This is a genomic window from Pseudoprevotella muciniphila (assembly GCF_003265305.2).
Classification (GTDB): domain Bacteria; phylum Bacteroidota; class Bacteroidia; order Bacteroidales; family Bacteroidaceae; genus Alloprevotella; species Alloprevotella muciniphila.
On the sequence record NZ_CP033459.1, the window covers coordinates 230,687 to 288,357 of the forward strand.

Below are 57,671 nucleotides of genomic sequence, written 5' to 3' on the forward strand. Positions count from 1 at the left end.
GTGTCAGGCAACTCATAAAGAGTATCTTTGTTACAGGCAAGGCATTGTAGATGATTTCTGCTTCTATGCGAGCGGAGGAAACTCTTGATTTGCCCGTGGCAGGCCGAACAAGCGTACCTTGAGTAAGCATAAGAATCAAACCCACTTTTTCATCTAACTCTTGAACTGATTTCTTCAAAGACACATTTCCCTGATACTCTTTGGCAGCAAAGTCTTTTAGTTTATAATCATTAGCATTAAATAGTTCCGTGAACTTGGCATATTTACCATTGATGCCGAGTAATTGACGTAATTCTGCATGCTTAACGAGTATCATAGGCTGTTCTTTCCATACATCAGGACGAAGCCCCCAACCGAAAAGAACTTGTTCTGCACTAAGACCCCGATAAGTCTCTTTGCCATATATTTTTTTTAAGAAATCACAAGCCAAGGTGTTGAGAGGAGCAGTACGATTGTTGTATATTACCTGTTGCCGCGATAACTCATTTGCCTTGTCGCGGTTAATGCTTGGAATAGCCTCTGCCGCAGTCGTGCTTAAACTGAATGAGCAGAAATAAAGCAAAGCAAAAAGAAAAAGATTTCTACGGAGCAAAGGATGGCGAAGCAGTCTGCGGAAAGTGTTGCTAAGCAGCAGAACCATAATCATTGACAAGGCCAAAAGAGCATAACCAAAATAGGTGATATTCGTACCCCACAAATCATAGTTTACTGTAAGAATCGTCCCGCGACAGTCGCTGTCGAAAGATGTTTGGTAAAACCTGTAACCATCTATGGAGAGGATGTTGTTCATGGAGATTATGGAGGATTGTGAAATCGAATCACCCGAAATGTGATACGTCACGAAACTCTTGTAATCAGAAGGTGCTGTCGTACCAGGGTAGCATTCCACAGCAAAACTGTCAAGCCTCAGCGAGAAAGAGAGTGGGGAGGATTCATTCGTTTTTTTTAGGAAGAAATAATCAGCAGTTGAACCTTGTCTCAGATGAAGTGTACCATCTTTGCTCGTCATATATGAAGTCAGTGCACCGGCAAGAATAACCAAAAATGACAGATGAAGACAAAACACGCTGAATTGTCTCCACATTTTTCGTTTGAAGATGACTACAAGGCTCAATACAGATATGAAGCCCCACAATAAGCAGAACCAGAGGCTGTGGTATATTTTTTCTGATACATATTCACTGCCGTTGACTTTTTCAATGATTGTGCCGATACCAAGCGCAATGACCATTGTGGTCAATAAAAAAAGTATAATATTCTTCAAAATACGGTTCATGTTCTTATATTTGAAAAATAAAGCAACTTCAATTTGAGAAGTTGCATTATGTTGCTATGATAAAACAGGTGCTCTGACTGTCAGAACGAATCATATTCAGGATACTCTGTTTTTTTGATACCGATGCATTCCATTTCTACGAGCCATCCGGGACGACAAACCGGGGCATGCACAATTACCAAAGGCTTTGCAGGAAGACGTTCCGAGCAGATTTTGCGTACAATCTGAAAATCAGATGGATCTCTGAGATATACTATCACTTGCGCCAAGTCGTCAAACGACGCGTCAGCCTCCTTGAGCAGTGCCTCAATGTTTTCAAGCAACCTGTTTGTCTGATTTATAATGTTGCCTGAATGCATGATATCGCCTTTGTGGTCTATGCTCGCAGTGCCTGAAATGAATATATGGCGGCGATCGCCATAGTCAATGTATGTGCCGCGTTCGAAGCGAACACCATACTCGCTCGTGCGGTTCAGGTGGTCTGATGCATAAAGATAGTGCTTCTGTCCGTTATCTAATCCTCCGGTGGCGCAAGCATCCATTTGCACAAAGATGCTTGGGTCTTGTTGAACACCCCCAATACCAGTACTGGCAATGAAGTGAGTGTCGCAGGTCAGTCCACATGAATCGAATACATCGTTGCGAGCCCTTACCATGCCTGAATAGCGGTTGTCTATATCGCTGACAAAGAACCATGTGCGTGTGCAATCTCTTTCAAGGGTCATGTCAAATTCAGAAAGTCGCTTAATGTAGCGCTTGAATATCAATGCTGTCTGCGATTGCGAGTTCTTTTCTTCATTCGATAATCCACCCGTCCAAAGATGTGTATATTTGCCGCGTTTGAATACAACAGATGTACCGGACTGCGTGGACGTCGGCTCAATATCGCTTACAAGATACGCCCACAATGCCACTTTAGAACCATCAAGTGGCGGTTGCTGAATGATAGAAAGAGCAGAGCGCTCGTCTGAGTTGATTTCCCTTACCAATCCTGCTTGGTTTGCTGCATCGCTCAAGAAATAGCGTTTCATCACTGCCTGCGGACGACCGGCTAAACCTGAAGACACTTCGTAAAAAGTATCAACAAGCGACTGAAGTTGTTCTTCGAAAGGGAGCATGAAGTTTTTCACATGTATCATCATGTGATACTCTTTCGCGCTTTCGACATTCTCGAAACCATATATTTCTGCAAACGTGTTCGGAAAATTTACGGTTTGTTGGGACATTATCTTGTTTTTAGTTTATTTGTTGCTAATTCCTTGCACCACTGTTGATCCAGTCGTTCAGGATATTCTTCATTTTATTGTTTTCAAGCACCTCGTGACTGTGGTCGTAATGCCAATCGCGGGAAATGTTGCTGAAAAGCGCCTGGGAGAGCATACTGTTTTCTGTGTCACCAGGTTTTACTCGCAGTAATTCTGGATTTTTCTTCGACTGAATGTTGACCAGATTTTCATAACTCTTTCCTTTTGTCAGGAAGAGGCCTGCTGCCGCACTATTGCTGCTGCCATGACAGTTGGCGCACGTTGTGCTGAACAGATTGTCCTGTATGGCATTAAGCATGCTCACGTCTTGAGAACCCACTGCAAACGGAATAGTATCGAGAGAGGTCTTGATGTCGTCCGTAGAGAGAGTGGCAAATGTGGCAACGCGAATACGAAGGCTGTTAACGGCGCACAACTCTATGCTTGACACGCTGTCGGGAATACCAGCAAGCGTAACGTCAATAGGACCATCCGATGTCGGCTCTACAATTTTCTTCATAATAACGGCATATTCACTGTTGTCCGTGAAACCTGCTATTGCGAGTGAATAGCCGTCTGCCCATGTCTCCTTGCCGCTAATGTTACCTACTGCTCGTACAACACGTCCGTCTATGGTGTTGTTGTAGTGCTCGTGAACCATTCCATCGTCGCAAGATGTAAAAGTACTACAAAAAACGAAAACAGCAATGAATAATAGAAAATATTGTCGCATTTTCCTAATTTTCTGTCTGTTATATTCCTATAAATGATATTTCTATATTGCTTTACAACATTTTTTATTTTTAGATGCCAATTTTCAGAATGTGTATTGCAGCAAAATTCTTGCGCTGTGCTTGGCAAGACCAAGGTCATCGATGTCGCGGTCAAGTTGGGTGCTGTGTCCTGTGCGCCCGATGAACTGATACATGCCTTGTATCTTCAGATTGGTATGCGGAACAAAATAGTTCAGCCCTATGGCTGGCATATTTAGGAAGCCTTTCTTGTCTGTACCGTTTCTGTCCATAAAATCATAGCGCAGGGCGGCTTGGAGTTGATTGGTCACGAAATAACCAGCCTGTATGTATCCTCCCCAGTAATTAAAGTCTTCTTTGATTTTCTGGCGTTTTGTGAAGTTTACGTTCATGTAGTAGGCCTCTGCGCCGATATACCATCTGTTTTTGAGCATAGCGAACTCCAGACCGGCTCGAAAATCATTGGTACTTTCGCTTTCGCTTTCAACATTTTCCGACAGTGAAATGCCAAAAAGCATCTTGTCCTCGTGCAGACGGTTCGGATCACCCTGTGTCGATGGCATCACGCCTTTTGGCATATACGTGAACCGACCTGCATATAATAGCGATGGAATATGCCAATCGTCGCTAAATGTTTTTTTTGCGCTGTTTGTACCGGCACCTGTACCGTTGAAGATACCAACCTCGTAACCGAATTTCTTGCCCAATAAGCCATGAACTTCCACACCAAGGTCAAAGCCCGTTGCAATAGATGGAGTTACGGCATTGAGCGAATAGGGCATGATGCTCGATGCAGTGAGCGATGTGGGTACTTGTGGGAAAAGAGTTGAACCTAATGTCGTAAGATAGGCGTGCGTAAATGGGGTCTTAAACTTACCAGCCTTCACCGCAATTTCTTCTTTCAACTTTAAGTCCACCCATGCCTGCTGAAGAAGTTTGCCACCACTCTCAGCAGCATTGATTGTCAGGTTATAGGATACTTTGTTGAAGGCCTTGCCTGTGAAACCGATTACTGCGTATGGTATGGAAAAACCTGAATTCGCTACATTATCCTGATTGTAGGCTTTGTCCAATCCTTCGTCATCGTAATAGTTGTAGTTCGCTGCACCTTGAACAAGCAGATAGGGCTTGAACACGAAGTCGCCTTTCTTGCTTTTCAGAACAAATCCGTCTTTGTCGGCAACGGATACAACACCGTTTTCTGTTTCCTCTTCCTCTTGTTGTGCAAATGTTATTGCAGGAAATACTGCCAAAGCAGCGAGTAATAATAACTTTTTCATTATGTAGTTTTACTTTTATTCTAATTTATTGTTAGAGCGACCAAAGGAATGCTATCAGAGCATCTCGGTCTTCCTTGGGCATGTTCGCAAATTTTTGTCGTGAAGCATAACCTTCGCCACCATGCCACATGATGGCTTCCACGAAGTTACGGGCACGCCCATCGTGCAGGAAGTAAGTGTGTCCGTTCACTATCTGTTGCAGTCCGATACCCCACAAGGGAGTGGTGCGCCATTCATTGCCACGCGCCAAACCGCTGACATAGTTATCATTCAGCCCTACACCCATTATCTCAGAACCCATGTCGTGCAAGAGATAGTCGGAGTAGGGGTGTATGGTCTGATTGCCAAGCCAGGGTAGTTCTGTGCCGTTGAGAAGAGTTGCACCGCGAGGCTGTGTGTGGAGTGTCGTAACATGACACAAATGACAACCAGCCTGGTAGAACATTTGTTCGCCGCGTTTCACTTGCGGGTCATTTACATTGCGACGAGCAGGAACACTTAGGGCATGAAGGTATAAATCTACATCTTCCATTTCTTCTGTTGTAACGTCAAGTTGGTCGTAGGCAAGTCCCATCATCGAGCCTTCTTGCATCTGCATCTGTCCCTCGCAAATCTCTTCGGGATAGCGGCTGTTGGTTACACCCATATCGCTCGAAAAACCTAATTCTACTGTTAGGTCTGCATGTTGTGCCTTGTTGCCCGAAAGTCCCAACTGAAGTATGCCGCGCTCGGTGATGTAGTTCGCCTTGCCGCTTATGCCCCATTCAGGGTAATTGCTGCGCGCGGCAAGTTGTTCTATCTCTTGCCTGTTTAACGCCATCATCTGCCCCATACCGACATGGCGCAAAGGTATTCTTACAGTGCAGAACAAATCTTCGGGAGCAATGCTGTCGGCATACCATTCGGTTATGGTATATACAGGAAGGCAGAGTTCATATTCTTCACCATCCGGGAAGGTAAACTTTTGATATTTCTTATCCATCTTCACTTTGCCCTCAGGGCGAACGCCATAGATGGATTGGTCATGTAGCACACGGCCATAGTTAGGAAAGAATGTGCCGTTTTTCCTGCTGATGTAAATCAATGCAGATGTAAAGCCGTTATTTCCGCTACCCTCGCTCGACCAAAGTGCAGGAGTGGTGCGACCAGCGTTACGATGACAACTGCCGCAACTGTAACCGGCGTACACCGGACCAAGTCCGCCACCTTTGCTGTTGCTTGATGTGCGGACATTATCGTAGAGATTGTCACCAAGGTTGAAACGGATAGAATACATTCCCGACAACCATTCAGCATCAGTGTCGTATGCATAACTGCTTACCTCAAAATTCGTGGAAGTGCCGGCTGATAGTGCATACCCGTCTTTCACTTCTATATCGAGAACATCCAAACCGTCTTCGCTGCAAGAAGTGATGGAGGCGAATAACAGGCAGAATGACACTGCTTTTGTTATGTATTGTATGTTCATATTTTGATATTCCTGTCTTCTAAAGCCATAAAAACAAATTGATAGATAGTTACTTATGGTTATTAGAAGCTCAACCTCTAATTTTGCCGCAAAACGAAGACAGGAACAAAGCCCTATCTCCGTTTGCAATTTGATGCGTTTTCTGTTGATGTAGAGAAAATTAGTTGACAGTTCTTGCTTTACCATCCTTGAAAATCAGAAATTCAAGTGTGTGGAAGCCACGAAGCGACTGAGCGTTGGCAATGTCGGTGGCATGTTGAGATGACGGGCCTTCTTCAGCCTCTTCTTCATATTCTCCACTCCAGTTAAGTGCATCGAAGTTGCCCGATTTGATGATGTCAGTAATGCCTTTTTGGTCGAGTGGCCAGGAATCCATGTTGGGGTCAAGACCTTTGTCGGCTACCGGACCGAAGAGGAAGGCTTCGCTCGTCTCCCATGGCTCACGTGCTGCAAGCCATGCTGAGGCACATGTCTGGAAATTGCTGTTTGAGGGCGAAATGCGGAATGCCTTGACGGCATCAAGCAATTTCTGGTTCTTTTCTACAAGTTCTTTGTAGGTGGGAACAACAACAACGTTGACGTAATTCTCTACGATAGGTTGCAGTTCTGCCTCTGTAATAGTACCGTTAGATGCATTGCTGTTTAGGTATGGCTTCAGGTTCTCGTTTAGGCAGTCGTAGAGATCGGCACAGGCTTCAGCAGCAACTTTGGCTTCTGTGCTGTTGATGTGGCTACGGAAAGGAGCAGGGATGCTCTGGATAGCATTCCATGCAGCACGGATTTTATTCCTGACTTCTATATCCAATGATGCGTTCTTGGAAGCGACGAGAGTGGCAATAGATGCTGTGGCAGGACTACCGTCCCGTGACCCAAAATAAGCATTACGGATAGAAACAATGTTATTGGAATAGTCATCGATAGAATGCCAACTATACCAAGATTCTACGGCATAGAGAGCATCAATTGTACGACCTGAAATATACAAAGTATATGGGTCGCCAATCTTTGCTGAACCTACTTCGTTTGCAATGGTCTTGCAACCTTCGATAATTTCATCGATGCAGTTCATGGCTGAACTGTAGCCATTGGAACCAGTGTGGTTGATGAATGATTGTGCATAACTTTCGCCACCATTGTAACTTACAGTCCAGTCGTTGTAAAGTGTTGTAGCATCTTCAACGAGCAATTCAGCCACTTTCTGCATATAGTTTCCCCAACCCGCAGCATTACTTGCGTTGTAATCCAAATTCGCTGCTGTAACGTCAGTTTCGTTAGGATTAACTTGGGGTTCATCGTCGCTACCGCATGAAACGAATGAAATAGACATAACGAATGTCAGAAGTCCGAGTAAAAAGAGGTTTTTCTTCATTTTTATAGTTTTTTTGTTAAAATTATTTTTTAGCATTTTTTGCTTTTAGGATTTCCACTTCCCGACGCAGTTCATTCACTTGCTGGTTGAGTCGTTCATAGTCAACGCAACGAACCTTCTCGCCATTGTGCTTGATAAACCAACCAATATATGCCACACCAATAGAGAACTCATTCTCGCTGTTATAGCCCGCATTGGATGTACCGAATATCTTACGTGTGCCTATCTGGCGGGTAGTATAGTCTGCCTTGACAACCAAATTTGGAAGTGGGCGCCAATTCAGTCCCATGGTCCACAGGCTCACTTGACAGCGGTCGTCCATGGCAGATGTAGATTTCTCTCCTTTCTCTTGCGGATTGTAGTATTCGTAATGTGCAAAAGGTATGATGTTGGGGAAGTTCTTGCTGCAGTTGAAAATGTTCTTGACGTTCAGACCAAGTTCACAACTGTAGGTTAATGCGCGCTTGGCAACGTTGGGTGTACGGTTATAAGGAGAGTCCTTGGAGTAAATGCGGTTAACCCAACTGATGTCGTCGGCATGGCTTACGCGACCTGTAATGATATTGGCACGTGCCTCAACCCATCTGTTGATATATTGAGCATCTGCCGACCAGATGAGCAAAGAGATATTGCCGAAGCCTTTATAAGTATTAAGTTTGTCTGCATTTCTCCCGGCATCGCCACAGTAGTATAATGACGTGCCGACACGAAGACCATCTACACCATGCCAGTTCAGACGACCTACGTAGGCTGGACGCGTGAAGTTGTCGGCTTCAAAGTAGTTTTGCTTACCTTTCTTAATCCAGTTGTATTTGTCAAAACCATTAGGGTTAGCGCCTGCAATGATCATTGCCTCATAATCAAATTTAGCGAGACCTTTGCCAAACTTACCAAAGAATTCAATACCTGTCTCATGCCAGGTGGAAGGCAGTATGGTGGTCTCACCCTCAGGACGACGGGTTCCGAAGAAATAGATGGGCTCATGATGAGTGTTAGTGATACCTACCGGAACAATCATGTGACCCATACGAACGTTGAACGATGGGTGGGCAAGATATGTTAGGTGAAACTGTTCCAATGCCACCTCGCCACCTGTTTCAGTTTCGGTCTCATATTCACCGTTCTCAGAGCCGGAGCCTACTTCAATTTCATATTCTGTACCAGTGCCGCCTCCTTCAAATTCCACCTCTGCACTCAAAGCCCAGCGCTTGCTGAATTTGTAGTCGAAGGCCATGATGAACCGGGGTAGGGCAATCGTGGCATGATGGTCGCGGGTGCTACCTGTTGTCTGACCATTCCAGCGATTCAGTCCGTAATCTTTCCAACTCGCCACAATCTCACCATAGCCACCAAATCGAAATTTGTAGTCATCGTTGGCAGTAGTAGGCTTCTGAAGAACGATGGCTGTATCTTTTTCTGATTTGATGTCATTTTCAAAATTGTTTGCTTCAATATTTCGACCGGAAATGTTGATGACAATCAAAGATAAAACCCAGATAATAATGTATTTTTGTTTCATGTTATAAATGTTAATTAAATTAACAGTCTTCCGAATTTGGGTGCAAAATTATGGAGTTCTGTGCCTCGTTTCAATACCAAAAAGTGGGTATAATGGTTGCTTTTTAAGTGATTTTTGTATAAGGACGCACCATTTTCATTTATAAAGTTTTCTTTTTTAATAATTTTGCAGTAACTAGAAAGTATGAATTTATGTCTGTTGCAATTAAAGAAAATGATAAACTGTGCGACATCATCAGTAAGGAATATCACCTCTTGCAAATGATGACACGCTTCGGCATCTCGCTCGGGGTAGGAGAAAAGACCATTAAGCAGGTGTGCGAAGAAGCGGCTGTGGATACCAATACATTCCTCGCTGTCGCTAATTACCTGAAATCAGGAGAAGATATCGTGGACGACTACATAGAAACTGTATCTGTCAAGTCGCTGATTGATTATCTTGAGAATGCACACGTCTATTTCCTTGAATTCCAACTACCTGCCATAAGACGGAAACTGCTCTCCGCCATCGATTGTTCAATAGATAACAAAGTGGCTTTCCTCATTCTCAAGTTCTTCGACGAATACCTGGCTGAAGTGAGAAAACACATGGCGTATGAGAACTCGAAAACGTTCCCATACGTAAAAGATCTCCTCAAGGGAATAAAAGCAACAAATTACGATATTTCCGTGTATTCCAGAGGACACGATGCAGTTGAAAAAAAATTGCAGGAACTCAAGAACATCATCATTAAATATTATAAAGCAGGGGGAGATGACACTCCTTTAGTTAGTGTGCTTTTTGATATCTTTACCTGTGAGGCTGACTTGCACCAGCACGAAACTGTAGAAGACTACCTGTTCGTGCCTGCCGTAAAACTGCTTGAGAACAAAGTTGCAGTAAATGGTGCTGTCAATAGTGAAGAAGAACCACAAAATGTAACCAAAGACGAAACACTCTCAGAAAGGGAGAAAGAGATAGTAAGGTGTATTGTCAACGGTTTGACTAATAAAGAAGTGGCTGAAAAACTTTTCATTTCAGTCAATACCGTCCTTACCCACAGAAAAAATATTGCGAGAAAACTATCAATACATAGCACGGCTGGTCTTACTATCTATGCCATAGCCAACGGCATAGTCAATCTTGAAGATGTGCAAATATGACAGAATAACCTGAAAAGAAGAAACCACGTAACATTTTTAGCGATTAGTGTCAACTGCAATACACGAATGATAACAATATCGTCTGGTATTTTGCGACTCAGTCGCAACCATCAACTTTCAGCGAAACACAAAGAAAAACTGCAAGTTTTTCGCTTGCAGTTACTTTTCTATAGATAATTACGACTTTATCGTTTGTCTTCCTTTATATTCTCAAACACGCGGCGCAGAACCTCCTGTGATATGCTGATGTCTGTCAGTCCGAGACCACGCAACGCTTCGCGCAGTGTGATGAGTGCTATCTTTTCTGCGCGGTCTTTCATGGCATAGCCGTGAGGAGTTAGATGGATGAGGTTGCTGCGACGGTCTTCTGTGTTCGATTTCCTTTCAACAAGATGGTTCGTTTCCATGGTGTCGATGATACGCGTCATGGAAGGCTTGTCTTTGTAAACCTTGTCGCACAGTTGACGCTGGGTAATCATGTCTTGTTCGGAAAGATAGAAAAGCACAGTCCATTGTTCGGGTGTAATCTTCAGACCACTGCGAACAAAGTTGCGTTGCAGTTTACGATTGATGGCAGTAAAAACCTTGCCGTTAAGCATCGCAAAAATAAGACTCACATCAAAATCCATTTCCATAATCAACGCGTTTTAACATTTTACGACACAAAATTACAGATAAAAAGGAAATTGACAAAGACAATAATAAGAATTTGTATTATTGCGAATGTAACTTTTTCAAAAAGCCATTATTACATCCGAAATCATTCTATAATGTTACTTTTCTTTTGAAGTACCAATACGTTTTCCGCTGGCATCTCGATAGGTTGTAATCTTATTGCCAAAAGCGTCGGTACGAGTCTCCGATGTACCTGTGCGCCTACCACTTTTGTCGCGGTAAACTGTGGTTTCCTTGCCAAAACTGTTGGTTCGTGTTTCAGCAGTGCCCGTCCTTCTTCCGCTATTGTCGCGGTAGGTGGTGTTTGTTTTGCCGAACGTGTTGGCGCGTGTCTCGGATGTGCCTTTCCTCGTACCGCTGTTATCACGGTAGGTAGTAGTGGTTTTACCCCATCTGTCGGTCTTGGTAGTTGATGTTCCTATGCGTTTTCCACTGTTGTCGCGGTAGGTGGTGCTCTTGTTGTATTGTGCCGATACGCCTGTTGCCATGAAGGCAAAGAACAATAATAGTATATATTTCATGATATCGTTGTTATGTTGTTATCAGATTAGTGTACATCAACGCCGTCGAATATGAGTTCGGAAATGGCTGTCTCTTCAAGTTTGTCTCCGGGATAAACGTCAAGTATTTCAAAACGTAGCGTCCACTGCGGCATGTATGCGTCATGAAATCCTATTGTGCCAATTTCAAAAGTTTGAAGGGAACGGCTGTCTTTCAAGTCGAGTATAGCGTAAGGAGCACCGTTGAAATATACTTTCAGTTGCTTTACACGCGATCTGTTTTTCCATGTCACTAAATCTGTGATGTCACCATTGATGATGTTGATGGTCGTAATTCGAGGACAAGAACCGGGAAAGGTATATTCCAGATATTCACCGATTCCCTGACCCGTAGCACCTTCAATCCATTGTGTGGTGACGTCGAAGTCGTGGACGTTTGCACCGGCATATTTCCTCCCGTCTTGTTCCAAACAACTTGAAGCAACAATGGTGTCAACATCCCCACCGCAATACCAACTGCATCCGCCTGAGAAGAAGTCATAGAACAAGGCGTCGTTCTCAAATTTCTTAGCCTCTTTCTCTGTCATCTTACCGGTGTTGTATGCTTCGCCAAGTTGATTGTATTGCTCGGCAGAGATGGTTTGAAGTTTAGCAACATTCTTTGGTTTGATATGTTTCACTTGTGCGTACATACCAAAAGCAACAAATGAAAAAATAATGGCTGTCAAAATCTTGTGTCTCATAACGTATGTATGTGTAATATCATGCAAAAATAAAAAAAACCAATATGAATTCTCTTAATATTGGATTATTTTGTGCGTATTAAGTTTAAACCTATGATTCTGCCGCAGCAAGTACTAACTCGCTCAGAGTGGGGTGGGCGTGTACAGTCTTGGCAATGTCTTCCAATGTGCCTCCGTTCGACATAAGGAGAGTAACCTCGTGAATCAGGTCTGACGCATGTGCACCAAGTATTTGTGCCCCAAGCACTTTACCGTTCTCATCTGCAAGTATCTTCACAAGACCTTCGTCGGCACCGAGCGACAGTGCCTTTCCGTTGGCACGGTAGAAGTATTTATGCGATTTATAGTCAATGTCGGCATCTTTCAGTTGTTCTTCACTACGTCCAACAGATGCAAGTTCTGGCACTGTGAACACCGCGCTTGGGATAATCTCCAGGTTGATTTCACTTTCATTGCCAAGAATATGGTCGATGGCACGATAGCCCTGGAAAGTTGCAGCATGAGCCAAAGGACAAATCCCGTTGATATCGCCGATGGCATATATTTCTGGAATGTTAGTCTGCATGTCTGCATTAACTTCTATGCCACGGCGCGTGTAAGAAATACCTACCTCATCAAGATTAAGACTCTCAAGATTCGCAGCGCGCCCAACAGCCATAAGGACACAATCAGCATTCACCGATGCTTCCTTGCCTTTTTCTGTGAAGCAGACTTCAGAACTGCCGTCTTCCAATGTCTTCACTGCTGTAACGGCAGCATCAACGTGGAAAGATATGCCTCTCTTCTTCAATGATGTGCGAAGGCGCTTGGCAATGTCCTTGTCAAGATTGGGAAGCACTTCCTTGCAGAATTCCACAACAGTAACCTCGCTGCCAAAACTGTTGAATATAGAAGCAAACTCCAGACCGATAACACCACCGCCTATCACGCAGAGTCGCTTTGGCAGAGACGTCATGTCCAAGAGTTCAGTTGAAGTAACGACGTTCTCAGAATGTGCACCTTCTATAGGAAGAAACTTGCTTACACTGCCTGTTGCAATGATGATGTGCTTTGCAGAAAGTTCTTCCACACTGCCGTCAGGCTTGGTCACGCAAACTGTATTTTTATCCTTAAACGAGGCTTTGCCGTTCACAAGAGTTATCCCTGGCGACTTCATCAAGCCAGCCACGCCGCTTGTCAACTGAGCCACGACCTGATTTTTCCTCTCGATGGCTACCTCAAGATTGAATGTGATGTTTTCTGCATTGATGCCCAATGATGAAGCACCGCGTATTTCATCGAGCATTTCTGCACTGTGGCAGAGGCATTTTGTTGGTATGCAACCCTCATTGAGGCATGTGCCACCAAGATGTTTCGACTCGACGATGGTTACCTGAAGTCCAAGTTTTGCAGCCCTAACTGCTGTTTCGTAACCGCCAGGTCCGGCACCAATAATGATTAAGTCTGTCATATTATCTTTGTATTTGATAAGATAAGGACGCGCCCCATTATTAAAGTATGTGAGCGCGTCCGTTGGCTTTAATTAAAATCGTACTTGAAAATAGCATCTTTTACCGCCTTCACGTCATCAAGACGTCCTACTGGTGTGTGGTGAGGAGCAGACTTCACATATTCACGATTGTCGCGCGCTTCCTCTGCTATTTCCTTCATCACGGCAATGAACTCATCGAGCGTATCTTTGCTCTCCGTCTCCGTAGGCTCTATCATCAGTGCCTCATGGAACAGAAGCGGGAAGTAGATTGTCGGAGCGTGGAAACCATGATCAAGGAGGTTTTTAGCCACTTCCAAAGTCGTAACATGTCCATCGTCATGATGGTCGCCGCCATATTCAGGACGCAATCCGTCAAACACGAATTCATGCTTGCAAAGACCGTCGATGGGCAAAAGATAGTGCGACTTCAGGCTTTCCTTGATATAGTTGGCATTCAGTGTGGCAAGTCGTCCTGCCATGTTGATGCCGTCCCTGCCAAGCGAGAGCAGGTAAGCGTATGCGCGGACGAGGATGCCATAATTGCCAAGATAGCACGACACACTGCCTAAGGCTTCACCGTTCTTGGTCAATGAGAAACTGCCATCAGCATTTTTCACTACGCGAGGATTGGGAAGATATGCCTCCAGACCTTGACGCACACCGACAGGACCGCTACCGGGACCACCACCGCCATGAGGAGTGGAGAATGTCTTGTGAAGATTTATGTGCATCACGTCGAAGCCCATATCGCCAGGACGACACACACCAAGCATCGGGTTGAGGTTGGCGCCGTCATAGTACATCAGGCCACCACAGTCGTGAACAAGGCGGGCTATGTCGGGAATCTTGGTCTCAAATATGCCCAGCGTGTTCGGATTCGTCATCATCATGCCCGCAATGTCGTCGCCAAGAAGCGGCTTCAAGTCTTCAACGTCAACAGTGCCGTCTGGTGTGGACTTCACCTCAACTATCTGAAAACCGCAAACGGCTGCCGATGCGGGATTAGTGCCGTGTGCAGAGTCAGGAACGATAATCTTCGTGCGCTTTTCGTCGCCACGGCGTTGGTGATAGGTGCGTATAATCATCAGGCCCGTCAGTTCACCGTGTGCGCCGGCAAATGGATTTAGTGTGAACTCGCTGAGGCCGGAAATCTCTGACAATATCTTCTGAACTTCATAGTACAACTCTAATGCACCCTGAACAGACGCGGAGGGTTGAAGTGGATGCAGGGCTGTGAATGCTGGAAGGGCTGCCACTTCTTCGTTTATCTTGGGGTTGTACTTCATTGTGCAACTGCCCAAGGGATAAAAACCTGTATCTACACCGAAATTGTTGTTCGACATGTTGGTGTAGTGGCGGGCTACGGTCTGCTCGTCTGCTTCAGGCAAGTGGAGCGATGTTGTGCGTTTCACTGATGCAGGAAGACTTTCGCAACCGGTTGCTTCAACTTCGCACGTCGGAAGACTGTAGCCTGTGCGACCGGTCCGTGATAATTCGAATATCAGTTTGCCATAAAATACATTGTTCATAATCTGTCCTCCTAATTATTATTTAGCAAGTGAAACTAATAGGTCCATTTCTGCTTTCGTGCGCTGTTCGGTAACGGCAACGAGCAATTTGTTGTTGTCAACCTTCACGCCAGCCAATATGCCTTCTTCGGCGCACTTCTTGATGAGTGCATCAACGTCTCCGTCGTATGTAAGGCAGAATTCGTTGAGGAAAGGTGCGTCGTATGTCAGTTTGAAATGTCCGGTGCCAACGAGAGCGTCACAAAGATAATGCGCGTTCTTCATAGAGATGTCATTCACCTCGACAAGCCCTTTAGGTCCCATCAAGGAGAGGTATATGGCAACGTAGAGGCACATGATGCCTTGTGCGGTGCAGATGTTCGATGTCGCCTTTTCGCGACGAATGTGCTGCTCACGCGCCTGCATGGTCAGCACGAATGTACGCTTGCCTTCGGTGTCTTCTGTCTGACCTACGATGCGGCCCGGCATCTTGCGGATAAGTGCACTTTTGACACAGAGATAGCCAATGTACGGACCTCCATAGTTGAGTGGCAGACCAAGCGATTGAGCATCGCCGCAGGCAATGTCGGCACCCCATTCGCCGGGCGATTTCAGCACGCCTAAAGGACTGGCAGGACCTGTGATTACAAGCAAAGTCTTCTGAGTATGGCATTCATCAGCAAGACCTGTAAAGTCTTCCACTATGCCGTAATAATTAGGCTGAGCAACAATTAAACCTGCCACATCCCCTTCTGCAAGTTTTGCTGAAATGCTTTTACGGTCGCTTTGTCCATCCTTTGCAGGAACAATCTCAAGATTGATGCCATGGAAGTGAGCGTACGTTTTCAATACGTCTAATACGGCAGGGTTAAGTGTGCCGCTTGCAAGGACACGGTTGCGTTTTTTCGATGCAGCGCAGGTCATCATCATGGCTTCAGCAGTGGCTGTAGCGCCGTCGTACATGCTGGCATTCGATACGTCCATACCTGTAAGGTTCGACATCATCGTCTGGTATTCGAAGATGTACATCAGCGTGCCTTGAGAAATTTCAGCCTGGTAGGGTGTGTAGGATGTGAGGAACTCACTGCGCGATGTGATGTAAGGGATAACACTCGGTGTGTAATGGTCGTATGCGCCTGCACCTGCAAAGCATGTCAAAGGTTTGTTCATGGCAGACAAACGCGCAAAAATGGAGCGTATCTCTGCCTCTGACTTGCCTTCGGGAAGATTCAGTTCGCCTTTGAGTTTCAATTCTTCAGGTATCTCGGCAAATAGGTCGTCAAGACTCTTGACACCTATAAGGTCGAGCATCTGGCGAATGTCTTCGTCTGTATGTGGAAAATATCTGTGCATGTCTAGTTAAATAAACTCTATGTTATTAAATAAGGTATGTTCTATTTATTAAAGATGGATAAATTATCAGAATCAATAGAACATACCTTAAGGAGGCAAGGAAGAAAATCCTTCCCGGTCTCCTTTTATCGGTTCATTACAGTGAATTTACTTGCAAAGAGGTTCGTAGTCGGCTGCTGAAAGCAGATTGTCCAGTTCAGACTTGTCGCTCAGTTCAACCTTGATAATCCAGTTTTCAAACGCGTCCTGATTTACCAATTCGGGCTCATCTTCCAACGCTTCGTTGATTTCAACTACTTTTCCGCTTACCGGAGAAATGAGGTCGCTGGCTGCTTTTACACTTTCTACTGCACCGAACACTTCGCCTGCTTCTACTTCGTCGTCAACCTCGGGCATATCTACATACACCACGTTGCCTAATTGGTTTTGAGCATAGTCGGTAATGCCGATGTAACCGAAGTCGCCTTCTACTTTAACATACTCATGACTCTCTGCATAATAGAGTCCTTCAATGATTTTTGCCATTTCTATTAAAAGTATTTATTTGGGTTTATTATTTCTTGTAACTCTTCTTGTAAAAACGTTTCTTGGTAACAACTCCCTCGTGTGTCTTGCGGTGAATCTTCACGAGCAGTGGAGTGTCGAGTGCCGCACATTTGATGTCAACAAGCGCCATGCAAACACTCTTTCCTGTGCTGATAGAGTTATAACCTGTAGTAACGGTGCCAACGACTTCTTCGCCCGACAGCACTTCGTAGCCATGGCGGGGAATGGCGCGGCCTTTCAGTTCGATGCCCACAATCTTTCGACGAAGACCTTCGGCTTTCTGTTTAACCAAAGCATCCTTGCCAATGAAGTCTTCTTTGTCCAGTTTGCAGAACATGCCCAAACCTGCTTCCAAGGGAGTGATATCGTCGGAGAGTTCATCGCCATAGAGTGGAAGACCTACTTCAAAGCGAAGCGTGTCGCGGCAACCCAGACCACAGGGAAGAGCCTTGCCGCTCTCGATAATCTTGTCCCAGCACGTCTGGATAAAGGCATGGCTGCCGTAAATCTCGAAGCCGTCTTCACCGGTATAACCCGTACGGCTGATGATGATAGTCTCGCCTGCAGTTTCTATGGTCTTGAAGGTGTAGAACACGAGGTCCTTGCATTCCAGTCCGAGTACGCTTTCCACAACAGCCTCAGCCTCAGGACCTTGAATGGCAACCTGGCCGTAATAGTCGCTCTGGTTTTCAGTTACAACGTCGAACTGCTTGGCGTTTTCTTCTATCCAGGCATAATCCTTGTCAATGTTGGCTGCATTGATAACGAGGAAGAACTTCTCATCGCCCATTTTGTAAACGAGGAGGTCGTCAACCGTACCGCCGGTTGGATGGAGCATCATTCCATAGAAAATCTTACCAACCTCGGCGCCGCTGATGTCGTTAGTGAAGATGTACTGCACAAATTTCTCAGCCTCTTTGCCAGTTACGACCACTTCGCCCATGTGGCTCACGTCGAAAATACCGCAGTGCTCTCTTACGGCATTGTGTTCTTCTATGATGGTTGAATACTGTATCGGCATATCAAAACCGCCGAAAGGCACCATCTGGGCGCCCAATTTGATGTGTCTGTCGTGCAGGCACGTAATTTTGGTTTCTGACATTATTTTAAGATGTTCTTAATGATTATTTTATTCATTGTCTGAAAAGTGCCTCAAAATTACGAAAAAATATTACACAAAAAGTATTTCCCTGCTATTTGTTTTCTTTTTCCTCACTTTTCAGGTGTGGAGCATATCTATAAGAACAGATGTGCTTAGCCCGCGGATGCTACGTTCAGGGTGGTGCGTCAGTACGGCATCGGTCAAGTCTTTATGAGTAAAAGGAACGCCACGAAATGCTGTGGAGAAAGCAGATTGGGCATCTTCCAACTCAAAAAAGTCGCCGGAGAGCGTCACGTCTTTGATTATACTCCCAAGTAGGCTGAAACTTATGGTTATTTCACCGCAATGGTCGATATGACGGCTGAATGTTTCTACTATTCCGCTTACATTGCCCCACAGATATTCGTCAGTGTAATATGTAGCCTCAATCTTTTCAATCTCTCTGATGTCGTCAGAAGTAAACGACAAGGAACGGGAGCAAAGTACCTTTGTGAGTTCTGATCTCAATTCTTGAATACTTCCCAAATAGTAGTCTTTGATAAATCCCACGCGCGTACGGACACTCTGCACACCCCGGGCTTTAAGTTTTTCGGGTGCGGGCAACAGTGATTTTTGCATCAGTTCCATTGTCGTGTCGTAAAGCATTGTGCCATGCACGATATTTCGGTTGGTCAGGTGGTAGAAAGCATTACCGCAAATTTTTCTGCCATTTTCGAGCAGGATGTCATTCCTACCCGACACTTCAACAGGCACACCAACCTCCGTAAGCGCATCTGCCATGCGCTTTGAATAGACACCGAACACCGTTTCCACATCCCCGCCGTAAGTAACAAGACTCCACATGATATTGTTCCTGTCGGCAAAAACAGCACCACCACCGCTTTTCCGGCGGATAATGTCAATGCCGTTTCCCCTGCAAAAGTCAATGTCCAATTCCTTATGAGCCACCTGATTGCGCCCTATAACCACAGTCTTGTTCAATATCCACGAAAACAAGTAACTGCCCTCTGGAAATGTGCGTGCAACATATTCCTCTGCCGCCAGATAGAATGCAGCGCGACGAGGAATACCATCATCAGGAAAAACAATTTCAACAGCAGGAAAAAAAAACTTCGTCATTTCGTTATTCTACTAAAATATCTGATGCAAAAATAAGCAATAAATAAAGTAAAAACATACTATTTGTTATCTTTGTGCGCAAATTCAAAGAAAATTCACCATGACGGTCTATCTCGATGTGCAACGCCTGACGAAATGGTTTGGAGAGCGGCTTCTTTTCGAAGACGTTTCCTTTTCCATTGCCAAAGGGCAACACGTGGCTCTGATTGCCCGTAATGGTACGGGGAAGACAACTCTGCTAAACATTTTGGCAGGCAAGGAGGATTACGATGAGGGCAGTGTTGTTTACCATCGCGACATCTCCGTGGCTTATCTCGAACAAAACCCGCAGTTTGACCCGGATGTCTCTGTCATTGATGCATGCCTGTTGCATACGGGTGAACTCGCTGAACTCATTGCCGAATATGAACGGCGGTTGGCGCTTAACGATGAGTCGGTCAACGAACTGCTCGAAGAGATGGACAGACGAGGGGCATGGTCGTTCGAGCACGAGGCTAAAGAAGTGCTCTCGAAACTGAAAATCTCAGACTTCGACAGGAAAATGGGTAATCTTTCAGGAGGAGAGGCTAAGCGTGTGGCATTGGCAAACTGCCTGCTTGCTGAGCCCGACCTGATGATTCTCGACGAGCCCACTAACCATCTTGACCTTGGCATGACGGAATGGCTGGAAAAGTATTTGTCACGGAGCAACAAGGCGATTCTTATGGTGACGCACGACCGTTACATGCTCGATGCGGTCTGTACACAAATAATAGAACTCGACGGACAGACAATCTTTTCCTATCCCGGCGACTATGAGCGCTATCTCGAAAGGCGGGCGGACCGTATGTCGGCGGCAGATGCCAGTATGGCACGTGCAAACAACCGCTACAGACGGGAACTTGAATGGATGAGACGTATGCCGAAGGCGAGGGGCGGCAAGGCAAAGTACAGGAAAGATGCTTTTGCAGAACTCGAGCAGAAGGTCAAACAGAGACATGAAGAGCAAAATGCAAGGTTGGAGATGAAAGCCACATATATTGGGGCGAAAATATTCGAGGCGCAGTACGTCTCAAAATCATTTCAGAACGGAGAAGCACCACCAACGGTAATACTCAAGGATTTTTACTACAACTTTTCGCGCTACGAGAAAATGGGCATAGTGGGCGACAATGGTAGCGGGAAATCTACGTTTGTAAAACTCCTTCTCGGCGAACTGCAACCTGACGAAGGACGCTTCGTAATAGGTGAAACAGTGAAGTTCGGCTATTATTCGCAGGAAGGGCTTCCGCTCGATAAAGACATGAAAGTGATAGACGCAGTGCGCCAAATAGCAGAAACAGTTGATCTTGGGGGCGGAAAGCGGATTTCATCCATGCAATTCCTCAACCATTTCCTTTTTCCGCCTAAAAAGCAGCAGGATTATATCTACAAACTTTCAGGAGGAGAACGACGACGACTGCAGTTGTGCATGGTACTGATGAAAGCACCGAACTTCCTTATCCTTGATGAGCCGACCAACGATCTGGACATCGCCACCTTGCAAATTCTCGAAGAATTCCTCATTGACTTCAAGGGTTGCGTCATAGTAGTAAGTCACGACCGCTATTTCACAGACAGAGTGGTGGATCATCTCCTTGTATTCAAGGGTAATGGCATCATTAAAGATTTCCCAGGCAATTATACCCAGTATAGGCAATGGCAGAATCAGCAGAATGATACAGAAAAGCAGGAAAAGACCAGACAACCGAACAGCAAGCCTAATGAGATCGTTTCAGAACGTCCGAGAAAAAGAAAGATGACGTTCAATGAAAAACGAGAATTTGAACAACTCGAAAAGGATATTGAAAACCTCGAAGCCGAAAAGAGTGAGATAGAAACAGCACTGTGCAGTGGCACTCTTAGTGTTGAAGAACTAACACAACTCAGCAAACGCTTGCCCGAACTCAACGAAGTACTCGACGAAAAGTCCATGCGATGGCTCGAACTATCAGAAATATAGGTGTTTCTATAGATTTCTATAGCTTCTATAGCTTCTATAGTTTCTATAGTATCTATAGCTTCTATAATCTCTATAACTTCTATAAAAACAAGGAATCTACCCTTTCCCCTCAAGTATCTCCATATACTTCTCGTAAGATATAAACTCTCCGCCCATAGAGCGCAAATGTGGTGTCTCAAACTGACAATCAATGAAATGCCAACCATGTTCGTTGAGTCTCTGCGCCAAGGTAATCAGAGCAAGTTTTGATGCACTTGGAACAAAGGAGAACATACTCTCGCCGAAAAAAGCGTTTCTTAAGGTTACGCCATACAGACCTCCCACTAACTGCCTGTCTATCTGATTATAGCACTCCCAAACCTCAACACTTGCAGCATAACCCATGTGATGAAGTCTGGTGTATGCGCTGATAATGTCAGGACTGAGCCAGGCGGCCTCTTCTTTATTACGGTCATCCACCTTTGAACAATTTTCAATCACACCTTCAAAGTCCTCGTTGAACGTAACAACGTATTTCTGTTGCCTGATAAGTTGCTTCATCGAGTGGCTGACATGTATTTTGTCCGGAAATATCACAAATCTTTCCAAAGGGCAATACCAGTGAGGACCGGGACAGATGCGATAAGAGAACCACGGGAAAAAGCCGTTGCTGTAAGCAAGTTTCAGACGCTCTGCCGACAAATCACCTCCCACAGCAACTAACCCATCCGGATTGCCCAAATGTGGGTCGGGGAACCACAATTTTTCATCCAATCTGAAGACTGCCATCTTTAATACTTATTGTAACGTTTCCGCCATCTTTAAGACTTCCAAACAGTATCTCACGCATCAATATAGGTTTCAGACGTTGTGCGATGACCCTGTCCATCTCGCGCGCTCCATACTCAGGCGTGAAACCTTCTTTGAGTAGATAGTCGAACGCATCTGTGGATAAAGTCATAGACACATGCTTGGCTTCAAGTTTTGCATCCAGCTCGCGCAATTTCTTTTGCAAGATCAGTGTTGCCATTTCGCGGCTCATATCATTAAATACGACCGACCCAGATAGCCTGTTGAGAAATTCTGGCTTGAAGGTCTTTTTCACCTGTCGCATCATGGCATCGCCACGACTGACGGAACTCTGAAAACCGACAGAGGCTTGGGACGCATATTGCGCACCGGCATTCGATGTCATGATGAGAACGACGTTCCTGAAGTCGGCATGCCGACCTTTGTTGTCTGTAAGTCGCGCATAGTCCATCACCTGAAGCAGGATGTTATAGATGTCTTCGTGTGCCTTTTCTATCTCGTCGAGCAGCAGTACACAATTAGGCGACTTGCGAATGGCATCCGTCAGCAGCCCGCCATCTTCATAGCCTACGTATCCTGCAGGTGAACCTATGAGTTTTGCAACAGTGTGCTTTTCTGTGTATTCACTCATGTCAAAACGGACGAGTTCAATACCAAGTTCGCGAGCCAGTACACGTGCAACCTCAGTCTTGCCCACACCCGTAGGACCGACGAACAGCAATGAAGCGAGCGGCTTGTTGTCGTCAAGCAGCCCAGCCCGCGACATCTGCACCGATTCCACCACCTGGCGGATGGCTTCATCCTGACCGTATATCTGCTCCAGCATACGTGGCGCAAGGCTCTCAAGGTTTTGATAATCCACATCTGCCGCTTCTGACAACGCATCCACTTTACACGTCTTTGCTAATACATCTGCTATCTCCTTCTTGCCTATCACGCTGTCGTTATCTCCTATCTCCATCGCTGCACCTGCTTCATCTATCAAGTCGATGACCTTGTCGGGCAAAAAACGGTCGTGAATATGTTTAATACTCATTTCTACGGCAAAGTCGATTGCCTCGTCGCTGTACTTAACACCATGAAACTCCTCATATCGCGGTTGCAACTGATGTACGATGTGTTTGGTTTCATCCGACGTTGGTTCCGGAATGTCTATCTGCTGAAATCGGCGGATCATGCCTTTAGAACGAGAGAAATAGCGGTTATATTCATCGTAGGTGGTAGAACCTATAAAACGAACATTGCCCGATTCAAGATAAGGTTTCAGCATGTTCGATGCATCCATCGCACCATCGCTCGTTGCTCCGGCACCAACTAATGTATGTATTTCGTCGATATAAACTATGTTGTTGTTGCCCTCTTCGCACACACCATCCATAATTTGCTTTATGCGGTTTTCGAAATCGCCACGGTAATGTGTGCCAGCCAGCAGTGTGCCCATGTCCAACTGATAGATGCGGCTGCCCAGCAACCGTTTAGGCACACGCCCTTCTTCTATCATCTGGGCAAGTCCCCATATAAGCGCAGTCTTGCCCACACCCGGTTCACCCACATGGAGCGGATTGTTCTTTTCGCAACGACAGAGCACCTGAATGGTGCGCTGTAGTTCTGCTTCACGGCCAATGAGAGGGTTCTGCTGCTGATAATGTTCATTCATGCAGACCACCAACCTTTTCCATTGCTGGTCAACCTCTTCGTCTTTGCTCTTTTCCTCAAAGTTGTTATACTCTACAAGACTGATGAGTTCACTCATGAATTCGGCATCTCTGCCGTCAAGGCAGTCTCTCAGTATGAAAGATGCCCACGACTCACTTAGTTCTAAAATGCCACCTACATAATGGGGTATGTCTGTAAGTTCTGTACCGCTTGAAGATTGAAAACGAAAGGCAATAAAATCCAACTGATCCATCTGAAAGGACAACTGAGGCTTGTAATCATAGTCGTCAGGTATCCTGTCAATCTGAGTGAAGAACTCTTCTATACGCTCTTTTAACTTCTTCGGGTTATAGAACATGTTCAGAGCAGTGTAGAATTCGTCATTCTCTGTCAGTACATACAATAAGTGCTCGGGCATCAGAAACTCATTCCTGTTGTTTATACAGTAGGCCCATGCGTGGTTGAATACGACTTTTAATCTTTCAGTAGTAGCCATCTTTTGTCTTCATTCTTCTTCGGGTTCAACAATAAGGCGAAGCGGATAGCCGTATTTACGCGCCATCTTGGTGGCCTTCTCTACTTTTGACGTGGCGATGTCGTAGGTGTAAATGCCTACGACAGCCCTATTGGAATTGTGGACTTCAAGCATCAGGGCTTCAGCCTTTTCTTTCGACATGAAAAATACTTCCTTAAGTACTATGACCACGAAATCCATGGTGGTGAAGTCGTCATTGCACATGACAACCCTGTAACGGCGCGGCTCTTTTAACTGGATATGTGTCCGTTCTTTTATGTTGCTTTGTTCTTGTGCCATATCAGTCAATTTTCAGATTTAAGCAGAAATCTCTGTAAATGTATGTTAATATAGTATGTTTCTCGTTTTATTTCAAAAATTTAACGCAAAAATTTGTTGCATACAAACTTTGATGCAAATATCATAATTTTTTTTGAATATTGCAAACTTTGAACGGTTCAATCTGACAACATAGTTATCAGACATTATACATAACCATAAAAGTTGAGATTTTTTCTTGATATATTTCTGCTATATTTTGTCCGTTGCTTCATTTTGCGTACTTTTGTAAATTGAATTTATATACAATTTACATGACACCTTTCTTTATAGCAGGTCCTTGTGTTATTGAAAGTGCTGAATTGCTTGATATTGTGGCATCTCGGTTGGTTGAAATACGCAAGAACTGTAACTTGACGATATACTTCAAAGCCTCGTTCGACAAGGCTAATCGTACTTCTGTACGTTCTTTCAGAGGACCAGGTCTTGAAAAAGGCTTGCAGATGCTTGCCGACGTCAAGCAGAAGTATGACTTGCCGCTGCTAACTGATATTCACGAAAGTTATCAGGCAGAAGCGGCAGGACAGGTTGTCGATGTCATACAGATACCCGCCTTCCTTTGCCGTCAGACAGACTTGCTGGTTTCTGCCGCTAAGACGGGATGTGTGCTCAATGTAAAAAAAGCGCAGTTTCTCAGTGGCGACGACATGAAATATCCGGTAGAGAAGTGCAAAGATGCAGGAGCACGCGAGGTGTGGCTTTCAGAGAGAGGAAACACTTTCGGGTATAACAACCTTGTGGTTGACTTTAGGAACATACCCATAATGAAGCAATATGCTGACAAAGTGGTGATGGATTGTACGCACAGTGTGCAGCGTCCCGGGGCGGCAGGAGGAAAGACGGGCGGCGACCGGAACTTTGTCCCTGCAATGGCTATGGCAGCAAAGGCTTTTGGCGCTGACGGCTATTTCTTTGAAACTCATCCCAACCCGGATCAGGCACTCAGTGACGGACCAAACATGATAGAACTGGACAAATTAGAAAACCTCATCAAACAACTTGCCAAACAAGATGATTACCAACTCGAAATATAAAGAAGTTGCCATAGATTGCCTCAAAGTAGAAGCAGAGGCGTTGATTGGCTTGATACCAAATATCGACGAAGATTTCGACAAAGCCGTAGAACTCATCATAGAGTGTTCTGGCAAGGTCATTGTTACGGGCGTAGGAAAAAGCGGACATATAGGGGCTAAAATTGCAGCCACGCTTTCATCCACTGGCACACCAAGTTTCTTCGTCAATCCTCTTGATGTTTTCCATGGCGATCTGGGCGTGATTACCACGAGCGATGTGGTGCTTGCCATATCTAATTCAGGACAGACAGACGAACTGCTGAGGTTTCTGCCTTACCTTACTGAAAGAAGTATACCTGTCATCGGTATGACGGGGAATCCCAATTCACTTCTGGCGAAGAATGCCACGGTTCACCTGAACGCTGCAGTACATAGAGAAGCCTGTCCGTTAGGTCTTGCACCTACCGCATCAACCACGGCAACCCTTGCTCTTGGCGATGCTTTGGCTTGCGCACTGATGGAAGCAAGAGACTTTCAGGAGTCGGACTTCGCCCAGTTCCATCCCGGCGGCACTCTTGGCAAACGCCTGCTGACAAAGGCGGTGGATGTGATGTACACAGAAGACCTTCCTGTTATTTCCGGAAAGATGAAACTCAGTGAGGCAGTGATTCACATGAGCAGAGGACGTCTTGGGCTATGTGTTATAGTAGAGGACGACAAACTCAAAGGCATCATCACCGACGGCGACGTGCGCAGGGCGATGGAACGCAATCAAAGCACATTCTTTGAACTTACGGCAGAAAACATCATGACGCCAAAGCCAAAGACCATTTCGCCAAATACACGAATAGCAGAAATAGACAAGATTCTGCATAAGAACAAGATACACGCAGTTATTGTAACGGATAACGAACAGCATGTGCTGGGAATTGTAGATTCCTTCAGCACACAACTATAATCTCGTATGATAATAGGAAAATTAGTAAACATCAACAGACTCAGAATAAAGATAATGGGTCTGTTGCTGCTTTTTGGTTTTAATAATAATGCCTTTGCTCAATGCGACAGTGCACTCGTCAGATTTCTCAGCGAGAAATATGATGTGAATTTCTCTGACAATAACCGCATGGTCATCTTCAAGAATGGCGAGGAGAAATTCAGGGACATGTTTGAGGCTATACGTCAGGCAAAGAGTACGGTTCATTTGGAATACTTCAATTTTCGCAACGACTCCGTGTCTGCATGTCTCTTCGACATCCTTGCAGAAAAAGTTAAGCAGGGTGTGAAGGTCAGGGCACTATTCGACGGCTTTGGCAATTCTTCAAACAACCGTCCGCTCAAGGAATATCATCTGAAGAAGTTGCATGAACAAGGCATTGAAATTTATGAGTTCGACAAAGTGAAATTCCCGTGGGTCAACCATGTGTTCAACAGAGACCATCGAAAGATAGTCGTGGTGGATGGCATGACGGCATACACCGGCGGGATGAATGTGGCAGACTATTATGTCGTTGGAAAACCTGAATTTGGTGATTGGCGCGACATACACGTTAGGGTTGAAGGAGAAGTGGTCAACGATTTGCAAAAAATTTTCGTAGATTTCTGGAACAAGGTTACCAAGCAACAAGTGTCTGGAGATACACTGTTTCTCGCAGACGAGGGACTAAAACGGGAATTTAACAATCTGAAACAAGATACCTGTTCTTCAGCAGGAAAAAAAATAATAGGAGTGGTGGACCGCGTGCCCAACAAAACCCCTAAAATCATCCGACAGACCTTTGTGAAATGCATTGACAATGCAGAAAAGCAAATTCAGGTCATCAACCCGTATTTCACACTGAACAGAAAAATCAGACGTGCATTCAGAAGGGCACTGAAAAGGGGAATTGACGTCCAAATCATGGTTTCTGCCACAAGCGACATACCTGTAACGCCGCGCGCAGTGGAACACGAAGTGCATCGCTTGATGAAGAAAGGTGCAAAAGTGTATATGTACACAGGCGGTTTCCATCACAGCAAAATCATGATGGTGGATAGTTGTATGAGTTTCATAGGGTCCGCCAACCTGAACAGCAGAAGCCTGTCGTGGGATTATGAATGTAATCTCCTGATAGCCGACAGACCTACGACTCTCGCTCTACAGCAAATTTTTGAGGAAGACAAACAGACTCGGTGCTTCGTGTTGGATGAAAAAGCATGGAAATCATTCTCCAAGTCCAGAAGGTTCCAGTGTTGGATATACCAGTTCCTGACACCATTCCTCTGAATGTCTAAGTAGAATTTTCTTAAAGATGGGAAATACAAATAAGATGAAAAGTAACTCTCTGAATATGGCAAAAGGTCTGCTTTTGATCCTTTTTGTCCTCTCTGAATGTACATCAATTCCAGATGTGGGTGGGTTCCTCGCTATGTTTTGTCTGCCTGCATTGTTTATGGCAATAGGCAGCGCCTTCGACACTGCCTTGCTGCAAAATAAAACGAAATTTATCAAGCGTTGCTTCAGGCGGATATACATACCATTCGTTGTTTTTGCGCTCATTTTCCTTTTCTTGCACAATCTGCTGTCATGGATCGGTGTTGTTTCGCATGACAGTATTTATACATGGGCTAAAGGCAATCAGAATGCGTGGAGCATTGTCTGGAATATGTCGGGCTTTGATGAAGAGATGTGCGGCCCCTTTTGGATATTCCGGGCACTTTTTCTGGGGTCAGTGTCCTATCTGGTCATTTACTCTCTGTGTAAGAAACTGTCCTATTTTACTGATGAAAAAGAGGTGAGATGGGCTGTAGTAACCATCAGTGCCTTACTTCTGATTTGGCAGGTATTGTCTGGTGTGAAAGTTACGGGTGTTGACGGTGGAGGTTACAGAGAACTGATGGCGCTCTTCTTTATGGCATGTGGAGCACTGTACAATATATATAGAAATGAGTTACGCATCAACTGGATTTGGATATTGGTGTTGATGATGTTGCTTGTTGCTTCATATCTGTTGATGCCTGCACAACTCGAAATGCAAGCCAACATTTTTGAAACACTTAAACTACTCCTTCCAACTATTGCGGCATTCCTGCTCATTGATACATTTACCTCATTATTCGATGACGAGAGCGCAGTAAAGCAATCGTTGAGACATGTGGGAAGTCGCGCAGTGTATGTCATTGCTTGCATTGTGGCAGGTCTTAAAATTGCATCGATGCTGGTCATAGCATTCTCTTCTGCAGCATGGACTGAATTAGAGAAAACAAATGTAGTCAAGATAGGAGATGGCTTCTCGTTTACAGATATTTTGTATTTCATCTTCGGCCTGGGCTTCCCTCTGCTCGTGTGCTACATCTTTAACAAACTTGACGTACGCTACCACATGGATTTCGCCAAAATAGTGGAGTTTATAGTATCACTTTTGAAATTCATTTTGGTTACGCTCTTCAAATTCGTTGTTCTGCTATTCCATTTCATTGTAGATTTGGCAAAAGGAATCGCATCAGTCATCAGGGACTTCTGGAAAGCGTCCAATCCAAAAGATGATTGAGTCTAAACAGTTGAGACTCATTGAAGTCATATACTATGCTGTGAAAGTGTCGCAACAAGAAAAAAAAGCGGTGGGTTGCTAAATATGAACTAGCAACCCACCGCTTTTGTGTTTGTGTGTCGTGTCTATTGATTGGCTGACAGCAGGAATTCCTGATTATTATAGGTGTTATTCATCTGACGCACGATAAACGTGATGGCTTCTACGGGGTTCATGTCTGCCAGGTGGTTGCGATATTGCTGCATGAAGTTGATGGTCTCGCTGTCTTGCAGCAAGTCATCGCGTCGTGTGCTCGATGCCGTGAGGTTTACAGCAGGATAGATACGCTTGTTGGCAATGTTGCGGTCAAGTTGCAATTCCATATTACCCGTTCCCTTGAACTCCTCAAAAATCACTTCGTCCATCTTGCTGCCCGTGTCAATCAGTGCCGTTGCAATGATGGTCAGCGACCCACCGTTCTCAATGTTTCGTGCAGCACCGAAGAAGCGCTTTGGCTTTTGCAGTGCATTGGCATCAACACCACCTGTAAGTACCTTGCCCGAAGCAGGTGCCACAGTGTTGTAGGCTCTCGCCAGACGTGTGATGGAGTCGAGGAAAATGACCACGTCGTGCCCACATTCAACCATGCGTTTAGCCTTTTCAAGTACAATATTGGCAATCTTTACATGGTGCGATGCCGGTTCGTCAAAGGTCGATGCAATGACTTCAGCCTTCACGGTGCGTGCCATGTCGGTAACTTCTTCAGGACGCTCGTCGATGAGGAGCATCATCAGATAGGTGTTGGGATGGTTCTCGGCTATGGCATTGGCAATGTCCTTCATCAGAAGCGTCTTGCCCGTCTTGGGCTGAGCCACGATAAGCGCACGCTGTCCTTTTCCGATGGGTGAGAATAGATCTACTATTCTTCGCGACAGACTCTCGCCGTTGCGTGAGCATAGTGTGAATTTCTCATCAGGAAATAGGGGGGTGAGATGCTCAAACGCTACTCTGTCACGTATCCTTGATGGTTCCAGTCCGTTGATGCGTTTCACATCTACCAATGAGAAGAACTTTTCGTTGTCGCGAGGTATTTTCACGATAACATCCACCACGTCACCCGTCTTAAGATTCCACTGTCGCACCTGATTGGGTGCCACGTAGATATCGTCGGGCGAGGTGAGGTAGTTGTAGTCGGACGAACGGAGGAATCCAAAACCTTCGGGCATTACTTCCAGCACACCGCTGCCTTCTATCTGTGCCTCTGGCAGAGCCATCACCTGACGTATCATTTCTGCCTCACTTTGCTGTTGCTGGCGGATGTTTACCTGAGTATCATGTTGTACGACAGTGGGAGGATTGTCCTTGAAACGGTGAAATTTTGTAGCAGTCGATGTGTTAGAATCATCGAAGCCAAAATTGCTACCGCTGTAAGTCATGGGCACATCTTCTATGATAATAAGTTCCTGACTGTTCAGTTCCTCTAACACCTGCTCGCGACTCTTGCTTTCAGCGGTCGCTTGCTCTTGGCTTTCTCCACTTTCAGCCTCTTTCTTTTCTGTGTTCAGATGTTGCTGCAGGGTTTGCTGGACAGTGGAAAAATCCACATGGTCATCCTGGCCGTTCCGCTCTGCGTTACTACGTATTTGCTCAGATAAGAATTCGGGTAGTTCGTCGGATGGCTTGCCTGACGTTTTTTCTGTGTCATTTGCAGTAGCAGCATTTTCTGCTGCGGCAAACAGGTCATTGCCAAACGTTGTCTGTCTTGGCTTCGGTTCGGCTGTATTTTGCATAGGATCTATGTCACTTGTGCCTTGCATCGTTCTGGTTGTGCTGCTTGCATCTATCTTCTCTGCATTACCATCGCTGGTGGCAGAATACACGCGGTTAAAACCTGCAGAACTGATGCGTGCCCGTTTGGGTTTAGGGGCAGTCTCTTGTGGCTCTTGCGGTGTGTTGGAAAGAATCTCGTCAATGAGCTCACTTTTGCGCTTTCCGCTAAGACGCTTGATGCCAAGTTCCTGTGCTATAGGACGAAGTTCGTCCAGCACCATGCTCTCAAGCATCTCTCTTGTATATTGCTTCATAATGTCTTTAATTTCAGTCTTTGTTGTATCCGTTGCATATTTTTCTTACATAATATGTTTCTTACATAATATGTGGCACATCAAGCAAGCATCATGGTTTATATACCTACTTAAACGCACTGTTGCGCGACGGAGATGATTAAATGTTGGGAAATGTTGATTATAGGTTGTAAAATCTAATGGAGGCTGAAAACCTCATTCGGAATGCAAAATTAGTCCTTTTTTCGTAACAGGCAAACTTTTATTGAAAAAAAACTTCAAATCCGCCCCTTTTTTGTATGTTTGCAATGATTTTATCATATTTTAGTAAGCAGATGAAACCACTGGCAGAAAGATTACGACCTCAAAGTCTCAAGGAATACATCGGGCAGAAACATCTTGTTGGCGAAGGTGCCGTGTTGAGCAACATGATATCTTCAGGACGTATCTCGTCCTTTATCCTGTGGGGACCTCCCGGAGTTGGGAAGACCACACTGGCTAAAATAATAGCGCAGACACTCGATATTCCTTTTTATACACTAAGTGCCGTGAGTAGCGGAGTCAAGGAAGTGCGCGATGTTATTGAAAGTGCAAGGAAAAATCAGTTTTTCGGCACACAGAGCCCTATACTCTTCATTGATGAGATACACCGCTTCTCAAAGAGCCAGCAAGATTCTCTTCTGGCTGCCGTGGAGACAGGGGCAATCACACTTATAGGTGCCACGACGGAAAATCCTTCGTTCGAGGTGATACGTCCGCTACTTTCAAGATGCCAGGTCTATACACTCCAGCCGCTTACTGAGGATGAACTGTTACAACTCCTTGACCGTGCCATCAATGAGGACATCGTTCTGAAAGAACGTCAGGTAAAAATGGAAGAAACTTCTGCCCTGATGAGATACAGCAGCGGTGATGCCAGAAAACTCCTGAACATCCTCGATCTTTTGTTGAACGCTTCCGATGAAGGCACGCTTGTCATCAATGACAAAATCGTTACAGATCGACTACAGCAAAATCCCATGGCGTATGACAAAGATGGCGAAATGCACTACGACATCATTTCGGCGTTCATCAAGAGTATCCGAGGAAGCGATCCTGACGCAGCACTTTATTGGTTGGCGAGGATGATAGAGGGTGGGGAAGACCCGAAATTCATAGCCCGCAGGTTGCTTATTTCTGCAGCAGAAGACATAGGGCTTGCGAATCCTAATGCACTGCTGCTCGCCAATGCCGCCTTCGATGCCGTGGCTAAAATTGGCTGGCCCGAAGGACGTATTCCTTTGGCAGAAGCAACGGTGTATCTTGCCACAAGTCCGAAGAGCAACTCAGCCTATATGGGTGTTAATAATGCCATATCGAAGGTGAAAGAGACAGGCAATCTCCCCGTGCCACTGCACTTGAGGAATGCGCCTACGAAATTGATGAAAAATCTGGGCTACGGCGAGAGTTACAAGTATCCACACGATTTTCCCGGACATTTCGTCAGTCAGCAGTATTTGCCCGACGAACTCAAAGACGAACACTTCTGGACACCTGCCGATAATCCGGCAGAAGACAAGTTGAAGGCACGAATGGGCGGATATTGGAAGTAGTAAAGGTTACAGGTTACATCTGCGCAAAGTCTTTTATGTATTGACTTTTGGCGCGATGTAACCTGTAACTTATTAGCCTTTTAATTCTATGCCGTTAAGACAAGTCGCAAATAATCAATAATTCTCTGCGCGAACCTGGAAATAACTCTGTGGGTGTGCGCATACGGGGCAAATTTCTGGTGCCTGCTTGCCTACGATGATATGACCGCAGTTGGAACATTGCCATACAGCGTCGCCTTCTTTTGAGAAGACCACCTTGTCCTCAATGTTCTTGAGCAGTTTACGATAGCGTTCTTCGTGTTCCTTCTCGATGGCACCTACCATTCTGAACTTCTCTGCTATTTCTGTGAAGCCTTCCTCGCGTGCTGTGCGTTCAAATTCTGCATACATGTCAGTCCACTCGTAGTTCTCTCCGGCTGCTGCATCTGCAAGGTTTTCAGTGGTCTGTGGAATTGCTCCGCCGTGCAGATACTTGAACCAAACCTTGGCATGCTCCTTTTCGTTCTTTGCCGTCTCTTCGAAGATGGAGGCCATCTGTACATAGCCATCCTTCTTTGCGCGTGATGCATAGTAGAGATATTTCGTATGTGCCTGAGACTCGCCTGCAAATGCGGCTTGCAGATTCTTTTCTGTTTGTGTACCTTTAATGTCCTTCATTTTGTTTGAAAATTTAATTAATTTGTTTTAATCGTTTGCAAATATAATACAAATTATCTTCTTGTAACGTTATATTTGAAACTTTCTCACTGTGGCGTTGTTTTTTTAGGATAAAATTTTGTAGTTTAGGAAATAGTTTGTAATTTTGCACCGCATTTACAGAAATGCCTTAAGATTTCACATCGCGGAGTGGAGCAGTTGGTAGCTCGCCAGGCTCATAACCTGGAGGTCATTGGTTCGAGTCCAATCTCCGCAACTATATAGCAACGTCTCAGTTGCTATTTTTTTTGGATAAATTTTACAAATACAATCATTCAAATTTTGTACTTACACGTCAAAACACTAATTTTGCAAATTGTTTAAAATAAGGTATGTTTTGTCTGTTATTCAGACGAAAAATATGAAATAAAGCATAATAAACGACAAAAGAAAACAATAAATAAAATGGATAAAAATACAATTATCGGCATTGTACTGATGGTTCTCGTGCTCGTAGGGTTTAGTTATTTTAATACTCCCAGCGAAGAAGAAGTCAAGCAGCAGAAAGAGCGTGTGGAGCGTCAGCAAAAGGAAGCAGAAGAGGCTAAAAAGGCTGCACTTGCGCAAAAAGCGAAACAAACACAGGTTGTGGCAGTTGACACCACTTCCATCTTCAGGAATGCAGTGACTGGTGATGCAACCCCCGTTGTCCTGGAGAATAAGGAAATCAAGGTAAGCATCAATCCAAAGGGTGGCAACATCACGCGTGTGGAACTGAAGAATTACAAGAATTATCAGGATTTCAATAATGGCAAACAGGATGCCTCGTTGCTCCTTTACAATGATTCAACTACTGAAATAAAACTGGAGTATCAACTTGGGGGCAAGCGCTTCTTCGCCGGCGACTACTACTTCAAACCCGAAAACCTTACCAAGAATAGCGTAGACATGGTGCTTGCCGATGAAACAGGCACACGCAGACTCGTCTATACATACAAATTGAAAGCCGACGATTCTTTCCTCATAGATTTCAACATCCATGCGGAGAACATGAAGGCAGACCTTGGCGAGGGTATAGCCATCACTTGGCAAGACACTGTGAAACAGCAGGAAAAGGGCTGGTACTTCGAAAACAGGTATTCCACGCTGACCTACAAAGACACCAAAGAAGGCACAGAAGTGCTCAACGAAGTGGGTAATGATGAAGAAACAGCAGAAAATGACGTGGACTGGATTGCCTTCAAGAACCAGTATTTCAGTAGTGTGTTGCTCAGCGAGCAGCCTATGAAGAAAGGTGTCTTCGAAAGCAAGGAAATGGCAGAAAATTCTGGTAAACTGAAACATTTCAGAGCGACAGCCCAGATACCATTCGACCCAAGTAATGCTAAAGGTACACAGTTGCAATACTATTTCGGTCCGAACAAATACCTCTATCTTCGGTCTCTTGACGCAGACCTCTTAGGCGAAAAGTCGCAGGACCTTGAAGAACTTGTAGATCTCGGATGGCCACTCTTCAAGTGGATAAACCGCTTCTTTACGGTTTATGTGTTCGACTGGCTGACTAAACTCGGACTACACATGGCACTCGTACTCCTGCTTATCACCATTCTTCTGCGCGTCATCGTGTACTATCCCAACAAGAAGAGTTACCTGAGCAGTGCAAAGATGCGTGTGTTGAAACCAAAGGTGGACGAACTGAATGCCAAGTATCCCAACAAGGAGGATGCCATGAAGAAGCAACAGGAGATGATGACCCTCTACAGCCAGTATGGCGTCAGTCCGATGGGAGGTTGCCTACCTATGCTCATACAGATGCCTATCTGGATTGCAATGTTCAACTTCGTGCCGAACGCTTTCGAACTCCGTCAGCAGAGTTTCCTTTGGGCAGAAGACCTCTCTACATACGATAGTGTCATCTCTTGGGGGTCAGACGTATGGCTCATTGGCGACCACCTGAGCCTGTTCTGTCTGCTGTTCTGCGTAACGAATGTGGTGTATAGCCTTATCATGATGCGCCAGCAGCAGTCCACTATGAGCAGCGAACAGCAACAGCAGATGAAAATCATGCAATGGATGATGCTCCTTATGCCAGTGTTCTTCTTCTTCATGTTCAATAAGTACAGTTCCGGTCTGAACTTCTACTACTTTATCTCCCTGCTCTTCGGTGCGCTTACCATGTGGTATCTGCGCCGTTCGACCGATGATGCCAAATTGCTCGCAGAACTCGAAGCCAACTACAAGAACAACAAGAACAACCCAGAGAAGCGACCTACTGGTATGGCTGCACGCCTTGCTAAACTTCAGGAACAGCAGGAAGAACTGCGCAAAAAACAAGCAGAAATCAATAAACGCAAAGAAAAAAAATAAATTATTGTGAATATAAAGTCATTATTAGCAACAGTCCTAATCACAACTATCGTTTTGAACACCGACGCGCAGACATTTATCGGAAAGCAGACACCAGAGATGACTTCTGACAGAATGACGCCCGAAGTGCTCTGGAGTATGGGACGTATCGGGACGTTCAATGTGTCGCCTGATGGCAACACTGCCGTTTACACGGTAACTTATTACAGTGTGGAACAGAACAAGAGCCATAGCGTGATTTATGTGCTCAATCTTAATTCCAAGGCACAGACACTTCTCACCACCAGCCCTAAGAGCGAGTATTCTCCCGTATTTATCAAGAACGGACAGAAAATAGCATACCTCACAGCAGAGAGTGGTACATCACAACTCTGGGAGATGAATGTTGACGGTACGGACAAGCGTCAGATTTCGTTCGAAAAGGATGACATATCAGAATTCCTTTTTTCGCCTGATGAGAAACTGCTAATTCTCATAAAAGAAGTAGAAACAGACGCATCTATTGCTAAGAACGACAGCGACTTACCCAAGGCATCAGGCATGGTAATAAACAATCTGATGTACAAGCACTGGGACACGTATGTTAAGAGTATTCCGCATCCTTTCGTGGCACGTTTCAATGGCGACAGAATAGAAGATAGCACAGATATTCTGGAAGGTGAGCCATACGAATGTCCCATGATGCCTTTCGGTGGTATCGAGCAGTTGTCATGGAGCCCGGATTCAAAGTCGATTGCCTATACTTGCCGCAAGAAGACGGGTAAGGCTTACGCCATCAGCACAGACAGCGACATTTTCCTCTACGACATTGCCACGAAGTCTGTGAAAAACCTCTGCAAACAAGCAGACTGGACAGAACAGCCATGCGACACCACGATGTCGCTGGAACATCAGGCAGTCAATCATCAGCAGAAAGACAACAACGTGGGTTATGACCAAAATCCTGCCTTCTCGCCCGATGGTCAGCGCATTGCCTGGCTCTCCATGGAACGCGACGGCTACGAAAGCGACCGCACAAGGCTCTGTGTATATGAATTTGCAACAGGCAACAAGACTTACGTTACTGAAAAGTTCGAGAGTGGAGTAGATCAGTTCCTCTGGATGCCTAATTCCAAGAACTTATGTTTCTCAGGTGTGTGGCATGGCAAGACACAGATTTACACTACAAATCTCAAAGGCGACGTCAAACCGCTGACGGACGAAGTGGCAGACTTCTCGCTCGTGAGTCTGGCACCAAACGGTAAAGACATCTTCTGCAAGAAGCACTCCATGAAACAAGCAGATGAAGTGTATTTGCTGAAAGGAAACAAACTTGAACAAATCACGTTTGAGAACAAGCACATCTACGACCGCCTCACGATGGGTAATGTGGAAGAACGCTGGGTCGCTACTACCGACGGTAAGAAAGAACTCTGCTGGGTGATTTATCCGCCGCATTTCGATGCCACGAAAAAATATCCCGCCCTCCTGTTCTGCGAAGGCGGTCCGCAGTCACCCGTCAGTCAGTTCTGGAGTTACAGATGGAACTTCCAGATAATGGCTGCGAATGACTATATCATCATAGCGCCAAACCGACGTGGTCTGCCCGGTTTCGGCATGGAATGGCTTGAACAGATAAGTGGCGACTATTCGGGACAATGTATGCAGGATTACCTTTCCGCTATTGACGACCTGAAGAAAGAACCATACGTCGATGAAGAGCATCTTGGTGCCGTAGGTGCAAGTTTCGGCGGCTACAGTGTATATTGGCTTGCAGGAAACCACGACAAGCGCTTCAAGGCATTCATAGCGCACGACGGCATATACAACACACAACAGCAATATGTAGAAACAGAAGAAATGTGGTTTCCTAATTGGGACCTCAAGTCTGCACCATGGATTAAAAATGCCGAAGGACAGATGCAAAAGGCATTCAGGGAAAGTCCGCATCTGTATGTAGATAAATGGGACACACCGATCCTCTGCATACATGGTCAGAGAGATTTTCGTATAGAATACACGCAGGCAGAAAGTGCCTTCAGTGCCGCACGCCTTCGCGGAATACCTGCTCAGTTGTTGCTTTTCCCCGACGAAAATCATTGGGTGCTAAAACCACAAAATGGAATACTTTGGCAACGCACATTCTTCCGCTGGCTCGACCGCTGGCTCAAACCTGATAATAAATAATCATAATAATATAGAACTAAAATGGCAAATTCAAACTTGAAAACATTACGCGATTCTGCAGCTATGCGGTGGATAGCACTGCTTCTGCTTGCTCTCGCGATGTTCTGTTCCTACATCTTTATGGACATCCTTTCGCCCATCAAGGACCTGATGTTAAGTCAACGAGGGTGGGATTCTACTGCTTTTGGAACAATGCAAGGTGCAGAAACGTTCCTCAATGTGTTTGTGTTCTTCCTTATCTTTGCAGGAATAATTCTTGATAAGATGGGGGTAAGATTTACAGCTCTTCTTTCTGGAGCTGTAATGCTTGTTGGTGCATTAATTAAATATTATGCAATAGCCGATACTTTTATAGGTAGCGATATCGAAAAGTGGTTTACAGAGAATCTCAATTATATACCAGGTCTTGATGAACTTGGTGTGTCGCCATTCTATAAAGGTATGCCAGCCTCTGCTAAAGTAGCTGCAATTGGTTTTATGATTTTCGGATGTGGAGTAGAAATGGCAGGTATTACTGTTAGCCGTGGTATAGTAAAATGGTTCAAGGGACGTGAAATGGCTCTTGCAATGGGCTCTGAAATGGCTCTTGCACGTCTTGGAGTTGCAACCTGTATGATTTTCTCACCTTTCTTTGCAAAATTAGGCGGAAATGTAAGTGTTTCACGTTCTGTTGCCTTCGGCGTTGTACTACTTATGATTGCACTCATCATGTTTATAGTCTATTTCTTTATGGATAAAAAACTTGATGAACAAACAGGTGAAGCAGAGGAAAAAGATGGTCCATTCAAAGTAAGCGACATAGGACAAATCCTATCTTCAAGTGGATTCTGGCTTGTAGCACTACTTTGTGTACTTTACTATTCAGCAATTTTCCCCTTCCAGAAGTATGCTGTAAACATGCTCCAATGCAACCTCCACCTGACAACACCAGAAAAGGGTAGTTTCTGGGCGGATGATTCTGTTACTATCGTGCAGTACGTCATCATGCTTATTGTTGCTGCAGCAGGATTTGCAAGCAACTTTATGAAGAAAAAAGACCTTAAGTACGCAATGCTTGTAGTGTCTATAATATCGTTATTAGTATATTGCTATATGGGATATATGCGACAGTCTGCAGAAGCAATCTTTGCGGTCTTCCCACTCTTGGCTGTGCTTATAACACCTATTCTTGGAAATTATGTGGATCATAAAGGAAAGGCTGCATCAATGTTAATACTTGGCTCTTTATTACTCATTGCTTGCCACCTTACTTTTGCCTTCGTGCTTCCGCTTTGCGGAAATTCACCTGTTGGAGGTGTCGTAATCGCTTATATCACGATTTTAGTTCTTGGAGCCAGTTTCTCTCTCGTTCCAGCCTCATTGTGGCCAAGTGTACCAAAGCTTGTTGAACCAAAAATTATAGGTTCTGCTTATGCACTTATCTTCTGGATTCAGAATATTGGTTTGTGGCTCTTTCCTCTTCTCATTGGTAAAGTGCTTGAAGGTACAAATCCAGAATTAGCGGCAAAGATAAAGGCCATTAAAGAGACAACTAAACATGCAGTTGAAGCAGGCAATATGACAATTCAGGAAGCGAACGCACAAGTCGCTGCCGTTTCTGAAAATGTGGCAGTATCTTATAACTACACATGGCCACTCGTTATGCTTGCAGCACTCGGAGTTGCTGCGTTCTTCCTAGGTCTGTTACTAAAAGCCGTAGATAAGAAAAAAGGTATTGGTCTTGAAGAGCCTAATATCAAATAATTAAATTTTTATTTAGATTTTCATCCTGCTTGAATACCAATTTCTAAGCAGGATGAAATTTTATTTCTGAAAAATTATCACTAAAAATTTGTTATTATTAAAATAAGTGCTACTTTTGCACCGCGTTTGACAAACAACCGCATCCTAAATTTAAGGAGGAAGTGTGGGTGAGTGGCTGAAACCACCAGTTTGCTAAACTGACGTGCGGGTTACCGTACCGGGGGTTCGAATCCCCCCGCTTCCGCGAAAGAATTAACTCTGGCATTTTGTCAGAGTTTTTTGTGCCTTATTGTAATCTTATTTTTAATAAATTCCGAAATTGCTTTGTTTGTTTTAGAAAAAGTGATTATTTTCGCAGTTGTCAATCTATTAAACAATTTTCAATATAACGACATGAAAAAATACAATTTCGGTGCGGGACCATCTATCCTCCCGCAAGAAGTGATGAAAGCAACATCTGATGCATGTGTTGACTTCAATGGCATCGGTCTTTCACTGATGGAAATCAGCCACCGATCAAAGGACTGGCAGGTCATTATGGACGAAATCGACGTACTGTTCAAGGAAACACTCGGTGTGCCCGAAGGCTACTCAGTTATTTTTCTCGGCGGCGGTGCAAGTCTGGAATTCTGCATGGTACCTTACAATTTCCTCGAGAAGAAGGCTGCCTATCTGAACACAGGTGTTTGGGCAAAGAAGGCCATGAAGGAAGCAAAACTCTTCGGTGAAGTAGTAGAAGTGGCTTCATCTGCTGATGCCAACTATACATTCATACCAAAAGATTTTGAAGTGCCTGCTGATGCTGACTATTTCCACATCACGACGAACAACACTATCTATGGTACAGAACTTCGCAAGGATCTCGACAGCCCCGTGCCACTTATTGCCGACATGTCGAGCGACATCTTCTCTCGACCTGTTGATGTCAGCAAATATGGCATGATTTATGGTGGTGCACAGAAGAACCTTGCTATGGCAGGTGTTACTTTCGTAGTAGTGAAGAACGAACTTCTCGGCAAAGTTAGCCGCCAGATTCCTACAATGCTCGACTATCGCACACATATCGACAAAGGGTCTATGTTCAATACCCCGCCTGTAGTACCCATCTATAGTGCATATCAGAACCTGAAATGGATACAGCGTCAGGGTGGTGTAGAAGCCATGGCAAAACGTGCTGCCGATCGCGCTGAAGTTGTTTACGGTGAAATAGACCGCAACCGCCTGTTCAAGGGTACGGCTAACGAAGAGGACCGCTCATACATGAACATCTGCTTCGTGATGAACGACGAGTACAAAGACCTTGAGAAAGACTTCCTCGAATTCGCTCTTGGCAAAGGTATGGTAGGTCTTAAGGGACACCGCAGCGTAGGTGGTTTCCGTGCATCTTGCTACAACGCTATGCCTATCGAAGGTGCGAAAGCACTTGTAGAAGTGATGAAGGAATTTGAAGCAAAACATTAAGACATCACAACCATGAAAGTATTAGTAGCAACTGAAAAGCCTTTTGCTGCAGCCGCAGTGGACGGTATTCGTCAGGAAACAGAAGCAGCGGGCAACGAACTGGTGCTTCTTGAGAAATACACCGAAAAGGCACAACTTCTCGAAGCAGTGAAGGACGCCGATGCACTCATCATACGTTCAGACAAAGTAGATGCAGAAGTGCTCGAAGCCGCTAAACAGTTGAAGATCGTAGTTCGCGCAGGTGCAGGTTTCGACAATGTTGACCTTGCTGCTGCAACGGCAAAGAAGGTCGTAGTGGAAAACACTCCTGGTCAGAACTCAAACGCTGTAGCAGAACTTGTGTTCGGCATGTTGGTTTATGCTGTCCGCAACTTCTATAACGGCAAGGCAGGAACAGAACTTTTGGGCAAGAAACTGGGTATCCTTGCTTTCGGCAATGTAGGCCGTAACGTGGCACGCATAGCGAAGGGCTTTGGTATGGATGTTTATGCATACGATGCATACTGCCCTGCAGAAGTCATTGAAAGTGCTGGTGTGCATGCCGTTGCTAATCAGGAAGAACTCTTTGAATTGTGCGACGTTGTTTCACTGCATATTCCCGCAACGCCTGAAACCAAACAGAGCATCAACTACGACCTCGTAGGCAAGATGCGTAAGGGTGGCATTCTCGCCAATACTGCACGCAAAGATGTGATTGATGAGCCAGGGCTTATCAAACTGATGCAGGAACGCCCTGACTTGAAGTATGTAACGGATATCAAACCCGACGCAGATGCTGAATTTGCACAACTCGAGGGTCGCTATTTCAGTACACCTAAAAAGATGGGTGCGCAGACTCAGGAGGCAAACATCAATGCAGGTATCGCTGCAGCAAAGCAGATCACGGCATTCTTCAAGGATGGTTGCACAAAATTCCAGGTGAACAAGTAATTGTGATGGTTCGGGAAACTGCTGTTTACGCAATTCTTCCCGAACCATTTTTGTTTTTCTCTTAAAAATCAATCTCGTGGCTACAGTAAAACCATTCAAAGGCATACGTCCGCCAAAAGATTTGGTGGAAAAGGTAGAGAGTCGCCCATACGATGTTCTCGAATCGGAAGAAGCACGCCTAGAAGCCGAAGGCAATGAAATGTCGCTCTATCACATCATAAAGCCTGAAATAGATTTTGAACCAGGAACAAGTGAATATGACCCACGTGTCTATGAAAAGGCTGCGGAGAATTTCCAGATGTTCCAAGATAAAGGCTGGCTCGTGCAGGACGAAAAAGAATCGTACTATATCTATGCACAGACCATGAACGGCAAGACACAGTATGGTCTCGTCGTAGGTGCTTTCGTGCCGGACTACATGAACGGCATCATCAAGAAGCACGAACTGACACGTCGAGACAAGGAAGAAGACCGCATGAAACATGTTCGCGTGAATAATGCCAACATAGAGCCCGTTTTCTTCGCTTATCCCGACAACACTGTGCTTGACAGCCTGATTAACAAATATGCTGTAACAGTACCGGAATATGACTTCATTGCACCTATTGATGGTTTCCGTCATCAGTTCTGGGTAGTAGAAAACGATGACGACATCGCACTTATTACACGTGAATTTGCAAAAATGCCTGCCCTGTATATTGCAGATGGACACCATCGCAGTGCTGCAGCGGCTCTCGTTGGCGCTGAAAAGGCAAGCCAGAATCCAAATCATAATGGTACAGAAGAGTATAACTACTTCATGGCTGTTTGTTTCCAAGCTTCACAGCTGACCATTCTTGATTACAATCGTGTGGTACGCGACCTCAATGGCATGACAGAAGAAGAGTTCCTCAAGGCACTCGAAAAGAATTTCATCGTCTGCGAAAAAGGCACGGATGAATACCGTCCGAATGCCCTTCACGAGTTCTCGCTCTATATCGGTGGAAAATGGTATAGCCTAACTGCCAAGGCAGGTACATACGACGAAAGCGACCCGATAGGTGTGCTTGACGTGGATATTTCTTCCCGACTTATCCTCGACGAACTCTTAGACATCAAAGACCTCAGAAGCAGCAAACGCATCGACTTTGTCGGAGGACTGCGCGGTCTGGGAGAACTTAAGCGCCGTGTGGACAGCGGAGAGATGAAAATGGCACTTGCCTTATATCCTGTAACAATGCAGCAAATCATGGATATCGCAGACAGCGGCAAAATCATGCCGCCAAAAGCCACATGGTTTGAACCGAAACTACGCAGCGGACTGGTTATCCATAAATTGTCATAGTTGACAGTTGAAAGTTAGCAGTTAACAGTTAATCATTAATAGTAGAGAGTTGATAGTTGAGGATTTTTCGCTTTTATGGCGAAGTCCGGACTATCAACTCTCAACTTTTTTTACTTTCAACTATGCTGCAACACCGTTGCAGCCCCATTCATTAACCGCTAAAACACAAAATTTCTGAAGTCATTGAAAATGGCAAAGGCCATCAGGAGCAGGATAAGCGTGATACCTACGTATTCAGCGTATGTCATGAATTTGTCGCTTGGTTTGCGTCGTGTTACCATCTCGAAGAGAAGGAACAGGACATGGCCGCCGTCAAGGGCAGGAATGGGCAGGACGTTCATGAAAGCAAGAATGATGCTGATGAAAGCCGTCATCTCCCAGAAACGCATCCAGTCCCATGAAGCAGGGAACAGGCTGCCGATAGCACCAAAACTGCCCACACTCTTTGCGCCGTCAGCCGTAAATACGTATTTAAGACTCAAGACGTAGTATTTCAGCGTTTTCCATCCATATTCAATACCTGCGGGAATGGCTTCAATCAGCCCGTATTCACGTGCAGTCTTGTATTGCATATACTTCTGCGGAAGTTGGCGGAACACACCCATCTGATAGTTCTCGTTGAGCGCGAAGTTGGTCAGAGAGTCTACAGTGCCGTCTGCATGCTGAACGACCAGACTTACGTTCCTCAATTTGACGCTGTCTTCCTGTGTTGTAACTGTAGCCAATTTGTCCGCAATAATCGTACGTATGCTATCAATTTCGTTCCATGTAGAAACCTGAACACCATTGTATGCCACAATCTTGTCGCCCACGTGCATCTTACCGCTTTTCGCTGCAGGTTCGTTTGCTGCCATGCTGTCTATGACTGCCGGTTCGAGCAGAGTGATGAATGGTGGGTGTTTCTTTGCCATTTCAAGCATGTTCAGGTCGCCGGGAAGAGTAATGCTCACTTCTTTTCCGCCGCGCAGAACAGTGGCAGATGTTGCGCTGGTCAGGTCCTGATAGATGAACGTGATGTTCTTGCGGTCGAAACGGTCTATCTTATTCCTGTTTGTGCCAATCAGTATGTCGCCGTCCTGAAATCCGAGTGCCTTTGCCTCTGTATTGAATTTGAAACCGTGCTCGTATTTTTCAATAGGCACATAACTGTCGCCCCAGACGAACAAAATCATCGCATAAATAAATAATGCTACAAGGAAGTTTACAATGACTCCGCCCAACATGATCAGCAGTCGCTGCCAAGCAGGTTTCGCACGGAACTCCCATGGGTGCACTTCTTCGCTTAAGTCCGACGCTTTCTGTGTCTCGTCCACCATGCCGTCTATCTGTACGTAACCGCCGAGGGGCACCCAGCCCAGAACATACGTGGTATGACTTTTCTTAGGCTTAAATTTCAGGAGACTGAACCACGGGTCGAAGAACAGAGCGAATTTCTTTACTCTTACCTTGAAGAGCCTTGCCATGAGAAAGTGTCCGCCTTCGTGGAGAAACACGAGAAGTGACAGGCACAAGATGAGTTGCAAAGCCCTTATCAAAAATGTTTCCATCGGTTTTAATCGTTTTTTTTCTAATTCTTATTTAGTTGTTTCTTTTCTGTTTTATTGACAGAATTCTTCTGCAATGCGACGCGCTTCGACATCAGTGTCATAATAAGTGTCGAGGGTGGGAGTTGCAGAGAATGTGGCTGTCTGCATTGTAATCTCCAGCACTTCCGAAAGTTTCGGGAAGCTGATGCGACCTTCACGGAATGCCAGGTTTGCCACTTCGTTTGCAGCATTAAGAATACAGGGCATGTTACCACCCTTATGCGCAGCATTATACGCCAGTTTCAACGGGCGGAAACGCTCGAAATCAGGATGTTCGAAATGAAGTGCACCAATATCGAACAAGTTGAGGCGGCTGGCTTCGAGATGCAGCCTGTCAGGGTAGGACAGGGCATATTGAATGGGGAGACGCATGTCGGGTACACCGAGTTGTGCCTTCACGCTACCATCCTCAAACTGCACGGCTGAATGAATGATGCTTTCAGGGTGTACCACCACTTCTATTTTATCCGGCGACACGCCAAACAACCATTTTGCTTCTATCATTTCAAAGCCCTTGTTCATCATAGTGGCGGAATCTATCGTAATTTTTGCCCCCATTGACCAATTAGGGTGTTTCAGTGCCTGTTCTGACGTAACGTGTGCCAATTCTTCTTGTCCGAGATTTCTGAATGGACCGCCACTTGCTGTGAGCAGGATTTTTTCAATCTTGTTCTTCCCTTCGCCCGTCAACGACTGAAAAATCGCAGAATGTTCGCTGTCAACAGGTAGTATGGGTGCTTTGTTCTTCCATGCCAACCCCGTTACAAGTTCACCTGCAACGACAAGTGTTTCCTTATTGGCGAGCGCAATAGTCTTGCCTGCTTTTATGGCAGAAATGGTTGAAGGAAGACCAGCAAAGCCAACAAGTGCTGCTATGACGACATCCACAGAAGGCATTTCTACAACATCGCAAAGCGCCTGAGAACCGGCATATACCTTGATGGGCAAATCTGACAATGCTTCGCTCACATAGTCGTATTTGCTTTCATTGGCTATGACTACTGCGTCAGGCTTAAACTCCCTGGCTTGAGAAATGAGCAAATCGGCATTATTGTTGGCGGTAAGAACACGTGCCTCGAAAAGGTCGCTATGCTGGCGAATAACGTCGAGCGACTGTGTGCCTATTGAACCCGTTGAACCAATTATTGCAATTTTCTTCATGTTTTACTGTTGTCGTTGCTTAGTTGAGGTCGAGCAATCCTTCTGCTATGATTAGTTTAACGAAGCGCTTTTTGTGGTCACATTCCAAGATCAGGTCCTCGTGGAGCGGGAGCAATGCCGTTTTGCCTGATGGTTGTTCAACGGTTATGACAATGTTGTCGTTCCTGTCGTCAACGTGAATGATTTCACCGATATGCTCCTCATTTTGCCCCGTCACGCTATAGCCTTCAAATGCTTTCCAGGAAAGCAGGTGTGTTTCGTCCGTGGCAACCTTGCTAAAGGGATAGAACACATTGCAACCCACATATTGTGATGCCTCTTTCTCATTGCTGATTCCATCGAACATGACAATTATGGTCGTATGGTTCTTAAAGCGATATTCCTCCCAAAAGAACGGCACGAGAATACCATCAATCTCAAGCACGAAATATTCTGCATTCCCATCATCGAAGGCATCGTTGATACATTCCATTTCAACTTCGCCTTTGATGCCACGCGTTCTGGTGATTTTGCCAATCTTGAATACTTCGTCGCTTCTTATCATATCCGGTAGTCTTCAAATGCTGATGCAGAAAAAGTGCTATCGCTGACGGCTGATTCTCGCTCCGAGCGCATTCAGCCTTTGCTCTATTTCCTGATATCCACGGTCTATTTGCTCAACGTTGTCTATGCGGCTTATGCCGTCGGCGCTCAGTGCTGCAATGAGCAATGCAATACCTGCCCTGATGTCGGGAGAAACCATGCGGCGCGCACGAAGTTGCAACTGTTTGTTATGCCCCACGACAACGGCTCTGTGCGGGTCGCAGAGGATAATCTGAGCACCCATGTCGATAAGTTTGTCCACAAAGAACAGGCGGCTCTCAAACATTTTCTGATGGAACAGCACAGAACCTTTCGCCTGACTTGCCACGACTATCAGCACACTCAGCAGGTCAGGTGTAAGTCCGGGCCAAGGTGAGTCTGCCAATGTCATGAACGACCCGTCAATGAACGATTCTATTTCGTATTCGTCTTGCTTTGGAATATAGATGTCATCGCCACGATGTTCCATCTTGATTCCAAGACGTTTGAATGCGTAGGGAATAATTCCAAGATTTTCGTAAGAAACGTTCTTGATAGTGATGCCGTTGCCCACCATGGCTGCAATGCCGATAAAACTACCGATTTCTATCATGTCGGGCAGCACGGTGTGTTCTGTGCCTCCAAGCCGCATCACACCATTGATGGTAAGAAGGTTTGAACCGATTCCTTTGATGTCTGCACCCATCCTGACGAGCATCTTGCAGAGTTGCTGAACGTAAGGCTCGCAGGCTGCATTGTATATAGTTGTCTCGCCTTCAGCCAGTACGGCAGCCATGATGATGTTAGCCGTTCCTGTTACAGACGCTTCATCGAGCAGGATGTAGTTGCCTTTGAGATGCTCGCGCTCCGCCTTTATCTCGTAGATAGAGTCGATGGGGTTATAACTCGACACAGCGCCCAGTTTCATGAAACCGAAGAAGTGGGTGTCGAGACGCCTGCGCCCGATCTTGTCGCCACCAGGCTTGGGCACCGTTGCCCTGCCATAACGTGCGAGCAACGGACCTGTCATCAGCACACTGCCTCTCAGGCGCGTGCATCGCTCAAGATATTCATCGCTTTTCATGAACTCCAGATTGAGTTCGTTTGCCTGAAATGTAGCATCACCGCGACCATTGTGAGTCACCTTGACACCCATATCGATGAGCAGGCGTATCAGGTTGTTGACATCCAGAATTTCAGGAATGTTTTTTATGCGTACTGGTTCGGACGTGAGGAGTGTTGCACAAATCACCTGCAAAGCCTCATTCTTCGCACCTTGGGGAGTTATCTCGCCCTGAAGTTCATGTCCGCCTTCTATGATGAATGATGCCATGTTTTTATTTCTTTTTCTGATTTTGGTTGGACTGTTGTGTCTTCTTGAATTCGCTTAGTCGATGTTTTCTTACGTCTATCTTCAAAGCGCCATCGCTTAGATTTTCCAAATCGTATGCCACCTTTTCGTCGCTCACACCGTCGCCTTTCCATTCTACCAAGTGGCGCTTCATCCTGTTGGCAAGAAACAGTGTCAGTTCTTCGCGTTCAGGACCGCCTTCCATCTCCGACACCTGTTTTATCCAGCGTTCTATGATGTTGCCGTAGTGTCTCATTCTGATGCCATGTGCAGGGTAAGCCACCTTAGGCGCCTCTGTCTTTTCTTCCTGATGTTGTATCTCGTATGGATAGTCTATGTCGAGTTGGTAATCTGTCATGAGTGCCAGATGGTCCCAGAGTTTACGCTCGTTATCAGGATTGTTTTTCGTCTGAGGATTGAGGTTGCGCATCAGGTGGATTATCAGTTGCGCGTAAGCACGTCTGTCGTCGCGGTTTTCTATAGAAACGGCTTGTCGTGCCATCTGCTGAATATTGCGCCCATATTCGGGTAGCACTAATTTTTCTCTGGTGGTATTATATTCCATATTATATAATTGTCGTATTTATTTGTCCTTGCGTAAAGCACTTAAAACCGATTTGGGCTGTCCTGGCACGAATTGCTTGAGGTAATATGGCTCAAAGTAAGCCACATCTTCAAAATGCTCACGCACAAATGCTTGCTCTGCCAATGGGAACATGTGTTTTGCCTTGGGAACGATGCCTTCAATGAAATGCGCATTAGCATGATTGATAAGAGACTGGCATTTCTTTGCACCATCGCCGAAGAAATAGACCGGGTGCTCAGTCAGTTCTTCCTTAAAACTGTCGGCTGTGATGACCTCAGCACATATCGGACGCATCTCTTTTAGTGATCTGTCGTAAATGCAGGAATAAACTTCCATCCTGCGTGCGTCAATCATTGGGCAGAGCCAGGCATCTTCAGGCAGTTCGTCGCGCAGCAGGATAGGCACGCACATCACTTTCAGTGTGGGAAGAGCAATTAGTTTCAGGTCGCGGGCATAGCAAATGCCTTTTGCTACACTCACACCGATACGCAGCCCAGTGTACGAACCTGGTCCCATGCTTACTGCTACGGCATCCAATGGTATGGCATGACTGTCTGCAAAGGAAATGGCTTCGTCAGCATAAGGCGCTACCAAACGGGCATGGTTGCGCTCCTCTGTACTCTCCTGCTTGAAAATGCATGCGCCGTTCTCACTCAGTGCTACAGAACAAATGTCAGTAGATGTTTCTATGTGCAATATACAAGACATATCAATTTGCAAAGATAACACAAAAAAATAAAATAATTCCACTTTCATTGATACTCCGTTGAAAAAGAAATTCTCCAAAACAGTTGCTATTTCAATGGCATTTGCGTAATTTTGCGTTTCAAAATAAATATAAGCGCATTATTATGGCAAAAGAACTCAAAAACCTCACAAAAAGGAGTGAAAACTATTCTCAGTGGTATAATGAACTCGTTGTAAAGGCGGACCTTGCTGAACAAAGCGACGTGCGCGGATGTATGGTCATCAAGCCGTACGGATATGCCATCTGGGAAAAAATACAGCAGGAACTCGACAAGAAATTCAAGGAGACAGGCGTGCAGAATGTGTATTTCCCCTTGCTGATACCAAAATCCTTCCTTTCGAAAGAGGCAGAACATGTGGAAGGCTTTGCCAAGGAATGCGCCGTGGTGACTCACTATCGACTGAAAGCCAATGAAGATGGCGATGGCGTAGTGGTTGACCCTGCGGCAAAACTTGAAGAAGAACTCATCATACGCCCGACGAGCGAGACGACCATCTGGAATACATACAGGAAGTGGATCCATTCATGGCGCGACCTGCCTGTGCTTTGCAACCAGTGGTGCAACGTGATGCGCTGGGAGATGCGTACGCGTCTGTTCCTGCGCACAAGCGAATTCCTCTGGCAGGAAGGCCATACCGCCCATGCCACACGCGAAGAAGCAGAAGAGCGCACCAAGCAGATGATACATGTCTATGCCGATTTCGTGGAGAACTATATGGCAATTCCTCTCGTTGTAGGCGTGAAGAGTGCCACAGAACGCTTCGCTGGTGCACTGGATACCTATACCATCGAGGCAATGATGCAAGACGGAAAGGCACTACAGAGTGGTACGAGCCATTTCCTCGGACAAAACTTCGGAAAGGCGTTCAATGTGCAGTTTGTAGATAAGGAAAACAAACTCGACTATGCCTGGGCAACAAGTTGGGGTGTAAGCACGCGTCTCATGGGAGCACTCGTGATGACACACAGCGATGACAACGGACTCGTACTGCCTCCGAACCTTGCACCCATACAGGTGGTAATCGTTCCTATTTACAAAGGTGACGAAAAGGCTATCTTCGACGAAAAACTTGGCGCACTTGCTGACCGACTGCGGAAGATGGGCGTCAGTGTGAAATATGACAATGCCGACAACAAGCGTCCTGGCTTCAAATTTGCAGACTACGAACTGAAAGGTGTGCCCGTGCGCTTGGTGATGGGTGGCAACGACCTCAAGAACGGCACCATCGAGGTAATGCGTCGCGATACTCTCGAAAAGGAAACGCGCGACTTTGAAGGCATTGAAGAATACGTAAAACAACTACTCGACGAAATACAAAAGAATATCTTCAAAAAAGCGAAAGACTATCTTGACAGTCATATCTACGAGTGTAACGACTACGAAGACTTCAAGAAACGTATCGTTGACGGTGGATTCTTCCTCTGCCCCTGGGACGGCACTGCCGAAACGGAGGCAAAAATCAAGGAAGAAACGCAAGCCACAGTGCGCTGCATTCCTTTCGGATATGACCAGAGCAATCCAGGCACAGACATGGTAAGCGGAAAACCCGCTACATGCAAAGCCATCATAGCAAGAAGTTATTAGAGTTGATAGTTGACGGTTTTCAGGGTATTCAGAATATTCAGATTATTCGGAACATTCAGAATACTCTGAATTTTTATTAAAAGTAAGTTGGTACGGGAAGAACTGCAATCAATAGGCATTACGGCTTTGAGCGAAATGCAGGAGACGGCTTGCCATGAGATAGGACAAGGCAAAAGCGTTGTCCTTCTTTCGCCTACAGGGACAGGTAAGACGCTGGCATACCTCTGTCCGATGCTCGATAGGCTCTCGACCGACGTGACGCATTTGCAGGCGGTAGTCATCCTTCCTTCAAGAGAACTGGCGTTGCAGACCTTTGATTTCTTTTTTAAGTTAAAATCGGGATTAAGGGCGACAACCCTCTGTGGTGGTCATTCTGCAACTGAAGAACAGCGAAAATTAAAAGACTTTTCGCCACAAGTCATCTTCGCTACACCAGGACGTTTTCTCGACCATCTGCAGAGAGGAAACATAGAAACGGCTAATGTCGGACTACTCGTCATTGATGAATACGACAAATGCCTTGAATTGGGATTTAAGGACGACTTGCAAAGCATTTCGCAAAGCCTGCAATCAGTTGAGCAATATGTCTTTACTTCCGCTACATCGACCAATATACCCAACACATTTTTCCCGCACCAGCCACAACCGCTCGTTACACTGGATTTTACTGCCACCAAGAAGACATCAAAGACAGTAAATGTCGTCTATACCACTGAATACGACAGATTAAACACACTGGCATTATTACTGAGCGAACTTCAAGACAGCAAGACGATTGTATTTGTTTCGCAACGTGAAGACGCTGACAGGGTGGGGCGCAACCTCAAATCAAAACACTTTTTTGCCGAGACTTATCATGGCGGAATGGAACAGCGCGACAGAGAAAGAGCACTCTACAAATTCAGGAGCAACTGCAGCAACATCCTTGTATCTACCGACCTTGCGGCACGCGGCATGGATATCCCTGATGTAACAGCCGTTATACATTTCCAGTTGCCGCACGATGAAAAAGCCTTCGTGCACAGAAACGGCAGGACGGAACGCTGGACCTCAACAGGAAAAGCCTTTGCCATCATAACGCCTGAGGAAACAATCCCGGCATATATAAGCAACACTGAAACTTACAACTTACACACAGACAGTATTTTAGTATATCCGCCAGAATTTGCTGCTCTTTATATAGGACGAGGCAAGAAGGACAAGTTGGGCAAGGGAGATATCGTGGGTTTTCTCTGCCAGGCAGGCAATTTGTCAAAAGATGACATTGGCGAAATAGAAGTTGGCACTAACCATATCTATGTTGCTATAAACAAACAAAAAACCGACAATTTGCTCAAGAGCATAGCCGGTCAGAAAATCAAAGGTAAGAAAACCCTGATAGAATTGATGCGGAAGTAGGGTGGTGTTAAGGTTGGGCAAGTACTTCGTCCAATGCAGCCCAATGCTCGTCTGTCATGCTTGATGCACTGAAAAGGCAAATACCGCTGGCACCCGCCTTGAAGGCGCCCCGAACAGCCGTTTTTAGTTCTTCAGGCGACAAACCCCAACCCTCAGGGTCGGCAATGTTGCTTTTGTTACGCCAATCCTCACAAACGAACAGACCGCTGTACAGCGGCGCTTTCCCCTTCAGTAATTTAACTTCCTTACGCGTAACATTCCCCACCCACTTGGCTGGTTCAAGGTAGAAGTCGTTATAATTCATCGGAAAGAAGGCGTCAACATCCCACTTGTCCCATTCCTGGCGCACCATGGGAATGGCATAATCTCTGGGATAAGGAAACACGTCAGCACTTATTTTTTTACCTTCGCGATGAACCGCCTCTGAAATCATATTCACAAGCGATGTAACAACATTGCAACGATACGCAAGCCACGCCTTGCATTTCGACGGGTCGCTGACGCTCTTGATGTCTATCCCTGTCTTTTGCTTGAAGTCTGACGTACAATAATCGCAGTAGCAATAGTCAGCAGGTGGATATTCCTCATTCATCACCAGCCCATATTTCTTCCACAGTCCTTTGGCAAGTATCACATCTACATAGCGGATATAATCCAACTGTATATAGTCAACGTCGGAAATCTTCGCCACTTCTGCATACTTATCAACCAAGAACTGTTGCACATCAGCATTGTTTGGGTCAAGACTTTTGTAATAAGGTACGTATGCAGGCTTTTCATCTGCACTTTCGCCAAGGCGGTTGACGGCATACCATTCATGCGGACAGTCGCTCTGCAGCATACAGGGTATCCAGGCATGGTACTCCAGACCCGACTGTTTTGCAACAGAAGCGGCAAGTTTTATGCGGTCTGTGTCAAACCCTGCATTGAAACACACACCCTTAACGCCATGTGTCTTAAACTTTGAAAATGCTTTATGAAGATATTCGGCATCACAGTCGTCGTTCCAGCCCATCCAGATATATACATCAGCATTTGCTGTCAATAGCGCAGGAAAAAGCAGCAAAAAAGCAGTCAGAAAGATTTTTTTCATGATTTAAAACTAAATATTTTGATAAAACTACGCAAAATTAAAAATTTTATCATAATTTTGCAACGCTTTTTGAAAAAGCACCACGGGGTGTAGCGCAGTCCGGTTAGCGCACCTGCTTTGGGAGCAGGGGGGCGAAGGTTCGAATCCTTTCACCCCGACTGAATAAAAATGACTGAATATCAATGGTTTGGTATTCAGTTTTATTTTTTTCTGATGTATTTTATCCAGGAATAAGGTCTTCGTGTCTTCAGATAGTTTTTATTGTATTCGTTTCTGTAAGCCTCTCTTTCAAAAGAGATGTTGCGATAGGCAGCATCTACCATTTTCCTTGTGGGCCACAGTCTGCCGCCTTTCCGGCATTCGGCTATGATGCGAATGAGATATTCGAGCGAATAGAGCAGATAGTTGAATATAAAGAGCAATTCCACTTCCTGTCGCCAATGGATGGTTTCGTGCCTGATGACGTTTTCGGTCAACTTTGTGCCATGACGGACAAAGATGAAGTAGAAGAATGCGAAAGCAATATACTTCTTTTTAGGAAACCATTTGGTTCTGAGGATAATCATCGTTGCAGAATGTCATTAAGTAAGCCAGTGCAACATGAATGCACTGGCTTATTAAATAGTATGTTCTTATCTTCCTCGTTGGTAACTGATTTCGAAGAAGCAAGGATAGACTGAACTGCTTTGGTTGGATTGTCCGATGGTGCTCGGCACAATTACCCTGACAAGCGCTAATTCGTCATCTTTATTCGTAAGGCGTCCGAGGTTGATGTAGTTGATTGGCGTGAGCCATCCAGAAGGTACGGATGATCCATAATAACTCAACATCACTCCACTTGTAAAGGTGCCGCTCAATGTGCCGTAATTATTGGTTACGTTGAGCACTTCCGGCATGGCTGCATAGAGCAATGAGCGGTTTGTACTCTGAATAGAGTCGCCACCGATGTTGTATTCTATGTAGCGGCAGATTACAGTTGCCGATTCGCCTTGCTTGAGCGGTTCGCCGGTGCCTTTACGCACAATCTGCATGTAGAGCCCAGTCGTCGGGAAATAGACATATTCATTTTCCGAAACATTTGTTGTACTGTCGTTGGCAATGAACGTGTCGAGAGAAATTACCTTTATTGGTTTCACGCTCAGGCTGATACTGTTGGCATCGTTCACCTCGCACCCATTCTTGATGAATGCAGAAACCAGTTTTCGCTCTCTTTCGCGCAGTTCTGCATAACTGTCGTCATCGTCTTTGCATGACGTAATGAATGCGAGCAAAGGCAGGGCGAAAAGAAGTGTTTTCAGGAGTTTGTTCATGTTCATTAGTCTATTCTTCCAACTGTTCTTCGAAGTCCAATTCTGCTTCTACCACAGCAACGAGGTCGTCTGAGCTGAATGTGCAGAAGTTTTCTTTTTGGGCTTTCTGTGCAACGTATTCAGCCACTTCGTCGATGTTTACGTCAACGTAGCCATCTTCGTCGTTGTCGAATATGCCTTTTTCCGCATAGTATTCGGCTATAACGTCTATGATGTAATAGAGTTGCTCGTCGGAGAATTTGTCCTTCAGTTCTGCAGGCAGGTGATCCTGTATGTAACTCACTACGTTGGCATCTTCTGCTGCGCCTTGGAGGATATCGTCGTCAGTATTCATAACAGTTTGATTATTTGGCACGTAAATATTCTTTTCCAGATTATTCCTGAGTGTTCAGATGTTCAGGATATGTTCAGAATCAAAGCAGATTCTGAATTTTCTCTTCGAAAACAGATTTTGCTGCAGCACCCACTTGTTTGTCAACAACCTCTCCGTTTTTGATGAAAAGTATTGTGGGAATGTTGCGAACGCCATATTGTGCTGCGAGTTCGGTGTTCTCGTCAACGTCGCAGGCACCGATATTCACTTTGCCTTCGTATTCATCAGCGAGTTCATCGATGATAGGACCGACCATTCTGCATGGTCCGCACCATGTGGCGCTAAAGTCTATTACTACAGGTAAGTTACCTGCCAGAATGCTTTCAAAATTTGCGTCTGTAAATGTCTGTTTCATTGTCTTGTTATTATTAGAAATTTGATTATAAGTTTGTTATTATCATTATCTGCAAATATCGTACCATAAACAGAAAGGTGGCTCTATCTTTCGTTTATAGTATATTTTATGCCGTTAATCATGTCGAGTTTGTCAACGAAGTGTCCCGTAACGTCCACTGACAAGTTGCCCGACCTGAGCAGAACGGGGTGTGTCGTCTCCATGCCGGAGACAGAGAAGTAGAGCGGCACATCGCCCTTATGTTCTTTCAATATGGACGACAGTTCTGTTATTGTGGATGCATCAGCATTGTTGAGGTTCAGGTGTATGGTGATGTCGTTTATTGCTGTAGATTTGATGTCGCTCATGTATTTTATGTCGTTGATTTGCAGGAACAAATCGTTACCAAAGCGTTTCTGCATCACCTTTGCTCTGACAAACAGATAACTGCCAATCGTCATATATCCGCCCCAGCGTGCCCAGTCCTCGCCCCAGAGTTTCAGTTCTCCGGATCCTTCGAAATCTTCCAGTTTTGCTATGCCATAAGGGCGGCCGTTCCTGTCATTGCCGCTTTTGACGGATGTTACAATGCCGCCAAGTGTTACGTCTTGTTTCTTCAAAGCCGCTAAGTTGTCAATCTGAGAAAAGCGTGTGTTGCAAACTTTCTCAACGATGACTTTGTATTCCTGAAGCGGATGGCTTGAAATAAAGATACCAATAAGGTCCTTTTCTTTGTTTAGTCTTTCAAGGTCGCTCCATGTGGCATATTCTTCTGGAAATGGAGGATGCGCCACTTCTATGGCATTTGTGCCAAAGAGCGATTGTTGCTGATTTTGCTTGTCCTGCTGGAAATGGTTGCCATATCTGATGAGCACATCAAGGAAATCGCCGCCTTTCGGGGCAGGTGTGACATATTGTTCACGTTTGTATTCGGAGAAACTGTCGAAAGCACCTGCAAGAACCAGACTTTCTATACTCTTACGGTTGACGGCACTGAAATTACACCTTTCCATAAATTCGTATGGAGAGTTGTATGGACCATTCTTCAGGCGTTCTTCTATGATGGCATCTGCTGCGCCGCTTCCCACGCCTTTAATGGCAGCGAGTCCGAAACGTATGTCGCCGTTTTCGTTGACACTGAATTTGCGCCGGCTCTCATTCACGTCTGGCGACAAAGTGCGAATACCCATTATTTTGCATTCGTCCATCAGTTTTGATATCTCAGAGATGTTGTCGAGGTTGCGACTCATGACGGCTGCCATGTAATGAGCAGGGTAGTGGGCTTTCAGATAAGCGGTCTGATAAGCCACCCACGAATAGCATGTGGCGTGGCTCTTGTTGAAGGCGTAGGAAGCAAAGGCGCGCCAGTCGTTCCAGATTTTTTCCAAAGTTTTCTCGTCATGACCGTTTGATTTTCCGCCGGAAATGAACTTTGGATACATTTCGTTCAACTTGTTAATCAACTTCTTACCCATTGCTTTACGCAGGGTGTCGCTCTCGCCACGCGTGAAGTTGGCAATCTTTCTCGACAGAAGCATCACCTGCTCCTGATACACCGTGATGCCGTACGTGTCTTTGAGGTAGTCCTCCATGCAGTCGAGGTCGTACACTATAGCCTCTTTCCCTTGTTTCCTCGCAATAAACTGCGGTATGTATGCCATAGGTCCGGGGCGATACAACGCATTCATGGCAATGAGGTCCTCGAATGTGGAAGGTTGAAGTTCGCGCAGATAGCGCTGCATACCTGTCGATTCAAACTGGAAAGTACCGATGGTGCTGCCGTCGCAGTAGAGTTGGTATGTGGCAGGGTCTTCAATATCGATGTTTTCAATGTCTATTTCCACACCGAGACTGTCCTTGATGTTGCTCAGGGTTTCTTTGATGATGCTCAGCGTCTTGAGCCCGAGAAAGTCCATCTTGATAAGTCCCGTGTCCTCGATGACTTTTCCTTCGTATTGCGTACAGTGGAGTTTCTCTCCTCCCTTGTCTGCGGCAACACTCACTGGCACCCAGTCGCTGATCTTGTCGCGGCAGATGATAAAGCCGCAGGCATGTACGCCTGTGTTGCGCACATTGCCTTCGAGCATCTTGGCATAGCGGATTGTGTCGCGGAGCAACGGGTTGTCGGACGCTTCTGCTCTTTGAAACTCAGGTACGTACTTCACGACATTCTCTAAATTCATCTTTGTTGGCTTACCGTCGGGACCGTTGGGCAGTCTGTCAGGAATTTGTTTGCACAGTTCGTTGCTGACAGAAAGTGGTAGTTTCTCCACGCGTGCCACGTCCTTGATGGCCATTTTCGTCTGCATCGTGCCAAACGTGATGATATGCGCCACGTTTTCTGCGCCATACTTGTCGGTTACCCATTGCAGGACACGGTCTCTGCCGTCGTCGTCGAAATCTACGTCAATATCAGGAAGCGATATACGGTCGGG

At 45.4% G+C, this 57,671-nt stretch carries 48 protein-coding genes and 3 tRNA genes (2 of these 51 running past the window's edge); 18 read left to right on the forward strand and 33 right to left on the reverse strand.

Going from position 1 to position 57,671, the window contains the following annotated elements; all coding sequences use genetic code 11:
• From ccsA to C7Y71_RS00980, 7 genes are all read right to left on the reverse strand, one after another.
• A protein-coding gene (gene ccsA, locus C7Y71_RS00950; protein ID WP_111897917.1) for a cytochrome c biogenesis protein CcsA crosses the window boundary here: on the reverse strand, positions 1–1,276 show its 5' portion. It extends 794 nt beyond the left edge of the window; only the first 1,276 of its 2,070 coding nucleotides appear in the window; it begins with the start codon at positions 1,274–1,276; its stop codon lies off the left edge, out of view.
• Positions 1,277–1,356: 80 nt separating this feature from the next.
• Positions 1,357–2,502 carry a Rid family hydrolase gene (locus C7Y71_RS00955; protein ID WP_111897916.1) on the reverse strand — a complete coding sequence of 382 codons (1,146 nt, stop codon included), beginning with the start codon at positions 2,500–2,502 and terminating at the stop codon, positions 1,357–1,359.
• Between the two features lie 25 nt (positions 2,503–2,527).
• Positions 2,528–3,181 (reverse strand): hypothetical protein, encoded by a 654-nt coding sequence (locus C7Y71_RS00960; protein ID WP_111897915.1) that lies wholly within the window; start codon positions 3,179–3,181, stop codon positions 2,528–2,530.
• A gap of 156 nt (positions 3,182–3,337) precedes the next feature.
• Positions 3,338–4,552: a porin gene (locus C7Y71_RS00965; protein WP_111897914.1), complete on the reverse strand. Its 1,215-nt coding sequence runs from the start codon at positions 4,550–4,552 to the stop codon at positions 3,338–3,340.
• Between the two features lie 31 nt (positions 4,553–4,583).
• A complete protein-coding gene (locus tag C7Y71_RS00970; RefSeq protein WP_111897913.1) occupies positions 4,584–6,020 on the reverse strand; it encodes a di-heme oxidoredictase family protein in 1,437 nt (478 codons plus the stop codon).
• A gap of 160 nt (positions 6,021–6,180) precedes the next feature.
• Positions 6,181–7,389 carry an imelysin family protein gene (locus C7Y71_RS00975; protein WP_111897912.1) on the reverse strand — a complete coding sequence of 403 codons (1,209 nt, stop codon included), beginning with the start codon at positions 7,387–7,389 and terminating at the stop codon, positions 6,181–6,183.
• A gap of 22 nt (positions 7,390–7,411) precedes the next feature.
• A complete protein-coding gene (locus C7Y71_RS00980; RefSeq protein WP_111897911.1) occupies positions 7,412–8,908 on the reverse strand; it encodes a hypothetical protein in 1,497 nt (498 codons plus the stop codon).
• Between the two features lie 191 nt (positions 8,909–9,099).
• On the opposite strand from C7Y71_RS00980, the gene C7Y71_RS00985 reads away from it, so the two are divergent.
• Positions 9,100–10,050, forward strand: a complete 951-nt coding sequence (locus tag C7Y71_RS00985) for a helix-turn-helix transcriptional regulator (RefSeq protein WP_111897910.1) — start codon at positions 9,100–9,102, stop codon at positions 10,048–10,050.
• A gap of 185 nt (positions 10,051–10,235) precedes the next feature.
• On the opposite strand, the gene C7Y71_RS00990 is transcribed toward C7Y71_RS00985, so the two are convergent.
• From C7Y71_RS00990 to C7Y71_RS01030, 9 genes are all read right to left on the reverse strand, one after another.
• Positions 10,236–10,691, reverse strand: coding sequence for a MarR family winged helix-turn-helix transcriptional regulator (locus C7Y71_RS00990; protein WP_111897909.1), 456 nt, complete (start codon positions 10,689–10,691; stop codon positions 10,236–10,238).
• A 132-nt stretch (positions 10,692–10,823) separates the two neighbouring features.
• Positions 10,824–11,246: a hypothetical protein gene (locus tag C7Y71_RS00995; RefSeq protein ID WP_146739365.1), complete on the reverse strand. Its 423-nt coding sequence runs from the start codon at positions 11,244–11,246 to the stop codon at positions 10,824–10,826.
• 26 nt (positions 11,247–11,272) lie between these two features.
• Entirely contained in the window at positions 11,273–11,968 is a 696-nt protein-coding gene (locus C7Y71_RS01000) for an NADase-type glycan-binding domain-containing protein (RefSeq protein WP_111897907.1), read from the reverse strand.
• 91 nt (positions 11,969–12,059) lie between these two features.
• On the reverse strand, positions 12,060–13,418 hold the full coding sequence (gene lpdA / locus C7Y71_RS01005; protein WP_111897906.1) for a dihydrolipoyl dehydrogenase: 1,359 nt from the start codon (positions 13,416–13,418) through the stop codon (positions 12,060–12,062).
• Between the two features lie 68 nt (positions 13,419–13,486).
• Positions 13,487–14,968, reverse strand: coding sequence for an aminomethyl-transferring glycine dehydrogenase subunit GcvPB (gene gcvPB / locus C7Y71_RS01010; RefSeq protein ID WP_111897905.1), 1,482 nt, complete (start codon positions 14,966–14,968; stop codon positions 13,487–13,489).
• Positions 14,969–14,986: 18 nt separating this feature from the next.
• On the reverse strand, positions 14,987–16,300 hold the full coding sequence (gcvPA, locus tag C7Y71_RS01015) for an aminomethyl-transferring glycine dehydrogenase subunit GcvPA (protein WP_111897904.1): 1,314 nt from the start codon (positions 16,298–16,300) through the stop codon (positions 14,987–14,989).
• Positions 16,301–16,447: 147 nt separating this feature from the next.
• On the reverse strand, positions 16,448–16,825 hold the full coding sequence (gene gcvH / locus C7Y71_RS01020) for a glycine cleavage system protein GcvH (RefSeq protein ID WP_111897903.1): 378 nt from the start codon (positions 16,823–16,825) through the stop codon (positions 16,448–16,450).
• A 28-nt stretch (positions 16,826–16,853) separates the two neighbouring features.
• Positions 16,854–17,948 carry a glycine cleavage system aminomethyltransferase GcvT gene (gcvT, locus tag C7Y71_RS01025; RefSeq protein ID WP_111897902.1) on the reverse strand — a complete coding sequence of 365 codons (1,095 nt, stop codon included), beginning with the start codon at positions 17,946–17,948 and terminating at the stop codon, positions 16,854–16,856.
• Between the two features lie 117 nt (positions 17,949–18,065).
• Positions 18,066–19,067 (reverse strand): lipoate--protein ligase, encoded by a 1,002-nt coding sequence (locus C7Y71_RS01030; RefSeq protein WP_111897901.1) that lies wholly within the window; start codon positions 19,065–19,067, stop codon positions 18,066–18,068.
• Positions 19,068–19,167: 100 nt separating this feature from the next.
• Between C7Y71_RS01030 and abc-f the strand changes: the two genes are divergently transcribed.
• A complete protein-coding gene (gene abc-f, locus C7Y71_RS01035; protein ID WP_111897900.1) occupies positions 19,168–21,048 on the forward strand; it encodes a ribosomal protection-like ABC-F family protein in 1,881 nt (626 codons plus the stop codon).
• Positions 21,049–21,144: 96 nt separating this feature from the next.
• On the opposite strand, the gene aat is transcribed toward abc-f, so the two are convergent.
• Genes aat through C7Y71_RS01050 form a run of 3 tightly spaced genes read right to left on the reverse strand, consistent with a single transcriptional unit; the run spans position 21,145 to position 24,307 of the window.
• Positions 21,145–21,816: a leucyl/phenylalanyl-tRNA--protein transferase gene (gene aat, locus C7Y71_RS01040; protein ID WP_111897899.1), complete on the reverse strand. Its 672-nt coding sequence runs from the start codon at positions 21,814–21,816 to the stop codon at positions 21,145–21,147.
• Positions 21,794–23,989, reverse strand: a complete 2,196-nt coding sequence (locus C7Y71_RS01045; RefSeq protein ID WP_111897898.1) for an AAA family ATPase — start codon at positions 23,987–23,989, stop codon at positions 21,794–21,796. The genes aat and C7Y71_RS01045 overlap by 23 nt, the downstream gene beginning before the upstream one ends.
• Positions 23,990–23,998: 9 nt before the next feature.
• A complete protein-coding gene (locus tag C7Y71_RS01050; RefSeq protein ID WP_111897897.1) occupies positions 23,999–24,307 on the reverse strand; it encodes an ATP-dependent Clp protease adaptor ClpS in 309 nt (102 codons plus the stop codon).
• 293 nt (positions 24,308–24,600) lie between these two features.
• Here C7Y71_RS01050 and kdsA point away from each other — a divergent pair, with 293 nt between their 5' ends.
• Genes kdsA through C7Y71_RS01070 form a run of 4 tightly spaced genes read left to right on the forward strand, consistent with a single transcriptional unit; the run spans position 24,601 to position 28,889 of the window.
• Positions 24,601–25,380 (forward strand): 3-deoxy-8-phosphooctulonate synthase, encoded by a 780-nt coding sequence (gene kdsA, locus C7Y71_RS01055; RefSeq protein WP_111897896.1) that lies wholly within the window; start codon positions 24,601–24,603, stop codon positions 25,378–25,380.
• Positions 25,358–26,317 carry a KpsF/GutQ family sugar-phosphate isomerase gene (locus tag C7Y71_RS01060; RefSeq protein WP_111897895.1) on the forward strand — a complete coding sequence of 320 codons (960 nt, stop codon included), beginning with the start codon at positions 25,358–25,360 and terminating at the stop codon, positions 26,315–26,317. The genes kdsA and C7Y71_RS01060 overlap by 23 nt, the downstream gene beginning before the upstream one ends.
• A gap of 6 nt (positions 26,318–26,323) precedes the next feature.
• Complete coding sequence (locus C7Y71_RS01065; RefSeq protein ID WP_111897894.1) at positions 26,324–27,625, forward strand: phospholipase D-like domain-containing protein; 1,302 nt, start codon at positions 26,324–26,326, stop codon at positions 27,623–27,625.
• A 43-nt stretch (positions 27,626–27,668) separates the two neighbouring features.
• On the forward strand, positions 27,669–28,889 hold the full coding sequence (locus C7Y71_RS01070; RefSeq protein WP_193215934.1) for an acyltransferase family protein: 1,221 nt from the start codon (positions 27,669–27,671) through the stop codon (positions 28,887–28,889).
• Positions 28,890–29,014: 125 nt separating this feature from the next.
• On the opposite strand, the gene rho is transcribed toward C7Y71_RS01070, so the two are convergent.
• On the reverse strand, positions 29,015–30,952 hold the full coding sequence (gene rho, locus C7Y71_RS01075; RefSeq protein WP_111897892.1) for a transcription termination factor Rho: 1,938 nt from the start codon (positions 30,950–30,952) through the stop codon (positions 29,015–29,017).
• A 314-nt stretch (positions 30,953–31,266) separates the two neighbouring features.
• On the opposite strand from rho, the gene C7Y71_RS01080 reads away from it, so the two are divergent.
• Positions 31,267–32,523, forward strand: coding sequence for a replication-associated recombination protein A (locus tag C7Y71_RS01080; RefSeq protein ID WP_111897891.1), 1,257 nt, complete (start codon positions 31,267–31,269; stop codon positions 32,521–32,523).
• 114 nt (positions 32,524–32,637) lie between these two features.
• On the opposite strand, the gene rbr is transcribed toward C7Y71_RS01080, so the two are convergent.
• On the reverse strand, positions 32,638–33,180 hold the full coding sequence (gene rbr / locus C7Y71_RS01085) for a rubrerythrin (protein WP_111897890.1): 543 nt from the start codon (positions 33,178–33,180) through the stop codon (positions 32,638–32,640).
• A 183-nt stretch (positions 33,181–33,363) separates the two neighbouring features.
• Here rbr and C7Y71_RS01090 point away from each other — a divergent pair.
• The 8 genes from C7Y71_RS01090 to C7Y71_RS01125 all read left to right on the forward strand — a co-directional run bounded on the left by C7Y71_RS01090 (position 33,364) and on the right by C7Y71_RS01125 (position 43,150).
• A tRNA-Met gene (locus C7Y71_RS01090) sits at positions 33,364–33,436 on the forward strand.
• A 188-nt stretch (positions 33,437–33,624) separates the two neighbouring features.
• On the forward strand, positions 33,625–35,526 hold the full coding sequence (gene yidC / locus C7Y71_RS01095; protein ID WP_111897889.1) for a membrane protein insertase YidC: 1,902 nt from the start codon (positions 33,625–33,627) through the stop codon (positions 35,524–35,526).
• Positions 35,527–35,538: 12 nt separating this feature from the next.
• Complete coding sequence (locus C7Y71_RS01100; RefSeq protein ID WP_394366619.1) at positions 35,539–37,692, forward strand: S9 family peptidase; 2,154 nt, start codon at positions 35,539–35,541, stop codon at positions 37,690–37,692.
• Between the two features lie 21 nt (positions 37,693–37,713).
• A complete protein-coding gene (locus tag C7Y71_RS01105; RefSeq protein ID WP_111897888.1) occupies positions 37,714–39,435 on the forward strand; it encodes an MFS transporter in 1,722 nt (573 codons plus the stop codon).
• A 157-nt stretch (positions 39,436–39,592) separates the two neighbouring features.
• A tRNA-Ser gene (locus C7Y71_RS01110) sits at positions 39,593–39,679 on the forward strand.
• A 149-nt stretch (positions 39,680–39,828) separates the two neighbouring features.
• Entirely contained in the window at positions 39,829–40,896 is a 1,068-nt protein-coding gene (gene serC, locus C7Y71_RS01115) for a 3-phosphoserine/phosphohydroxythreonine transaminase (protein ID WP_111897887.1), read from the forward strand.
• A gap of 12 nt (positions 40,897–40,908) precedes the next feature.
• Complete coding sequence (locus C7Y71_RS01120) at positions 40,909–41,826, forward strand: NAD(P)-dependent oxidoreductase (RefSeq protein ID WP_111897886.1); 918 nt, start codon at positions 40,909–40,911, stop codon at positions 41,824–41,826.
• 76 nt (positions 41,827–41,902) lie between these two features.
• The gene (locus C7Y71_RS01125) at positions 41,903–43,150 is read left to right on the forward strand and encodes a DUF1015 domain-containing protein (RefSeq protein ID WP_111897885.1); all 1,248 of its coding nucleotides are present in this window, start codon (positions 41,903–41,905) and stop codon (positions 43,148–43,150) included.
• 158 nt (positions 43,151–43,308) lie between these two features.
• Here the strand turns inward: C7Y71_RS01125 and rseP are convergent, their stop codons facing one another.
• Genes rseP through tsaB form a run of 6 tightly spaced genes read right to left on the reverse strand, consistent with a single transcriptional unit; the run spans position 43,309 to position 49,103 of the window.
• Entirely contained in the window at positions 43,309–44,697 is a 1,389-nt protein-coding gene (gene rseP, locus C7Y71_RS01130) for an RIP metalloprotease RseP (protein ID WP_111897884.1), read from the reverse strand.
• A 51-nt stretch (positions 44,698–44,748) separates the two neighbouring features.
• Entirely contained in the window at positions 44,749–45,897 is a 1,149-nt protein-coding gene (locus C7Y71_RS01135) for a 1-deoxy-D-xylulose-5-phosphate reductoisomerase (protein ID WP_111897883.1), read from the reverse strand.
• 19 nt (positions 45,898–45,916) lie between these two features.
• The gene (rimM, locus tag C7Y71_RS01140) at positions 45,917–46,441 is read right to left on the reverse strand and encodes a ribosome maturation factor RimM (protein ID WP_111897882.1); all 525 of its coding nucleotides are present in this window, start codon (positions 46,439–46,441) and stop codon (positions 45,917–45,919) included.
• Positions 46,442–46,477: 36 nt separating this feature from the next.
• Complete coding sequence (gene murA, locus C7Y71_RS01145; protein ID WP_111897881.1) at positions 46,478–47,791, reverse strand: UDP-N-acetylglucosamine 1-carboxyvinyltransferase; 1,314 nt, start codon at positions 47,789–47,791, stop codon at positions 46,478–46,480.
• A 4-nt stretch (positions 47,792–47,795) separates the two neighbouring features.
• On the reverse strand, positions 47,796–48,374 hold the full coding sequence (locus tag C7Y71_RS01150) for a DUF4290 domain-containing protein (RefSeq protein WP_111897880.1): 579 nt from the start codon (positions 48,372–48,374) through the stop codon (positions 47,796–47,798).
• A gap of 18 nt (positions 48,375–48,392) precedes the next feature.
• Positions 48,393–49,103: a tRNA (adenosine(37)-N6)-threonylcarbamoyltransferase complex dimerization subunit type 1 TsaB gene (gene tsaB / locus C7Y71_RS01155; protein ID WP_111897879.1), complete on the reverse strand. Its 711-nt coding sequence runs from the start codon at positions 49,101–49,103 to the stop codon at positions 48,393–48,395.
• 143 nt (positions 49,104–49,246) lie between these two features.
• Here tsaB and proS point away from each other — a divergent pair, with 143 nt between their 5' ends.
• Together proS and C7Y71_RS01165 are read left to right on the forward strand one after the other, a co-directional pair.
• Positions 49,247–50,728: a proline--tRNA ligase gene (proS, locus tag C7Y71_RS01160; RefSeq protein WP_111897878.1), complete on the forward strand. Its 1,482-nt coding sequence runs from the start codon at positions 49,247–49,249 to the stop codon at positions 50,726–50,728.
• A gap of 87 nt (positions 50,729–50,815) precedes the next feature.
• Complete coding sequence (locus C7Y71_RS01165) at positions 50,816–52,126, forward strand: DEAD/DEAH box helicase (RefSeq protein WP_111897877.1); 1,311 nt, start codon at positions 50,816–50,818, stop codon at positions 52,124–52,126.
• Between the two features lie 7 nt (positions 52,127–52,133).
• Here the strand turns inward: C7Y71_RS01165 and C7Y71_RS01170 are convergent, their stop codons facing one another.
• Positions 52,134–53,219, reverse strand: coding sequence for a glycoside hydrolase family 10 protein (locus C7Y71_RS01170; protein WP_111897876.1), 1,086 nt, complete (start codon positions 53,217–53,219; stop codon positions 52,134–52,136).
• An 83-nt stretch (positions 53,220–53,302) separates the two neighbouring features.
• Between C7Y71_RS01170 and C7Y71_RS01175 the strand changes: the two genes are divergently transcribed.
• Positions 53,303–53,377, forward strand: a tRNA-Pro gene (locus tag C7Y71_RS01175).
• Between the two features lie 42 nt (positions 53,378–53,419).
• Here C7Y71_RS01175 and C7Y71_RS01180 read toward each other — a convergent pair.
• The 5 genes from C7Y71_RS01180 to dnaE form a co-directional block, all read right to left on the reverse strand.
• Complete coding sequence (locus C7Y71_RS01180) at positions 53,420–53,785, reverse strand: hypothetical protein (RefSeq protein WP_111897875.1); 366 nt, start codon at positions 53,783–53,785, stop codon at positions 53,420–53,422.
• Positions 53,786–53,851: 66 nt separating this feature from the next.
• A complete protein-coding gene (locus C7Y71_RS01185) occupies positions 53,852–54,529 on the reverse strand; it encodes a DUF4827 domain-containing protein (RefSeq protein WP_111897934.1) in 678 nt (225 codons plus the stop codon).
• A gap of 10 nt (positions 54,530–54,539) precedes the next feature.
• Positions 54,540–54,863 (reverse strand): hypothetical protein, encoded by a 324-nt coding sequence (locus tag C7Y71_RS01190; protein WP_111897874.1) that lies wholly within the window; start codon positions 54,861–54,863, stop codon positions 54,540–54,542.
• A gap of 79 nt (positions 54,864–54,942) precedes the next feature.
• A complete protein-coding gene (trxA, locus tag C7Y71_RS01195) occupies positions 54,943–55,257 on the reverse strand; it encodes a thioredoxin (protein WP_111897873.1) in 315 nt (104 codons plus the stop codon).
• Positions 55,258–55,340: 83 nt separating this feature from the next.
• A protein-coding gene (gene dnaE / locus C7Y71_RS01200; RefSeq protein WP_111897872.1) for a DNA polymerase III subunit alpha crosses the window boundary here: on the reverse strand, positions 55,341–57,671 show its 3' portion. The gene runs 1,482 nt beyond the window's last position; the window shows 2,331 of its 3,813 coding nt (coding positions 1,483–3,813); its start codon lies off the right edge, out of view; its stop codon occupies positions 55,341–55,343.

Coding starts and splice junctions, on each gene's coding strand:
- C7Y71_RS01045 (WP_111897898.1), bottom strand. CDS start 23,989: ATGGCTACTACTGAAAGATTAAAAGTCGTATTCAACCACGCATGGGCC.
- C7Y71_RS00985 (WP_111897910.1), top strand. CDS start 9,100: ATGTCTGTTGCAATTAAAGAAAATGATAAACTGTGCGACATCATCAGT.
- rimM (WP_111897882.1), bottom strand. CDS start 46,441: ATGATAAGAAGCGACGAAGTATTCAAGATTGGCAAAATCACCAGAACG.
- C7Y71_RS01150 (WP_111897880.1), bottom strand. CDS start 48,374: ATGGAATATAATACCACCAGAGAAAAATTAGTGCTACCCGAATATGGG.
- C7Y71_RS01060 (WP_111897895.1), top strand. CDS start 25,358: ATGATTACCAACTCGAAATATAAAGAAGTTGCCATAGATTGCCTCAAA.
- C7Y71_RS00960 (WP_111897915.1), bottom strand. CDS start 3,181: ATGGTTCACGAGCACTACAACAACACCATAGACGGACGTGTTGTACGA.
- C7Y71_RS00975 (WP_111897912.1), bottom strand. CDS start 7,389: ATGAAGAAAAACCTCTTTTTACTCGGACTTCTGACATTCGTTATGTCT.
- gcvPB (WP_111897905.1), bottom strand. CDS start 14,968: ATGAACAATGTATTTTATGGCAAACTGATATTCGAATTATCACGGACC.
- rbr (WP_111897890.1), bottom strand. CDS start 33,180: ATGAAGGACATTAAAGGTACACAAACAGAAAAGAATCTGCAAGCCGCA.
- C7Y71_RS01065 (WP_111897894.1), top strand. CDS start 26,324: ATGATAATAGGAAAATTAGTAAACATCAACAGACTCAGAATAAAGATA.
- C7Y71_RS01070 (WP_193215934.1), top strand. CDS start 27,669: ATGAAAAGTAACTCTCTGAATATGGCAAAAGGTCTGCTTTTGATCCTT.
- tsaB (WP_111897879.1), bottom strand. CDS start 49,103: ATGTCTTGTATATTGCACATAGAAACATCTACTGACATTTGTTCTGTA.
- C7Y71_RS01185 (WP_111897934.1), bottom strand. CDS start 54,529: ATGAACAAACTCCTGAAAACACTTCTTTTCGCCCTGCCTTTGCTCGCA.
- C7Y71_RS01170 (WP_111897876.1), bottom strand. CDS start 53,219: ATGAAAAAAATCTTTCTGACTGCTTTTTTGCTGCTTTTTCCTGCGCTA.
- C7Y71_RS00965 (WP_111897914.1), bottom strand. CDS start 4,552: ATGAAAAAGTTATTATTACTCGCTGCTTTGGCAGTATTTCCTGCAATA.
- gcvT (WP_111897902.1), bottom strand. CDS start 17,948: ATGTCAGAAACCAAAATTACGTGCCTGCACGACAGACACATCAAATTG.
- C7Y71_RS01190 (WP_111897874.1), bottom strand. CDS start 54,863: ATGAATACTGACGACGATATCCTCCAAGGCGCAGCAGAAGATGCCAAC.
- serC (WP_111897887.1), top strand. CDS start 39,829: ATGAAAAAATACAATTTCGGTGCGGGACCATCTATCCTCCCGCAAGAA.
- C7Y71_RS00955 (WP_111897916.1), bottom strand. CDS start 2,502: ATGTCCCAACAAACCGTAAATTTTCCGAACACGTTTGCAGAAATATAT.
- C7Y71_RS00970 (WP_111897913.1), bottom strand. CDS start 6,020: ATGAACATACAATACATAACAAAAGCAGTGTCATTCTGCCTGTTATTC.
- gcvH (WP_111897903.1), bottom strand. CDS start 16,825: ATGGCAAAAATCATTGAAGGACTCTATTATGCAGAGAGTCATGAGTAT.
- C7Y71_RS00995 (WP_146739365.1), bottom strand. CDS start 11,246: ATGAAATATATACTATTATTGTTCTTTGCCTTCATGGCAACAGGCGTA.
- C7Y71_RS01180 (WP_111897875.1), bottom strand. CDS start 53,785: ATGATTATCCTCAGAACCAAATGGTTTCCTAAAAAGAAGTATATTGCT.
- proS (WP_111897878.1), top strand. CDS start 49,247: ATGGCAAAAGAACTCAAAAACCTCACAAAAAGGAGTGAAAACTATTCT.
- C7Y71_RS00980 (WP_111897911.1), bottom strand. CDS start 8,908: ATGAAACAAAAATACATTATTATCTGGGTTTTATCTTTGATTGTCATC.
- gcvPA (WP_111897904.1), bottom strand. CDS start 16,300: ATGCACAGATATTTTCCACATACAGACGAAGACATTCGCCAGATGCTC.
- C7Y71_RS01050 (WP_111897897.1), bottom strand. CDS start 24,307: ATGGCACAAGAACAAAGCAACATAAAAGAACGGACACATATCCAGTTA.
- C7Y71_RS01105 (WP_111897888.1), top strand. CDS start 37,714: ATGGCAAATTCAAACTTGAAAACATTACGCGATTCTGCAGCTATGCGG.
- abc-f (WP_111897900.1), top strand. CDS start 19,168: ATGACGGTCTATCTCGATGTGCAACGCCTGACGAAATGGTTTGGAGAG.
- C7Y71_RS01080 (WP_111897891.1), top strand. CDS start 31,267: ATGAAACCACTGGCAGAAAGATTACGACCTCAAAGTCTCAAGGAATAC.
- yidC (WP_111897889.1), top strand. CDS start 33,625: ATGGATAAAAATACAATTATCGGCATTGTACTGATGGTTCTCGTGCTC.
- C7Y71_RS01030 (WP_111897901.1), bottom strand. CDS start 19,067: ATGACGAAGTTTTTTTTTCCTGCTGTTGAAATTGTTTTTCCTGATGAT.
- murA (WP_111897881.1), bottom strand. CDS start 47,791: ATGGCATCATTCATCATAGAAGGCGGACATGAACTTCAGGGCGAGATA.
- C7Y71_RS01120 (WP_111897886.1), top strand. CDS start 40,909: ATGAAAGTATTAGTAGCAACTGAAAAGCCTTTTGCTGCAGCCGCAGTG.
- kdsA (WP_111897896.1), top strand. CDS start 24,601: ATGACACCTTTCTTTATAGCAGGTCCTTGTGTTATTGAAAGTGCTGAA.
- aat (WP_111897899.1), bottom strand. CDS start 21,816: ATGGCAGTCTTCAGATTGGATGAAAAATTGTGGTTCCCCGACCCACAT.
- trxA (WP_111897873.1), bottom strand. CDS start 55,257: ATGAAACAGACATTTACAGACGCAAATTTTGAAAGCATTCTGGCAGGT.
- C7Y71_RS01000 (WP_111897907.1), bottom strand. CDS start 11,968: ATGAGACACAAGATTTTGACAGCCATTATTTTTTCATTTGTTGCTTTT.
- rseP (WP_111897884.1), bottom strand. CDS start 44,697: ATGGAAACATTTTTGATAAGGGCTTTGCAACTCATCTTGTGCCTGTCA.
- C7Y71_RS01135 (WP_111897883.1), bottom strand. CDS start 45,897: ATGAAGAAAATTGCAATAATTGGTTCAACGGGTTCAATAGGCACACAG.
- rho (WP_111897892.1), bottom strand. CDS start 30,952: ATGAAGCAATATACAAGAGAGATGCTTGAGAGCATGGTGCTGGACGAA.
- lpdA (WP_111897906.1), bottom strand. CDS start 13,418: ATGACAGACTTAATCATTATTGGTGCCGGACCTGGCGGTTACGAAACA.